The following is a 50669-nucleotide window of genomic DNA, read 5'->3' on the forward strand; positions in this document are numbered from 1 at the left end:
CGGTTTTTTTTAAAACCTCAATCTGAATAGCCTGCTTGCCTATTATCCTTTCGAGTTTCTCGATCTCAGCCCTGAGGTGTGCTTCTTTTTGAGAAGGAGCCCCATAAGCCAAGGCATTCTTACCACCTTCCAGGAACTTGTCTCGCCAGCGGTAAAACACCGACTGGGATATTTGATGTTCCCTGCAGATATCAGCTACGGACTTTTGGCCTTTTAGGCCTTCTAGAACTATGGCTAATTTTTCTTCTGGGGAAAACTGACGCTTTTTCATAGGACACCTCCCTTGGCAAACTATTTTAACTTAACTCTCCCTTTCTGAGGTGTCCGGATTTTTAAGGTAGCAGTATATAACCATACAGGACACCTTGTCGGCTAAAACATGCTCCCATTAATATAAATGGTTCTGATGGACTTTATTAGGCCGTTGATGCTCTAAAAAAGCGTAAAAAATTTGCCACAACATAACAAAGCAAGTTTTGATAAAATAGTCTCTAATTTCAGGCATGCGAGTTTTAATGAGACATAAGGAAAAGATGGCCATATTTTTTGTAAATGCTTAGGAAGCGCCTTTTTGGTCATGTTGAGGGAGCTCTTTTTTGTCTTCTGAGGGAGCGAAGCGACCGAAGGATCCACAGGTCGATCTGTGGCTCCATCGCTATACTACGTTTCACTCAGGATAACAGAGAAGGAAGGGCAGGATAGAGGTAAAAAAAGCGCAGGATGACGAAGGAGGGAACGGTTCAGGTGACAAGGAAGGAATGGTTCAGGCTGACAAATAGGAAAAGCTTGCAGCTGAGAGCTTCGACTCAGAATGACCAAAAAAGGAAAAAAGTTGTTGTTGCGAGCGAATGCGGTGAGCAAAGCAGCCTCAGGGAGCACAAGCAAACATTTCTATGGAAAATCAAATATCCCAAAGCTTTAAGGATTCGTTCCATTTTTTCGCTTCGAAAAATGGGAGCGGATCCCAGGTATTTTGCAAAGGTCTCAATAAGATCAAAATCGGGGAGAAAAAATGGCAGATTTAGTGATAAAGCGGAATCATAATATGGATCCTGAGGAACTCCGCCGTTTGCTAGAAGAAAAGTTTGGCCCAAAGGCAAAAGAATACGGCGTTGATGTCTCCTGGGAGGGGCTTTCGGCCCGACTCTCTGGCCCCCTTAAAGGTGAGCTTCGTATTGAACCAGAAGAAATCATACTTCAGGCAAAGCTTAGTTTTACCGCGCGTCTTTTTAAAGGAAAAATTGAAAGAGAAATAAACCAGGCTCTTGATGAAATTCTTGCCTAGTTTTTAGGTAACTCACGTAATAAAGGGTCTGGTTCGCCCCAGTATTTTCCCTGCCAGAGGTCTCGGTTAAGCAAGGTTTCTTCTATCAGGGCAAGGGTCTTTTGTTTTTCTCCAGCCCAGGCTGGTGCTACCAGTTCGTCAGGTCTGGGGTCTCCAGTAAGCCGCTGAATTACTACCCGCCAGGGAAGAAGTGCCAGGGCTTCACAAACAAGGTCAACATATTCACCCTGAGAAAGGGGCTTATAAGCCCCTGAAAGATAAAGTTTTTCCATTGGAGTGCCACGTACCACGTAAAGCTCGTGAAATTTGATGCCATCTAAAGGGAGGGCTGCGATTTTTTCAATAGTGGCAAGCATGTCTTCGGGGCTTTCGCCAGGAAGCCCAAAAATGACGTGGGTGCAAACTAACAGTTCGCGGTTTTTGGCAAGCTCAAGGGCAGCCAAAAAGTCTTGGTAAGTGTGCCCGCGATTTATTAAGGCTAAAGTTTTGTTATGTGCGCTTTGAAGCCCCATTTCCAGCCAGACCATAAGGCCTTTTTCCCGGTAGGTGGCAAGAAGTTCGACGACTTCTTTGGTTACACAGTCGGGCCTTGTGCCTATGGCAAGTCCTACAACGCGTTCGTCAACCAGGGCTTCATCGTAAAGGGTTTTAAGTTTTTCTGGCGGAGCGTAAGTATTGGAAAAGGCCTGAAAATAAGCGATGAACTTACGCACTTTGTACCGCTTGCTCAGGCGTTCCATGCCCTCTAACATTTGGTTGCGAATGCTTTTGCCTAAACGGAAAGCCCCGGTGCCTGAGCCCAAGGCGTTGCAATATATACAGCCACCGGTACCCTTTTCTCCAGTGCGGTTAGGGCAGGAGAAGCCAGCGTCTATGGTGACCTTGTGCACCCTTTCGCCAAAAGCCGCACGTAAAAAGGCATTAAGCGTATGATAGCGCTTAGTTTGGGCTAGTTTTTTGAAATTCATTTAACACTTTTTCGTAAACTTCGTAGGCGTCTTTGCCAAAAAGAACCATCCGCACCAGCTTGGGCCTTCCGTGTTCTTTGAGAAACGAGATAATCGTATTTAAAGCGATTTTTGCAGCCTCTTCCATGGGATAACCATAGGCTCCGGTGGAAAGCGAAGGAAACGCCACGGAGTCAATTCCCTTTTCCAGACAAATTTTAAGGGCCGAGCGGTAGGCACTGGCCAGGAGTTCAGGCTCGCCGTGGGTGCCACCGCGCCAGCGTGGGCCTACCGCGTGAATTACATAGCGGGCTTTGAGATTCCCTGCACCGGTGATGACCGCTTGGCCTGTGGGGCAGCGGCCATAACGCCTGGCTTCTTCGGCAATGCTTGGGCCGCCCGCGCGGTGAATGGCCCCATCAACGCCGCCTCCTGGGATCAAGGCCTCGTTGGCTGCGTTTACAATGGCTTCGGTGTCCTGCTTGGTTATGTCTCCCTCAACAAGCTCAAGGATGCAATCACCAATCTTTACCTGTATGGTCCCCCTCCCTTAAGAGGCCTCAGGAATTATTTTTTTTAATTCTTCAAATTTGCGCCTGGCCTCGGGAGATAAGTTTTTGGGCACGGTGATCATGGCTTCTACGTAAAGGTCTCCCCTGGTGCCATCTGGCTTGGGAATTCCCTTGCCGCGTAAGCGGAACTTCTGTCCGCATTGGGTGCCAGGGGGAACTTTCATGCGCACTTTACCGTTAAGGGTGGGGACTTCCACCTGCCCCCCTAACACCGCGGTAAAGAGCCCAATAGGTTGCTTGAGATAAAGGTCATAGCCCTTGCGTTCAAAGCGCGGATCGGGTTTTACCACTAGCTCAAGATAAAGGTCCCCTGCTGGGGCTCCCTTGCGCCCGGGCATACCTTTGCCAGGGATGCGCAGACGGGTGCCGGTTTCTGCTCCAGGTGGAATTTTTACCCTTAAGCGTTCGGTCTGGGTAACAGTGCCTGTCCCCCTACAGGTGGGGCAGGGCTTGGTAGTGGTTTTGCCTGTCCCCCTGCAATACGGGCAGATTTCTATCATGCGAACACTGCCGCGGCGGTGTTCTTTTTTGCCAAGACCTCCGCAATGGGGGCAGCTTGTGGCACTTGTTAAGTCAAAACCCTGGCCATGACAGGTTGGACATGGCTTTTCAAGGGGGACGTCTATTTCAACTTCGCCCCCAAGAGCTGCCTTTTCAAAGGGAATTTCTACCCGGTAAAGGACATCCGCCCCTGGTTCAGGTCGAGACTCCCAATCCCTTTCAAATCCAAAAAGATCTGCGAAAATATCTGCAAAGCCACCAAAAGGGCCGGTCTCATCCATGAAAATGCTAAAGTCATAAGCCCGCTCTCCACCAGGGGTGGTGAAGCTATAGGCGCTTGCGGCCTGGCGCAACTTGTCGTACTCAGCCCTTTTCTCTGGATTAGAAAGAATTTCGTAGGCTTCCTGAATCTCTTTAAATTTTTCTTCAGCTTCTTTGTCTCCAGGGTGTAAGTCTGGATGATATTTGCGGGCAAGCCTGCGGTAAGCCTTTTTTATCTCTTCCTGGCTGGCGTCAGGGCTTACACCTAATATTTCGTAAAGGTCCTTTTTGACCATTTCTTCCCTCCTCCTAAACTTGTGAGATGACCTAAGTCCAACTAAACTTGTTAGTCTCTATGGACGCTTTGGCAAGGGGTAACCTTAAAGAAACTAGAAGAGTTTTTTCGGTAAGTGAGCTCAACCAGGCCCTTAAAGAGCTTATCGAAAGCAAGTTTCCTTTTGTCTGGGTGGAAGGCGAAATTGCCAACGTAAAAACTTCCCAGGCCGGACATATTTACTTTTCCCTGCGCGATGACGGGGCAAGCTTGCGCGCGGTGCTCTTTCGCACGTATCGTTCCAACTTAAACTTCAAGCTTGAAGACGGGCTCCATGTGCTTTGCTTTGGAAGGTTAAGCCTTTATGAGGCGAGAGGCGAGTACCAACTCATAGTCCAGCAGGTTGAGCCCGTGGGCTACGGGGTCTTTCGACTTGCGCTTCAGCAACTTCAGGAAAAGCTTGCCAAAGAGGGCTTGCTTGACCCGGCCCGCAAAAGACCACTTCCCTTCTGGCCCAAGGTGATAGGCTTGATTACCTCCCTTCACGGCGCAGCTATCCATGATTTCTTAAGAGTAGGGCTTGGGCGCAATCCCTTGACCAGGGTCCTTGTTTATCCCGTCAAGGTTCAAGGAGAAGACGCCCCCCTTGAAATCATGGAAGGACTTCTCGCCCTTTCTTCTTTTAATGAAGTAGAAGTCATCGTGATAACAAGGGGTGGTGGTTCCATAGAAGACCTTATTCCCTTTAATCACGAGGGGCTGGCAAGGGCCATTGCTGCCTCTCCTGTGCCTGTTGTTTCAGCAGTAGGCCACGAAATCGACGTGACTATTTGTGATCTGGTGGCTGATGTGCGCGCACCTACCCCAACCGCTGCGGCTCAGCTTGTTTTTCCCAAGCTCGCCGATATTGAAAACACTTTATCCCTTTTAGCCCGTAGTCTTAAACGCGCTATGACAGGAAAGATTGAAAGAGAAAAAGAAAGGCTCATTCACCTTGCCAGACGCCTAAAAGACCCACAGAGAAAAATAGCAGAACAGCAAAAATTACTCGACTCCCTTAAAAGGCGTCTTGACCTTGGTATTTCAAAGCAGCTAACCCGTAAGCAGCAAAGTTTACAAAGTCTTGCCAGAGAACTCCACGTGCTATCTCCCCTGGCAGTGCTTGAAAGAGGCTACAGCATTGCGCGCAGAGTCCCGGATGGTAAAGTCCTGCGCAGCGCGGAAGAAGCATCCCGGGGAGATGAATTGGAAATAATCCTTTCTCAGGGAAGACTCAAGGCCACGGTCAAAGAGGTTATCGCTCGAGATGAAAACCTTTAGGCTTTTTTTATTACTGGGAGCATATTTTTTCCGACAAGGTATCATCGCGAGGCGATGTGGTCGCCCGCGCGATCCCAGCTACAGCGTCATCACGAGGCGTGCTATCGCACGTCGAAGTGATCCCTGTCCCGAACACAGTGAGGGATCTAGATTGCTTCGCTTCGCTCGCAATGATCATGTCTGTTTTGTGTTTCCGGTAATAACATTTGTGTTTTTCCTTTTCGTTTTTGCCAAGGAAGGGCTTTCGCTTTCTTTTTTGCCTGAAAAGCCCTTTCCCGGGACGCCGGTTCTGGTTTCCCTTCCCACTAAGGCAGAAAAGCTAATTTTCTTGGGAAAAGACTTTTATGCTTTTGCCTATCAAGGGAAATATTATGCCCTTGTCGCCGTGCCCCTTGGTGTAAAACCCGGCACTTACACCTTAAAAATTTACGGAGAAAAGATTACTTCAACAAAAATAAAGATTTATCCTAAAAAATACCCCACTGAGCATCTAAAAGTCCCGCCTAAGATGATTCATTACCCGCAAGAAGTCATTGATCGCATTAAACGGGAAGTAAAGGCCATAAAAACTACCCTTTCTGGCTTTACCCCAAAGCCCCTTTTTGACGGGCCTTTTGTATGGCCTGCGGCTGGGAGGCTTTCAAGCCCTTTTGGTTTTAGGCGCATTTATAACGACGTGCCCAAAAGCCCCCACTCGGGGATTGATATTGCAGTCCCTTCTGGCACGCCTGTTAAAGCGGCTAATAGCGGAAGAGTTGTTCTTTGCGGCAGTTTTTATCTTCCGGGAAAAATCTTAATTATTGACCACGGCCTTGGCATTTACACGGTTTATTGTCATCTCAGCAAGATTCTGGTGAAAGAGGGCGATTTTGTTGACAAAGGCCAAAAAATTGCCCTTTCAGGCAAAAGTGGCCGGGTAACAGGCCCTCACCTTCACTTTGGTGTTTACGTGAGAGGTGTTAAAGTTGATCCCAAAGTGCTCCTTGAGGTATTTTAAGACCATGCGTTTTGAAGAAGCCTTTAAGCTTTTAGAAAAAATCGTCCACGAACTCGAAGAAAACGACCTTCCCCTTGAAGAGGCCCTGGCCCGGTACGAAGAAGGTGTAAAACTTGTGCGGCATTTGCAAAATGTCCTTAAGGAAGCTGAGCAGAAAGTTGAAGTGCTCCTGAAAGACCACGAAGGCCGGCTTATTCGCAAACCTCTTTTAGAGGATGAGGTGTGAGCCTTTCGCCGGATTTTTTTGATTGGTTAAAAGCACGCCAAGAGCTCATTAACAGCGCTCTTTTGCGTTACGTGCCGCGCGAGGCGGGCTATGCTGCGCGCCTTTTTGACGCCATGCATTATAGCCTTATGGCAGGGGGCAAACGCCTGCGTCCTATCTTTGTGCTTGCTGCGGCAGAAATTTTTGGAAAACCCTATGAAGAATTTTTACCTGCGGCTTGTGCCCTTGAGTGTATTCATACCTATTCTCTGATCCACGACGACCTTCCCGCCATGGATGATGACGATCTTCGCCGGGGAAAGCCCACGTGTCATAAGGCCTTTGACGAAGCCACGGCTATTTTGGCAGGAGACGGCCTACTAACCCACGCCTTTTATCTCCTGGCTCATGAAGAATTAGTCAGGCATTTTCCCCCAGAAAATATCATAAAGGCCATAAGGCTTGTTGCCGAAGCCGCAGGCTTAAAAGGCATGGTCGCAGGGCAGATGGCTGACCTTTTGGCAGAAGGCCGCAAAGTTGATGCGGATGAACTTTTCTTTATCCATTCCCACAAAACAGCCGCATTGATCAGGGCTTCGGTGCTCCTTGCTCCCATCCTCATAGGCGCCACACAAGAAGAATTAAACGCCCTGGCAAAATACGGGCAAAACATAGGCCTTGCTTTTCAAATCATTGACGACATCCTTGATCTAGTTGCCGATGAGGAAGTCCTGGGAAAACCCGTTGGCTCAGATCTTGCCAAGGAAAAGGCCACCTATCCCGCTCTTTTTGGGCTTGAAGCTTCGCGTGAAAAAGCAAAGTCGCTGCTTGAGGATGCTCTTTCGGCACTTAGCCCCTTTGGTGTACGGGCCAAGGCCCTTTCAGACATTGCTTATTACGTGCTTGAGCGCAAACTTTAACCCTTCATCCTTTCTGCAATGGGCCTAAGGGTTAGCCCCTGAAAAATTACCGAAAACACCACGTTGAAATAAGTCAGCGTTAAAAAGAGGTCTTTTAAGGGGTTTTCAGGCAGAGAAAAAGCAAGGGCAATGGCAATACCGCCTTTTAAACCACACCAGGTGAAAAAGGCGGTCTTTTTAAGTGAAAGCCCCTTAAACCAGCTGGTTAAGGCCGTGCTTATAAGGACACTTAAAAACCGCCCAAATAGAACCAAGAAGATGACCACCAGGCCGAAAAGCAAATTTGTTTCGTTATATTTGATTAGAAGCACCTCAAGGCCAATGAGCATAAAAAGAACTGCGTTAAGAAGGCCGTCCACCAGGCGCCAGAAGGTATCAAGGTGTTCCACAGTCCTTTCACTCATGGCCAAACGTCTTCCGTGATTGCCAATCAGAAGCCCGGCAGCTACTACGGCAAGTGGCCCTGAGAAATGGAATTTTTCTGCTACGGAAAAACAAACCATTACCAGGGTAAGCGTCATCAGGACTTCTAATTCATAGTCATCAACACTTCTTAGCAATAAAAAGCATAAGTAGCCAAGCAATACTCCAAGCCCTAATCCGCCAAGGCACTCCTTGGCAAAAAAGGCCAAAAAGTGCCCTAAGCTAATTTCTTGGGTAGCTGTTGCTATTTCTAGCAGGGCCAGGAAAAGAACAACGGCAACTCCGTCGTTTAAAAGCGACTCGCCCACAATTACGATTTCGGTCCTTCTGGGGATTCCTGCTTTTTGTAAAACAGAAAGAACAGCTACCGGATCTGTGGGAGATATCAGGGCCCCAAAGACAAAGGCCCACATTAAGGGAATATCAAGGCCAAAGAGCTTGGCGGCATAGTGTAAAAAAATACCGGTAAAAAAGGTGGCCAGAAATACTCCCAGGGTGGCAAGGCTTAAGATGGTACGCAGGCGCTCAAGTAGATTTTCAAGATTCACGTGAAGGGCTCCGGCAAAGAGCAAAAAACCAAGCATCCAGTGAAGCACAGCTTCTTCAAAAGAAATACGAGAAATTATGGTGGTGAAGTGTTGCTTTACGTGAAAAGCCGGGAAAAATGCATCTAGCCCCAGGACAAAAAAAGCCAAAAAAGCAGCCACTATGGTTATGCCAATGCCGGTGGGAAGCCTCAAAAAGCGGTAATTTATGTAACCCGAAAGCACTGCCACGCACAAAAAGAAGGTCACCAGGGTATAAAGAGACATTGTTCTCGCTTTGGCTCTCCTTTTCCGTTAAAATTGTGTAAAATTTTTTAATAAATTGATTTTAAGGGTGATATTATGGCCAAGATTTTAGACCGCGTAAACTCACCGGCTGATTTAAAAAAACTAAAGCTAAGACACCTCAATAAATTGTCGGATGAATTACGCGAGTTGATCATTAATACTGTCTCACAGACAGGGGGGCATCTTGCCCCAAACTTAGGCGTAGTTGAGCTTACCATTGCCCTTCATTACGTGTTTGATTCCCCAAAGGATAAAATCGTGTGGGACGTAGGGCATCAGGCCTATGCCCATAAACTTCTTACCGGTCGCAAAGAGAGTTTTCATACGTTGCGCCAATATGGCGGGATCGCCGGGTTCCCAAAGCGTTCCGAAAGCCCACATGATATCGTAGATGTTGGCCACAGTAGTACGTCTATCTCCGCTGCTCTTGGGCTGGTTGTCGCGCAGGACATGCTTAAAAAAGAAGGCAAGGTCGTGGTTGTCATTGGGGATGGCTCAATGACCGCAGGGCTTGCCTTTGAAGGGCTTAACAACGCAGGTCATCTCAAAAAAGACCTCATTGTCATTTTGAATGACAACGAAATGTCCATCTCCCCCAATGTGGGGGCGCTTTCGTCTTTTCTTTCACGCAAATTAACAGGTCCTGTGGCAAGGCGCCTAAAAAGAGAGCTTGAGTCTTTTGTTAGCCACCTGCCTGGTGGGGAACATTTAGTCCAGGCCATCCGGAAGAGCGAAGACGCTATCAAGTGTCTCTTGACCCCAGGGATGTTGTTTGAAGCCTTTGGTTTTCGTTATGTTGGGCCAATTCCCGGGCATAATATCGAAATTTTGATAAATACCCTTAAAAACGTAAAAGACCTTGAAGGTCCCACACTGGTTCACGTGCTAACTCAAAAAGGCAAAGGCTACCCCCCTGCAGAAGAAGAGCCAGAAAGATTCCACGGCCTAGGGCCCTTTGACGTTAAGACCGGAAAGCCAACAGTCAGTAAACCGAGTCCGCCTTCCTATACAAGCGTTTTTTCAAAGACTATGGTTCGCCTTGGCAAAGAAGAGCCAAGGCTTGTGGCTATCACGGCGGCTATGCCTTCAGGCACAGGGCTTAAGGCCTTTTCAGAAAAATTTCCAGAGCGTTTTTTTGACGTAGGCATTGCTGAACAACATGCCGTTACTTTTGCGGCAGGCCTTGCCCTTGGTGGCCTCATTCCTGTCTGTGCCATCTATTCCACGTTTTTACAACGTGCTTTTGACCAGATCATCCACGACGTAGCCTTGACTGATCTTCACGTGGTTTTTGCCATTGATAGAGGTGGCATTGTGGGTGAAGACGGCCCCACCCACCAAGGCCAGTTTGACCTCTCCTATCTCCGTTTGATTCCCAACATGACTGTCATGGCCCCCAAGGACGAAAACGAACTCCAGCATATGCTTTATACGGCTATCAAATGTAAAGGGCCTGTGGCAGTGCGTTACCCCCGAGGGGCTGGAGTTGGCGTAAGCCTTGACTGGGAATTAAAAGAGCTTCCCATTGGCAAAGCCGAAATTATGCGTGAGGGTGCTGATGTTTTACTCCTTGCTATCGGAAACACCGTTTATCCTGCCCTTGAAGCTGCAAATATCCTGGCTGAAAAGGGCATTTCCGCTGCGGTAGTAAACGCCCGTTTTGTAAAGCCTCTTGACGAAGATTTGATTACGGAACTTTCTTTGCGTTGCGGCAAGGTGGTGACCATTGAAGAAAACACCCTTATTGGCGGGTTTGGGGCTGCAGTGCTTGAGCTTTTCTCAAAACGGGGCTTAAGGATTCCTGTAAAAATGATAGGCCTTCCTGACATTTTCGTTGAGCACGGAGCACCAGCAATTTTACGTGAAAAATACGGCTTAACCCCTGAAAAAATAGCGGAAAAGGTAAGCTTTTGGCTTGAACACGAAGTGAAAACTCCGGAGATTAAAGTCCTTAAAGCCTAAGATAGAAATTATGGGGTGACCGGTGGGACTTGAACCCACGATCTCCGGGGCCACAGCCCGGCGCTCTGACCACCTGAGCTACGGTCACCTCCGAAGCCTTTATAAATGTAACTGATTTTTCGGTAGATTCAAGATGACATAAAAAATGGCTGGGGGACTAGGATTCGAACCTAGACCGGCGGGTCCAGAGCCCGCTGTCCTGCCGATTAGACGATCCCCCAGCGCTAAGCAAAATGATAGCCAAGCTATCGCAGGTGTCAAGAGATAGTTAGCACTTCTATCTTCACTTCAAGGCGTGCCGGAAGCCCAAGCCCCTTGGACAACTGATAAGCAATATGGTCAAGGGCCTTTATAAGGACTTTGGCCGCCTCATGTTCTACATCCCCAATATGGGCGCAAAGTCTTAAGTTTTCGGCCTCCCTCAAGACTTGAGCTTTTGCTTCGTAGTCTTGAAAAGTGGCCAGAAACGCTATACGGGTATCCTGAGAAATAGCCTGCTGTGCTTTTTTAAGAAGTTCGTCTAAAGTAGTGGGTTTTTCGTTAAGGCTAAAAGAAAGTCCCTGTGGAAGTTCATCCACGCTTGGAGACTCAATGACAAAAGTCACTTCATGGAGTTCTTCTTTGGTCACGTAACGAAGCTTGTTAAAAAGGACCTCGCTGGTGGGAAGCCCATAGCGACTTCCATCTTCGAATTCTTCGATGAATTCCGTGGGGGCAAGGCGCCTTTTGGAAGTGGGGTAGGGGAGTATTTCCTGAAGCTGTTTCATTACCTCTTCTGAAACCACGACTTTTTCGAACTTTTCAAGACCTGCTTCCGCAATGGCATCCTGCCAGAATTTATCTCTTTCAAAGTCGCGGCTGCCGTAGTCGTGTTCGTAATAGACTTCTTTTATTCCTGCGGAAGCAATAAGTTTGAGGCATACGTAACACGGCGCAAGCGTGCAATAAAGCGAGGCGCCTTCCACAGAGATTCCGAAACGTGCTGCCTGGGCAATGGCATTTGCTTCGGCATGGGTGGCACGACAGTAGTTATACTTGTCAATGTCAGGGATGCCTTTTTCGCGGCGGAAACAATAACCAGGGCCCCGGTCCGTGCAGTGCCAGGCCCCTGGCATAGGGCCGTTATAGCCAGTGGCTAGGATGCGTTTGTCTTTAACAATGACTGCTCCTGATGGCCTGGAATTGCATCCTGAACGTAAGGCCACGATTTTGGCAAGGAGCATAAAATATTCATGCCAGGGAGCCCGCTTCATAAGGCAAAAATTTCGTTAAGTTCCTTATAAACCGGGAATTCGTCACATAGTTTTTGCACTTTGGCACGGATGTCTTGGATGAGGCTTTCGTTTTCATGGTCTTTAAGCACGGCCACCATCCACTCGCCAACCTGCTGGATTTCTTTTTCTTTAAGGCCACGGGTGGTAACTGCGGGAGTCCCTATGCGGATCCCACTGGTAATCCTTGGAGGCAGCGGATCAAAGGGTATCGCATTTTTGTTTACCGTGATTCCGGCCTTTTCAAGGGCCTTTTCTGCCTCTGCACCGGTTATTCCCTGGTTGGTAAGATCAACCAGAAGAAGGTGATTGTCTGTTCCCCCTGAGATGAGTCTAAAGCCTTCAGCTTTAAGAACTTCTGCAAGGGCCTTGGCATTTGCCACTACTTGCTGCTGGTAAGTTTTAAATTCCGGGGAAAGTGCTTCCTTGAAACAGACAGCCTTGGCCGCGATGATGTTCATGTGTGGCCCGCCCTGGATTCCAGGGAAAATTGTCTTGTCAATAGCTTTGGCAAAGCGTTCCTGGGTGAGGATAAAACCCCCCCTTGGCCCTCTCATGGTTTTATGGGTGGTTGAGGTAACGAATTCAGCATATGGAACCGGAGAGGGATGAATACCGGCAGCCACAAGCCCTGCAATGTGTGCCATATCCACCATGAGGTAAGCGCCAATTTCGTCGGCAATGTCTCGGAAGGCCTGAAAATCTATGGTCCGAGGATAAGCGCTTGCACCGGCCACAATCATCCGGGGCTTGTGCTCACGGGCCAGTTTGCGCACTTCATCGTAATCGATAGTTTCAGTTTCTTTGGAAACACCGTAGTGCACGACCTTGTAAAGCTGGCCAGAAAAACTTACCGGTGAGCCGTGGGTAAGATGGCCACCATGGGCAAGATTCATAGAAAGAATGGTGTCTCCTGGGGAAAGAACCGAAAAATAAACGGCCATATTGGCCTGAGAGCCAGAGTGAGGCTGTACGTTTGCGTGTTCCGCCCCAAAAAGAAGCTTAAGCCTTTCCCTAGCAAGGTCTTCTACCTGGTCAACAAACTCACAACCGCCGTAATATCTGCGTCCCGGATAACCTTCGGCGTATTTGTTCATAAGCACCGAGCCTTCTGCTTCCATTACAGCAAGAGAGGCCAGGTTTTCAGAAGCAATCATCTCAAGCTGGTTTTGAAGACGCGCAAGTTCTTTACCAATAAGACCGAAGATTTCCGGATCAGTTTGTTTGAGAAAATTCATTGCTACACCTCTTCCTTAAAGTTATCTATTTGGCGGATGCGACGTTCGTGGCGTCCACCTTCAAAAGGCGTTTCTAAAAAGACTTTAACCATCTCAAGGGCAAGGGCATCTCCGATAACCCTGCCCCCCATGACCAAAATATTGGCATCGTTATGAAGCCTTGCCATTTTAGTGGTGAAAAGCTCATGGCAAAGGGCGGCTCTTATGCCAGGGAATCTATTGGCCACCATGCTCATGCCAAGACCTGTGCCACATATCAATATGCCCCGGGTAGCCTCAGAAGAGGCTACTGCCTTGGCAACCTTGACCCCGTAAACCGGGTAATCAACAGACTCGGTGCTGTGACAGCCAAAGTCAAGCACCTCGTGCCCTAGTTCCTGTAAAAGGGCCTTTACTTTTTCTTTCAGGGCAAAACCTGCGTGGTCACTACCAACAGCGACTTTCATGGCAGCTATCCTTCGTATTTTTTAAAGACTAGGACCGCGTTTGTGCCACCAAATCCAAAAGAATTAGACATGGCCGTGCGTACGTCTTTTTCACGGGCAACATTTGGTACGTAATCAAGGTCGCACTCAGGGTCTGGTTCCTCGTAGTTTATTGTGGGTGGAATTATTCCGGTTTCAATGGTTTTCACGGTGAAAACCGCTTCAATGCCGCCAGCACCGCCAAGCAAATGCCCGGTCATGGATTTGGTAGAAGATACCGGGATTTCCTTGGCCTTTTCCTTAAAAACAGTCTTAATGGCCTTAGTTTCAGCCACGTCGTTTAAAGGCGTGCTGGTGCCGTGGGCGTTGATATAGTCGATTTCAGTGTGTGATAGACCTGCGTCTTCTAAGGCTTGGGCCATTGCGCGTGCTGCGCCTTCGCCATCTGGAGGAGGCGCGGTCATGTGATAGGCATCCGCGGTAAGACCATAGCCACAAAGCTCAGCATAAATCTTGGCTCCACGTTCAAGTGCGTGCTCAAGGCTTTCAAGAATGAGAATGCCACAGCCTTCACCGATAACAAAGCCATCGCGTTTGGCATCAAAGGGGCGGCTGGCTTTTTCTGGCTGGTCGTTGAATTTGGTGGATAAAGCCTTGATAACCGCAAAGCCCGCGATGGTAAGCGGTGTTATCAAGCCTTCGGTGCCGCCACAAACCGCGATATCACAGCGCCCCTCTCTTATGAACCGCATGGCCTCACCTATGGCGTGGGTGCCTGCGGCACAGGCCGTGCAAACCGCAAGGTTTGGCCCTTTGGCCCCGTGTAAGATGGCCACCTGGCCGGCAGCCATGTTGGGAATCATCATGGGCACGAAAAAGGGCGTAACCCTGCGCCAGCCTTTTTCAAAGAGCACCGGGGTGTATTCTTCGATGACATCAATACCCCCCATGCCCACGCCGATGATAACGCCGGCTTTCTCTCCGAGGGGTTTTTTCCCAAGGCCTGCGTCTTCAAGGGCCTCACGCGAGGCGGCAATAGCATAATGAATAAACGTATCAAGGCGTGAGACCAGCTTTTTGGGCATGAAGTCCTCAGGCTTAAATCCCTTTACCTCGCCAGCTACCCGGCTCGGGAAATCGCTCGCGTCGAACTTGGTGATAGGACCAATGCCTGAGCGCCCGGCAGTGAGATTTTCCCAAGTTTCTTTTATCCCTATGCCAACCGGGGTAATGGCCCCTATGCCCGTAACGACTACACGGCGTCGTGCGTCTTTCACTAGGCCTCTCCTGTTTTTGATTTTACGTAATCAATTACGTCTTTGACGGTGCGGAGTTTTTCAGCCTCTTCGTCAGAAATTTCCATGCCAAAGGCCTCTTCCATGGCCATGACGAGTTCTACCAGGTCAAGGGAATCAGCTCCCAGATCGTCGATAAAGGAAGCTTCAGGCTTTACCGCATCGCGAGAAACCCCGAGTTTATCAACGATAATTTCGATAATTTTTTCTTCAACAGACATAAGACCCTCCTCAGTTTCTTTTTTGATAAACTTAATTGGCGAGTTTTACCCGAAAGTTTGCGTTCTTCCAAGCCAAAAATTACATATAAAGCCCACCATTTACGTGAATAACTGCTCCTGTGATGTAAGAAGCCTCTTCTGAGGCAAGAAAGACCACCGCTGGGGCCACCTCTTCTGCCTTACCCACCCGGCCCATAGGGATCTGGGCCAAGATGGCCTGCTTGATTTTCTCAGGTATTTTAGCGGTCATGTCAGTTTCTATATAACCAGGGGCCACGGCGTTTACCGTGATCCCGCGGGTGGCTACTTCCCGTGCCAAAGACTTGGTGAAACCAATTAACCCTGCCTTGGCTGCGGCATAGTTTGTTTGCCCGGGGTTCCCACTGAAGGCAATAACCGACGAGATATTGATAATCCGACCAAAGCGCCGCTTCATCATGCCCTGAATCACTGCTTTAGAACAATTGAAGGCCCCTTTTAAATTCACCCCAAGCACCTTGTCCCAGTCTTCTTCTTTCATGCGCATAAGAAGGGTGTCCCGGGTGATTCCGGCGTTGTTTACCAGAATGTCGATAGGGCCAAAGTTTTCTTCGGCTTCTTTTACGGCGTTTTGGACCTCATCAAAGCTCGCAACGTCAAATTTAAGGGCAATTGCCTTGCGTCCCAGGGCTTTAATCTCAGAAACCACCTCCTTGGCAGCCTCAGCTGAAGAGGCATAGTTAACAATTACATCGGCACCTTCTTTGGCAAGGGCCAAGGCAATGGCGCGGCCTATACCCCTTGAGGCTCCTGTTACCAAAGCTATGCGGTTTTCCAGTTTCATTTTTGTTCCCCTTTTTCTTCGCGTTTGGCCTGGCAATATTCTTCGATAAGTTCGTCGATTAATTCCTGCACCGAGACGATTTTATCTACCCGGTAAGCATTGCTTCCTGCAAACACAAAGCCGGCATCAAGGCGCCCGCGCTGAGCGTTAATCAGGGCAGCGGCAATGCAATAAGGGCTTTTACGGTAATCGCAGGTCTTAAGGCAATGATACATGCATTTGTAGGGAGATTTTTTCCCCTGTTCTACGGCTTCGATAAATTTGCCCTTAATCACACGCCCAGGGAGCCCCACCGGACTTTTGATAATGGTTAGGTCTTGCTGGGTGGCCTTAAGATAGGCCTCTTTAAAGGCAGGGGCTGCATCGCATTCATAAGTAGCTACGAATCTGGTGGCCATCTGGACCCCTGCACAGCCAAGCTTGTCAATGTAAAAGTAAATGTCGCGCCCTGTGTAAATGCCACCTGCGGGAATGACGGGTATTTCCCGACCTACCTTGTCTTCAAAGGGCTTCATGGCCTCGATCACCTGAGGGACTATAACCTCAAGGCGAGATTCTTCCGCGTCGATTTTATCCGGTGCGAAACCTAAATGCCCGCCAGCCTTGGGCCCCTCCACCACGATGGCGTCTGGCATGTAGCCGTACTTCGTCCACCATCTTTTGGCGATAAGGGTGGCAGCTCTTGCTGAGGATACGATAGGCACCAGGCGGCTGTGGTCTTTACCCTCAGGTCTTAGCCCTGGCAGATTAAGGGGGAGCCCTGCGCCACAAAACAGTATGTCAGCCTCAGCCTCAAAGGCTGCCACACAAAGAGGCTCAAAATCCGTAAGCGCTACCATGATGTTTACACCGATTATGCCGCCAGGGGCTTTTTTCTTGGCAAGGGCAATTTGTTTTTTAAGGCCACGGATATTAGCCTCTTGTGGGTTTTTGAAAAAAACGGCCTCGCCTTCAAAAATGCCTACCAGGGCAGCGGAAATAACACCGATACCTCCTGCTCTTGCCACTGCCGAGGCCAGCCCGGCAAGGGAGACCCCAACCCCCATACCGCCCTGGATAATGGGAACAGGGGCCACAAACTGGCCAATCTTAAGAGGGGGTGGTTCACAGGACCATCTTGTTTTTGGTTTTTCTTGTTCTTCAGTCATCTTCCTTCTGGCTTTTTAATTTTTTTAACTTTTTGATGAAAAGAGGCAAGACTTCTTTTACATCAGCCTGTACTGCAATGTCAGCCCGTTTCATAAGCGGGGCCTCTTTGTCAATATTTACTGCTACTAGCGTATCCACGCCTTGCAACCCTACCATATGATGAAGTGCGCCTGAGATACCAAAACCAATGTAAAGCTTAGGGCTTACGTTTACGCCACTTACTCCGATCATGTGGTCTTCTGAGGCCCAGCCAAGATGGCACACAGGCCTTGTGGCGCCCACGGCTCCGTCAAGGAGTTCAGCAAGCTCAAAGAGCTTTCCAAAAAGCTCTTTTGAACCAAGCCCGCGGCCTCCAGCCACAATTACCTGGGCCCTGGTAATATCAACTTCGGGTTTATCGCTCGGCCTTTTCTCAACGATTTCTATGGCACTCTGTCGTAACTTTTCAGGAACTTCATATTTTATGAATTCGCCTGTTCGGGTTTCGTCTTTTTTAGCGGCGGGAAAAACCCCAGGCCTTACCGTGGCCATCTGGGGCTTGGTGCGTGAGGTTATGCGGGCCATTATCTCTTCACCAAAAGAGGGCCTTATCTGGATCAAAGCGCGGTCTTCCTGGCGAATCTCAAAGGCAATACAATGGGCGGTAAGCCCAAGTTTTAAAAGACCTGCTACCCTGGGGGCAACTGCCTGGCCCATTGAGGTTGCGGGAAATAGCATGACCTCGGGTTTCTTCTCCTGGATGATATGGGCAACAATTTGCGCGTAAAGGTCGTCTTTAAAAGAGGAAAGTTCAGGGTAAAGGGCCGCCAAAACGATATCGGCACCGTAAAAAATAAGCTCTTTTGCCTGGGAAAGCGCTTCTTCTGGCCCGAGAAATATGACGCCAAGGGGGACATTTAGCTCGTCAGCAAGCCTTCGCCCTTCGTTTAAAAGCTCATAGGTTACCTCATGGATCTCGCTTCCTGTCCACTCTCCAAAGATAAAAACACCCTGGTAGTTTTCCATTAAATGAGCCCCCTTTCTTTCAGGATGCTGATCATTTTATCGACTACTTCTTCTGCTGGCCCGGAAATAAGTTCTCGTTTTCCTTTGTATTCTGGAGCAAAGACATCCACCACCTGGGTTGGGGAGCCTGAAAGGCCCAGGTACGCTGGCTCAGCGCCTATGTCCTCCGCAGAAAGGACTTTTATTTCAACCTCGTCCCGTTTAAGAAGGCGCCTGATGGAAGGCGGGCGCGGGATATTGGCTTCGTTTTCAATGGTGACCAGAAGAGGCATCTTGGCGCGTATTACCTCTTCGCCAAACTCTCGCACCCTTACCAATTCAAGAGAGCCATTTTGGGGTTTTAGGGATTTGACCCAGGTCACCGAGGGGATTCCAAGCCAGGCGGCAAGCTCTGGGCCAACCTGGGCGGTTTCACCGTCAACGGAAACCTTCCCGCAGACGATGAGGTCAAAGGGACCGAGTTTTCGGGCAGCGCAGGCCAGGGTATAGCTTGTGGCTAGCGTGTCTGCCCCGGCAAAGGCCCTGTCAGAAAGCAACACAAGTTCGTCAGCCCCAAAAGCGTATGCGTCAAGCAAGATGTTTTTGGCATTTGGCGGGGCCATGGAAACCGCTACCACTTTGCCGTCTGTTTCTTCTGCAAGACTTACCGCAGCTTCAAGGGCATAGCGATCATATGGATTTAGCGCAAGCTCTGTTTCTTCTCTTTTGAGGGTATGGGTCTTGGGGTCTATCTTCACTGAACCCGGCTTGGGCACAGGCTTTAAGCAACACATGATGCGCATTATCTTGTTTCCTCCTCGTTCTGATAGATCTTTGCTAGTTCGCGGGCCAGGATATTTTTCTGGATTTCGTTGGTTCCTTCGTAAATCTGAAGACATTTGGCATCGCGCATGTATTTTTGTGCAAGGGAATCGCGACTATACCCAAGGCCTCCCATCATCTGGACGGCCCTTTCAGAGACCCACATGGCCATTTCCGTGGCGAAGTATTTCACCATGGCAGAAGGCCCGGATATGTTTTTCGCCCCCGCGTCAATCATGCGGCAAACATCATAAAGAAGGCTTCTTGCCGCTTCAATGCGGGAGGCCATTTCTGCAAAGGTGTGACTCACAGCCTGGAAGTTATAAACTGGCTGGCCAAATTGGATACGTCTTTTGGTGTGAAGCAAAGAAACTTCCATGGCTCCCTGGGCAAGCCCAATGGCCTGGGCGGCGACTCCAGGGCGTGCGATATCAAGAGATTTTACCGCAAGGATAAAACCCATGCCCTCGCGGCCAATCAAGCGCTCTTTCGGTATACGGCAATCCATGAGTAAAATTTCTGTGGTGGCTGAGGCGCGAAGCCCCATCTTTTTTTCTTTTTTTCCCGGCACAAGCCCCGGGTCGTTTTTGTGCACGATAAAAGCGCTTGCGCCACGCGGGCCTTTTTTAGGGTCCGTCAAAGCAATGATTACGTAAATGTCAGCAATGCCGCCGTTTGTTATCCAGGCCTTAACCCCGTTAAGCACGTAATAATCACCGTCTTTGCGCGCAGTGGTCTTGATAGCGGCAGCGTCTGAGCCAGCCTGAGGCTCGGTAAGGGCAAAGGCGCAAAGGGCTTCCCCTTTAGCGATGAGCGGTAAGTATTTTTCTTTTTGGGCTTTGGTGCCTCCCACAAGTAGCGGAAGCGCCCCCAAGCATCCTGCCGCAAAAGTAGTGGCTACTCCCGGGCAGTATTTGGAAATTGTTTCCATGGCAAGGCAGGTTTCTGTGGAGCCAAAACCAAGGCCACCGTATTCCTTTGGGATAAGCAAGCCAAAAAGATCTGCCTTGGCCATGGCGCGAATAGGCATGGGGTCAAAGCGTTCTTCTTCATCCCACTCAATTGCATGGGGAGCAATGTAGTTGCGACCGATATACTCTGCAACTTCAACGATAACTTCCTGTTCTTTGGTGAGTTTTCTTGTAATCATCCACTTCCTCCGGTCTTGCTACGCGATCAATACATGCGCGCCCAGGATGGAAAAAGCATTTTCCCCGGGCGATAAAGGCGTTTGGTAGCTCCATTTGCCAGCAAAAGATAAAGGCCTTCTTTGCCCTGGGCCATAATCAGCCTTCCATTCGGCGAAAAATAAGGGGCCTCAAAACTATTAGTCCCATCGGTTATTTGTATCGGTTCTCCACCTTCTGGATCAATAGTAAAAATAGAAAAAATGCCGCCTTTCATGCTGGCATAGACAATGCGGTCCCCAGTAGGAGACCAGCAAGGTGAGGTGTTATACTTACCCTGAAAAGTGAGTCTTCGCACCCCTTTGGTAGCAAGGTTTAAGATATAAATTTGAGGCGAGCCGGTTCTGTCAGAGACAAAAGCAATTTCCCTGCCATCAGGGGAAAAGCTTGCTCCGGTGTTTACCCCTTCGCCGTGGGTTAGTCTTTTTAAGATTTTTCCGTTGAGATTGATAAGATAGAGGTCAACCGAGCCGTCTTTGCTAAGGGTTACCACGAGTTTGTCTCCGGAGGGAGCCCAAGCAGGCGAAGCGTTGAGCCCGGGAAAGCGGCAGATAATCCGCCGCTTTCCAGTGGTAAGGTCAATCATTTGGATGCTTGGACGGTGGTTTTCATAATACACAAAGGCTACTTTACGCCCATCCGGGGAAAGCCTGGGGTGTAAGATCAGTTCGCCTTTTAGAAGCGCAATGCGCTGGTAGCCGTCAAAATCCTGGACATAAAGGGTATCTTGCCAGCCATGGCGGGCCACGTAAACCACCCTGCTCATGGCCACCCCAGGCACTCCCAGCATCTCGTTAATGGCAAGGTCTGCAAAACGATGAACCATATAACGGGCTGAGGAACTGGGTCCTCGATATCCCCTTGCCAGAACGGTTTTCCCTTCTACCATATCAACAAGGCGAAAGGCTGCCTGAAGGTGGCGTGCCCCAAGGCTTATCTCACCGCTTATAAGCCAGTCTACCCCAAGGGAGGCAAAAAGCTCGGTTTCATTTAGTTTTAGGCCCTCTCCCAGCACGTTGAAAACAAGGTGAAGTTCAAGGTCCTGCCGCATTACATCGGCCATTTCACGCGCAAGGGGCAAAGGGCCCTCAAATTCAGGCACTGCCACCGGGATTTTAATAAGCTCTGCCCCGGTGATCTCAAGCTTGGCCTCCTGGGCAAGTGCCCTTGAGCCACAGAGAAGCCAGAGCAAGACAATAAGAACCGTTAATTTGTAAAAGAGTCTCATAGCGTTTTTTTCACTTCATTTTGAATATTGCAGGTAGCTTAAGATATTTTCCCGGTGCTGGCAAAGGGTTAGCGCGTTTTAAAGTGGCTGCGACAGCTTCGTCAAAAAGGGGTTCTCCTGAACGCCTTAGAAAACGCCAGGAAATAATCCTGCCACTTGGGGCAATTTCTATTTCTACCTCAGCGCTGAGATCAGGCTTATCACGCAGGATCTCAGGAACAGCCCAAAAGTTCATAATGTGTGCGGCAAGGCGTCTGGTGAGCTCTGCGGAAATACCATCGCCAAGGGATAGGCCGCCAGGGCTTGTTTCCTCGGCCTTTTTAAGGGCGGAAATCTTTTCGGCAAGCCTTTTTTCTTCTGCTTTGGCCTTAAGAGCAGCAAGCCTTTGAGCAAGCAATTTTTCTTCGTTAAGTTCTCTCTTTGGTGGCGAAGAGGCCTTTTTCACAGGGGCTTTTTTGGGTGCCTTTCGGGCTTTTAGGGTTTTCTGTTTTTTTGCGGGAGTTTTCGAAGTGAGGTGCTTTTTTACGGTTTTTTGAGCTACGATTTTTTTCTTTTGAGGTTTGGGCTGTATTTTTTGGGAGACTTCTTTGGTCTGGGGGGTAAGTTTTTTCTTAATTTGTGCGGCTTTGGTTTTTGTCTCCGAGGGGGAGGGCAGGGCGATACTTTTTAAATTCAGGCGGATAATGTTTTCTTTGGGGGTGTAAGGCCTGTTGGCAAGCATAAGGCCTGTAAAGAATGCCAAGTGTATGAAAAGGGAAAAGAAAAGGGCCGTGGTCCAGTTAGTAGTTTTCATGTCCTTTCAGGCTTTGTCACCAAGCCTACACTTTCAAAACCTGCTTTTTTAACTTCAGCAAGCACCTTGGCCACCACTCCATAAGGGCAGCGCTTGTCTGCTTTGATATTTATGTCTTTTTTTAAGCCAGCCTTTTTTGTTTGCGCAAGGAACTTACCAAGGGCACTTAAAGCGATTTTTTTATTTCCCACAAAGACCTCGCCTTTGGCGTTAATCACAATAAGAAGGGGCTCTTTTTGTTTTAAGTCTCCTGCCTTGGTCTGGGGAAGGTCAACCTCAAGGCCGGTGGAAAGAAGAGGGGCTGTAATCATAAAAATAATTAGCAGCACCAACATCACATCCACCAGGGGGGTGACGTTTATGTCAGCCACAAGTCCTTTTTTATTCCCGGTCATTTTCATAAAAGGTGATAACTTTTAAGGCCAAAAGGTCTTCCACCACTTCTTTTAGCGGAAGTCCGATTACGTTTGTTACCGAGCCTGCTACCCTTTCAACCATATAAGAGGCCATGCCCTGGATGGCATAAGCCCCTGCCTTGTCCCACGGCTCTTGGGTATTAAGGTAAGCTAAAATTTCTTTTTCAGCTAGCTTTTTAAAATAAACTTCGGTTTTAACGATATTTTCGCGCTGCCCTTGAGGCCCGAAAAGGGCATAAGCCGTATAAACTTCGTGAGCTCTGCCAGAAAGGAGTTCAAGCATTTCCTTGGCATGAAGGTAATCTTTTGGTTTCCCGAGGATTTTCCCTTCACATACCACAATAGTATCAGCCGCAAGCACAAAACATTCTTCTTGAAGGCGACTCAGCACTTCTTTTGCCTTAAGATTTGCAAGTTTTAAGGCGTATCTTTCTGGGGAGACACCCTCAGGAGGGGGTTCTTTTAGCTTGGCAGGGTTTACAGAAAACGCTATGCCTAATTGCTCGAGAAGTTCTTTTCTACGAGGACTTTGCGAGGCAAGGATTAATTTTTTTAAATTCCGAAAAATTCTTCGGCGCATTTGGTAGTGGCCTCAGCGCACTTTTCAAAAGAGATGTTTTTTAGTTCTGCTATTTTTTCGACCACGTAGCGCACAAAAGCGGGTTCGTTTCTTTTGCCACGATGAGGCACCGGGGTAAGAAAAGGACAATCTGTCTCAGCCATGATGCGGTCAAGAGGAGCAAAACGCACTACCTCGCGGACATTTTCCCCCTTAGGAAAGGTGATGATCCCGGTAAAAGAAAGAAAACCTCCAAGGTCAAGGATTTTTCGGGCTTCACTTACCGTGCCTGCATAGCAATGAAAGACGAATTTTTCCGGTAGTTCTTCCTTTAAAACTTCAAGGATATCGGGATACGCCTCACGTGAGTGTATTACCACCGGAAGCTTGAATTCACGGGCAAGGGCAAGCTGGCGGGCAAAATGTTCTTTTTGAAGCTCACGAGGGCTATATTCTTTGGCATAATCAAGGCCGATTTCTCCCACCGCAACAATTTTTTCGTCGGCAAGCAGGGCCTTAAGGGTATCATAAGTGGCGCTGTTTACCTTTTTGACTTCATGGGGGTGAATGCCTGCGGTGGCAAAAAGGCCTTCGTATTCTCTGGCAAGCTCAAGGGCCCTGATAGAGGTTTTTATCTCAATTCCTACGTTTATGATTTTTTCCACGTGGCCTTCTTTGGCCCGAGCGATCACTTCTGGCAAGTCTTTTTTATAAGAACCCGGCAGATTTAAATGTGCGTGGGTGTCTATGAGTTTAGCCATGGCCTAAATGATAACGCGTCTAGCTTGCGCGTAAACGCCCTGAAATCAAAAAACAGCCTTTACCACGAGGCTCCCTTACAGCTGGGTTAGCTTGCGCGCAAATGCCTCCAAAGAAAACAAAAACTAAAAATAATTCCCGCGCAAAGGACAATGGCTCCTGAGGCTGGAAGATTAAAAATCCAGGCACTTATAATTCCGAAAAGGGTGCTTGCTATCCCAAATAAAGCCGCAAGAAAAACACAAACACGGAAACTCGGGCTTACTTGAAGGGCCGCTGCTGCAGGGATTACTAAAAGCGCTGAAACAAGCAAAAGACCTACGATTTTCATGCCGATCACTACCGTGATGGCGGTGAGCACTGCGAGCAAAGCATCGAAAAAACCTACGGGAAGCCCGCCAGCCCTTGCGCTTTCTTCGTCAAAAGTGGTGTAAAGAAGTTCATGGTAAAAAAGCACGATAGAAACAATCACGATGAGGGCAAGCGCTACTGAACTGTAAAGCTCAAAGTGGCTTACCGCCAGGATATTTCCGAACAAAAAGGAAAGAAGCGTCACGTTGAAATGATTGCTAAGGGAGGCCAGGATAATACCCAGGGCCATCCCAAGGCTTGAGAGAATAGCAATGGCTGTGTCTCCGTAAAGCCCAGCTCGTTCGCGAACTTTTAAAATCAAAAAGGCCGCCAACGCGGAGATTAAGAGGGCAACAGGAAAAGGAGCAAGGTTAAACAAAAGCGCCAGGGCCACGCCCGCAAAGGCAATATGAGTTAGCCCGTGGCCCATCATGGCGTCTTTTCTCAAGATGAGAAAGAGCCCCAAAAGGGCAGCGGCACACGAAAGAAACGTCCCTGCAACAAGGGCGCGTCTGAAAAAGTCGTATTGAAAAATTTCCCCTAACATTAGTGCCTGTGGATTACCAAATGATGGTCGCCAATTATTTGTAGAAGTCTTGGTGATGAACAAAATTCCTCATGGGTGCCATGATAAACCAGACGTCTGTTAAGGCAAGCTACCTGTTTGACATGTTTGTTCACGATGCCTATGTCATGGGTAACGATAACAATAGTAAGACCTTTTTGGTTTAACTCCCCAAGTAAGTCGTAAAATCGTTCCTGGGCAGCAGCGTCAATGCCCGTGGTGGGTTCATCAAGAATAAGAATGTCTGGTTCACTCACCAGGGCTCTGGCAATAAAAACTCGTTGCTGTTGGCCACCTGAAAGCTGGGACATGCGGCGTGAAAGAAAGCCCTCCATTTCCATTTTTCGTAAGGCGCTAACAATTTTTTCATGATCTTTTTTGGTTATAAAACGCGGAAATTTTTTCTTAGGAAGAAGGCCAAAGGCAACGACTTCTTCTACGGCAAGGGGAAATACCGGATCTACAAGTGCGGTGGCCCTTTGAGGCACATACCCAAGGCGCCATTTTTCCGTAAATTTTTCAATTGGTTGACCAAAAAGACGTATTTCTCCTTTTTGAGGTTTTAATAAGCCTAAAATGCATTTTAAAAGAGTGGATTTGCCCGAGCCGTTGGGGCCAAGGATAGCAAGGTAGTCTCCCTGGTTGACAGAAAACGTTATGTCTTCAAGGACCAGGCGGTTCCCATACCAGAAAAAGAGGTTTTTCACCTCAATAAGTGAACGCATCCCTCAACTTAAAACACGCAAACTGGTCTTTTTCAATTCTTTTGTGGCTATTAACCGTTATGAGCGATTACTACAACGAAAACAAGAAAAAAGTGTTGTGGGAAAAGGCCTACTGGCCTGTCCCTATTGCGGTTTTAAAAGTGGATAATAAGGGCGATAGGGCTGTGGGGCAGTCCATACGGCCTAACCTCTTGCTTGGTGCAACCAGTCTGGTTAACAAAAAAGATACGAAAGAAATTTGTAGATTAAGCGGGCGGCAAAATATGCTGAGCGGTCGTCTTTAGGAAGTAGCTCCACCACATCAAAGCCAACCACGTTCAAAGAAGAAACCGCTTGCAAAATGAAAAGCCCCTCGTACCACTTAAGGCCTCCTGGTTCAGGGGTTCCCACCCCAGGGACTTCTGCCGGGTCAAAGCCGTCCAGGTCAATGGTCACATATACGGGCCTTTTCCCAATTCTTGTGAGGATCTCATTAACGACTTCTGAAAGCTTACTTACCAATTCTCTTGCCCAGTGAATCTTTAAGCCTTTTTCCCTGGCGAAAACTATTTCTTCTCGTGAAATGGCCCTTATCCCTATGGGATAAAGCTCTATCCCTAATTCTAGGGCTCGTCTCATAGTACAGGCGTGGGAAAAGGGGGTCCCTTGATACTCATTTCGCAAGTCGGCATGGGCGTCTATTTGGATCACACACAACCTGCCATACTTTTCCTTGAGCAAGGCCATAGGGGCCAGGCTTACGGTATGTTCTCCCCCCAGGGTTACCGGAAAAAGCCCCGCGTTAACATAAGGATCAAGGCGACTTTTCAAGGTTTTGAGCATTTTTTCGGGATCAACAGGGAGTTCTTCTTCTGGAAGCGTTAAAAAAGGGGCTTTTTGGTATACCTCGCAATCTTTTTCTTCGTCGTAAAACTCAAGATATGGGCTTGCTTCTATGATACGTCTTGGCCCAAAACGAGTTCCAGGAAGATAGGAAGTGGTAGCATCATAAGGGGCAGGGCAAAAAACAACACGAGCTTTAGCCGGGTTTTCGGGCAATCCTAGAAAAGTCATAGGCATGGAAAAGCCGGGGCGTTAAGACCCCGGCTCTTTTTTCTTATACGGTTAGCTGACTACGTTCGGCACGGATAAAGCGTTCTACCGTGCGGATGGAGCGGGGAAACTCAAGGCCTCTGTCAAGGATCTTAATTTCGCTCTTTTTCACTTCAAAAAGCTTGGTGATATCGCGAATGGCCTTGTCCACGTCGAATTCCTTGCAGGAGAAGATATCAACGCTCATGTAGAGCTTTTCAGGAAAGGTGTGGATGCTTATATGGCTTTCTGCGATAATCACAAAGCCAGAAATGCCCCAATCTTCTGGCACAGGTGCGTGATACTTGAACACATAAGGGGGCATTATTTTGGTCATTTTGATTTCTTCGGGATAATTGCTCAAGAAATCATAGATAAAGTCGATGTCCATGAGCTTTTCCCGGTTGCAACCATACCCGTCAAGTACCAAGTGCTGTCCGAATCCATACTCCATCTTTTCCATGGCCGTCCCTCCTTAAAAAACTTAATTAAAAAGTGGGCGGAGATACCACCCACAGGATTTGGGCCATGGAGCGCCCCACGTTTTCCACGAAATGGCGCTGATCGGCCCGAAAGTAAAAACAATCACCCTTGCGGAGCTTTTCTGCCCGCGTGCCTAACCAGAGCTTGATAACCCCTTTAAGCACAAAGCCAAATTCTTCGCCCTCGTGGGGCGCATCTGGTGTGGTCTGCTCCCCGGGGTTAAGCGAAACCAGCACCGGTTCCATTATCCTTCTTCCTGATCCTGGAACCAAAAATTCAACACCTTGGCCTTCTATCTTTTGACGATCGTCTTTACGAAATACCACCCGCTCAGGGGGGTCTTCCTTAAAAAAACTTGCTAAGTCTGTTCCCAGCACGTCTAAAATGTCTTTAAGCGTAACTATCGAGGGATAGGTCAAATCCCTCTCAAGTTGCGAAATATAACCTTTGGTCAAGCCTGCACGACTTGCCAATTCTTCCTGAGTAAGATCATTTGCTACACGCAATTTTCTAATTTTTTCTCCTATGCGTAACATATATTGGCCTTTAAGGCGTCTCCATAAAAAGTAAACCTGAACCGACCTTAGCCAAGGCCAAGTCCAGGCTTGATTACAATCTTTAAACCAAAAGTTTAGTTATAGTGCGGCGGAACATATAAAAATTTTTTGGAAGGTTGTCAAGGTTTTTGCCCAAAAATTTTTCGGAAATTGTCAAAAGAGGGTTGAGTGAGAAAAATGGAACGGATCCCTTTCGACAAGTTTGTAATGGTTTCTAACAAGCTTGGTTAAAAGTAAGCCCCGTAAACTGGCTTAACAACTAATGAACGCCAAAGCGGGGGCCAATCTTTAAGTCTTTTTCGCTGAAAATCTCCGCTGTAAATAGGTAAATTTCGGTTTCGGGGTCTTGCCAGCAGCCTGGAGGAAGCCCTGCTTTCAAGCAGGTATGATCAAGAAAGGTTTTTCTGTCCCAGCCGTATTCTGTGGCTACCTGGGGTAACAAAACACCACGGTTTATACCACGGACAATATAGATGCCGTGTTTTCCAACTTCTATCTCGTTGATATCTTCTGCGCGCCACATGGGAGACAGCACAGAGATTTCAATTTCTACCTCAGGAAGTTCTTCAGGGGAAAGAGGGGGAAAACGCGGATCATTAAAGGCCGCTGAGCGAGCCATTTCAAATACTGTTTTGTAAAGCGGACCTTCTGGATGAAAGGTGCCGATACAGCCTCTTAACTGGCCGTTTTTATGAAGGGTTACGAATGCGCCATAAGGTTCAAGGAGCTTTGGGGGAAGCTCCTGAGGAAGCCTTGGCGGGCGCCCCTCAAGGGCGCTCGCAATGCTTTCCCTGGCAATATAAAGTAAAAGTGCTTTTTCCGTGTCGTTTAGGCCGATTACCTTGGTCATTTTACTTCACCAGTTTCAAAATTTGTTCTTCTTTTAAAACTCCAGAAATAACCTTTCCGTCAGGAAAAATATAAGTCGGTGTGGCCCTGATGCCCAGCCCCGGAAGTGTTTTTAAAGTTTTTTCTACCTTTTTCTTTCCTTCTTCGCATTGGGTGCCGGTATAACCTTCCCTTAATTCTTTTAGGCCTTTTTTATCACAGATGATAGCGACGGCCTTTTCTTTGGCCTTGGGGTGAAGCCTCTCAAGGGGCATAAAAATTACGTTTACTCTAATCTTCCCTTTTTTGATCATTTCGTGAAGAATCCCTTCTGCCCTTTTACAATGAGGGCAATCAGGGTCTGTGATGAAAAATATTTCAGGGCCCTTTCCCTCACTGAAAGCTACGAGTTTTTTAAGTTCTGCTAGTTTTTCCTTTGAGAGCCGGTTGAGGTCAGTGATGCGTTCCTGGGTAAGGTCCAAGCGTGCGGCAATGTCTATTATGCGACCAAGGACCAAATATTTCCCTTTTTCGTCGATATAAAGAGGTCTTTTGCCTCCTGCGGTTTTTATTACCACTTCGCAAAGCCCTTTGATGGGTGAGGGCTTAACGCTTAATACGTTTATTTTTTGGCCACCAAAAAGAGGAGAAAGGGTTTTTTCTGTTTCCTTGGCGGAAGGGCAGGTGGCAAAGCTAACTCCTGCAAACAACAAAAGAACCAAACAGCTCAAAACAATCGATCTTTTCATGAAAAACCTCCTCATTTTATTCTTAATTTTCGGTTAAGCTCCCTTGAAGATTTAACACTAATAGGGCAATATCTCACCAAACTTTTTGAATTTTTTAAAAAAATTTTAAGGAGGTTCTTTTAAAAATGAACCTTTTAGACAAGAAAACTCTTCTTGCTCCAGGCCCTGTTCCTGTTCCTCCAAAGGCCCTGCTGGCTATGGCAAAGCCCGTTATTCATCACAGGCTTCCGGAATTTTCTGCGATCCTTTCTAAGATTCGGGAAGACCTGAAATACCTTTTTCAAACCAAAGAAGACGTCTTATTTTTTGCGTCCTCTGGCACTGGTGCCATGGAATCCTGTGTGGCTAATCTTTTTTCCCCTGGAGAAAAGGTAATCGTTGTCCGAGGTGGTAAATTTGGTGAAAGATGGGGGAAGCTTGCCGAGACTTACCGTTTAGACCCTGTATATATCGATGTTGAATGGGGGGAAGCGGTTCCACTTGAGGCTGTAGAACGTGCCCTTAGTGAGAACCCTGACGCCAAGGGCCTCTTGATCCAGGCCCATGAGACTTCCACCGGGGTAAAACATCCTGTGGCAGAGATTGCCTCCCTTACAAGAGAAAAAGACATTTTATTGGTGGTGGATGCTATTTCAGCCCTGGGCGTATATCCTCTTCCTTTTGATGAGCTTGGGATCGATGCCATGGTGGCGGGTTCTCAAAAAAGCCTTGCCTTACCCCCTGGGCTTTCTTTTGTAGCCCTTTCCCAAAAGGCCTGGGACCGCGTAGAGAAAACAACTTCTCCTCGTTATTACTTTGACTTCCGCAAAGAAAAAAAGGCGCTTGCTAAAAAAACTACGGCCTTTACCCCTGCGGTTTCTTTGCTTTACGGCCTTTCAGAGATTCTTGCGCGGATAAAAGAAGTGGGGCTTGAGCGCCTTTTTGCCCATTACCAGCGCCTGGCCGGGGCCTGTCGTGCTGGTATAGCTGCCATGGGGCTTGATCTTTTTGCCAAAGCTCCCTGTGAGGCGCTCACCATTGTTAAAGTGCCTGAAGGCGTTGATGGGGCGAAACTAATGAAGCTTATGCGTGAGAAATATCAGGTCACCATGGCAGGTGGGCAGGCCAAACTGAAAGGCAAGGTGGTCCGCATTGCCCATCTTGGTTATCAGGGTCCCCTTGATGTTATCACAGCCCTTGCTACCCTTGAAATGGCCTTAACAGAGCTTGGCTATAAGGTACCGCTGGGTGCCGGTGTGGCCGCGGCTCAAAAATATTTTCTCGCAAACAAGGAGGTCTAAAAATGAAAGTCTTGGTTAGTGATCCCATAGCCGAAGACGGGATAAAAATTTTAAAAGAAGCGGGCCTTGAGGTAATAGTCAAAACAGGCCTTCCCAAAGAAGAGCTCATCGAAGAGTTAAAAAACGACATTGAAGCCATAATTATTCGTAGTGCCACCAAAATGACCGCAGACGTGATCGAAGCTGCCCCCAAACTTAAGCTTATTGCCCGGGCAGGGACAGGCCTTGATAACGTAGATATCGATGCGGCGAACCGCAAAGGCATTGTGGTGATGAACTGCCCCGGAGGAAATACCGTTTCTGCAGCAGAGCACACCATCGCCATGATGATGGCTCTTGCGCGAAATATTCCCCAGGCCACGGCCTCTATGAAGGCGGGCAAATGGGAGAAAAAGAAATTTCTTGGCCGCGAAGTAAACGGAAAGACCTTAGGAATTATTGGCCTGGGCCGCATTGGTTCCGTGGTAGCTGACCGCGCCAAGGGCCTTAAGATGCGCGTTATTGCCTATGATCCCTTTGTTAATCCCGATCAAGCTGCGAAGATGGGTATCGAGGTCATGAGCCTTGATGAACTTTTGCCTCAGGCGGATTTTATCACCATCCACGTGCCCCTTACCAAAGAAACCAAAGGCTTTATCAACAAAGAAAAATTCGACAAAATGAAAGACGGCGTGATGCTAATTCACTGCGCCCGTGGCGGTATTGTGAACGAAAAAGACCTTTACGAAGCCATGGTTTCAGGAAAAGTTGCCGGCGCAGCTTTAGATGTGTTTGAGCAGGAGCCGCCTCCAGAGGATTACCCACTCTTTAAATTAGAAAATTTTATCTGCACTCCCCATCTGGGAGCTTCTACGGTTGAAGCGCAGAAGAATGTGGCGCTTGCCGTTGCCTCTCAGGTGGTAGATTTCTTGGTCCATGGGGTGGTGCGCAACGCGGTGAACATGCCTTCTGTTTCAGCCGAACTTCTTCCTGTGCTTAAGCCTTATCTCAAGCTTGCTGAAAAACTTGGTGCCCTTCAGGCCCAGCTTGCCGAAGGCCCCATCCAGGAAGTAAACATCGAGTATCAGGGAGATGTTGCCAATCTTGATACAAGGCCCCTTACCGTTGCCTTGCTAAAAGGGCTTCTTACCCCTGCTTTGCGTGAAGATGTAAACTTTGTTAATGCACCCATCCGTGCCAAAGAGCGCGGCATAAAAGTAACTGAGAGCAAAGTAAATACCGCGGAAGATTTCCTTAATCTCATAAAGGTGCGCGTAAAATACCCCGGAGGGGAAAACGTAGTTGCAGGCACCATCTTCGGCAAAAAAGAGCCCCGGATTGTACAGATAAACGATTTTCGCCTTGATGCGGTGCCTCAAGGGCACATGCTTTACCTTATGAACGAAGACCGGCCCGGGGTAATTGGCCAGATTGGCATTACCATTGGCGAACACGGGGTGAATATTTCCAGGATGCACGTGGGCCAAGAACCTGAACAAAAAGTAAACATAATCTTGCTTAGCATTGACCAGCCGGTTCCTGAAGACTTGTTACAAAAACTTAAAAAACTACCTGTCATAAAGCTGGTAAAACCCCTTGAGCTTTAAAGCCCCCGTACGGGGGCTCCCCCCCCATTTAATCTTCCTTGGTTTTCTGCGATAAATTGGTTATAAAAGAAGAGACTTTTGCAAAGTTCTCAAGAAGCAATTCCTCTAAAAGGAGAAGCTTATGGGTAAGTGGCGTTATCTGGTCGTCTTTTTGTTGGTTCTTACTTTTTTGGGGTGTAGTTCACCGGAAGAAAAAGTCTCAAAACACCTACAAAAGGGAACCGCGCTTGCTAAGGAAGGCAAACTCCGTGAGGCTGCCATTGAGTTTCAAAATGTTATCCAGCTTGATCCCAAAAATCCGCGTGCTCATTATGAACTAGCTGAGATTTACATGAAAGTGGGAGATTTCAGACGGGCCCTTTCTCAATATCGGAAAGCGGTAGATGTTGACCCTGAAAATATCGACGCCCGGTTAAAGCTTGCTTCCTTGCTTATTGCGGCAGGAAAATTAGACGAAGCAGAAGATCACGTTCAATACGTACTAAAAAAAGAACCTGAAAACGAAAAAGCCCTTACCACGCTTGCTACTATTCGCCTGCGGCAAAAAAAGTTTGGCGAAGCGGAAAAGCTTGCTGATAAAGTCCTTACCAAAGACCCCGATAATATAGAAGCCCTTGTCATCCTTTCAGCAGTTTATCGCGAGCGTGGGGAACTTGACAAAGCCGAACAAAAGCTCAAACAGGCCCTGGCCAAAGCCCCTGAGAACATTTTTCTTTACGAGCTTTTGTTGCAACATTATCTCCGGGCCGGGAAAACTAACGAAGCAGAAGCCCTTTTAAAAGAGGCTGCCGCGAAGTTTCCCAAACAGTTTCGTTTTGTCCGCGAGCTTGTTGCTCTCTATCTTGCCCAGGGTAAGGTCAAAGAAGCGGAAGACTTTTTGGTTTCCTGGAACCAGAATCATCCCGATGATGTACGGGGAAAACTAGCCCTCATTGATGTTTACCGCCAGACTGGGCGGGCTGATGAGGCCCTTAAACTTGCCGAGGAAAGCCTTAAAAAATGGCCTAATTCGTTAGATTTAACGGCCTCTCTTGCTTATCTTTTAGTAAACAAAAGGGAGTTTGATAAAGCTAAGTCTTTGGTTGATGAAATCCTTGCCAAGGATCCCAACCATCCTATCGCCCATTTGGTAAGGGGGAAAATTCGCTTTGCCAAAGGTCTTTTGGCTGAGGCTCTAGATGATTTCCAAATCGCCCTTAAAAGCAGACCTCGCCTTGCAGAGGCCTATCACTACATTGGTGTTATCAAGCTTATGCAGGGCAAGGGCGAGGAGGCACGCACTGCCCTTGAGAAGGCCTTAGAGCTTAATCCTTTAGCCGTAAAGACGCGGCTGATTTATGCCCGTCTGCTCTTAGCCCAGGGAGAACCTGAAAAGGCAAGGCAAGAGGCTATAACCGTTCTTAAAATTGCCCCGAAAAATCTCGAAGCAGGGCTAATTATGGGCCTTTCTTATATGGCTGAGAAGAAATTCACCGAAGCAGAAAAGATCTATAAACGTCTGGTAGAGCTTTTCCCCAATAATCCTACGGTGCACTTTTCCTACGCAACCTGCCTTCACGCCCAGAAAAAACTAAAAGAAGCCCTTGCAGAGTATCAAAAGACCCTTGAGCTTGCGCCTAATCACCTTCTTGCCCTTACGCGTCTGGTGAAATACCATCTTGCGAAAAAAGAACCTGATAAGGCCCTTGCACTTATTGACAAACAGTTTCCTTATTTCAAAAACAGGGCTCCGCTTTATTACCTTAAGGCCCAGGTCTATCTCGCTAAAAAAGATATAGCTGCCGCAGAGAAGAACCTAAAGCTTGCCCTTCAAGAAAACGATAAGTTTCTCCCAGCCTACACCCTGCTTATTGCGATATACGGAAAAGAAGGAAAACTTGAAAACGCCCTTGCTGAGTGCGAAAAAGCACTTAAAAAACAGCCTCAAAACCTGGCCCTTTTGATGACCAAGGCTGCTATTCTTGAAAGACTTGGCAAAAAAGACGAAGCTGAAAAGGTCTATCGTGAGATTATCGCGATAAATCCTGATTTTTACCCCGCCCTTAATAACCTTGCCTGGATGCTTGCAGAAAAAGGCGACACTGACGAAGCCTTTATTTTTGCCCAGAAGGCCCGGGAAAAGGCCCCAGAAAACCCCTTTATACTTGATACCTTTGGTTGGGTGCTTTACAAAAAGGGCTCTTATGATTTGGCAATTTCAATTTTTAACGACGTGCTTCAGAAAAATCCCGATTTTGTCCCCACGCGCTTGCACTTAGCCAAGGCTTATCTTGCCGCTGGCAAAAAGGCCAAGGCTATCGAAGAACTCGAAAAGATAGTAAAATCTCCTCTCAACTTTCCAGAGAAAGAGGAGGCTAAAAAGCTTCTTGAAGAACTCAAAAAATCTTAGGGATTTTACTTGCGAAGAACTGGAAGCCCTCTTTTCTGAAAGGGGGCTTCCAGCCTATCGGGGACGACAAGTTTTTAAATGGCTGGCAAGTCCTTTTGTGGAATCTTTTTCCCAGATGACTGACTTGCCCAAAAGTTTGCGCGAGGACCTTGCCCAAGAATTTTCTATTTTTTTGCCTGTACTTGAAGAAGAGCAGGTGTCTGCTGACGGTACGCGCAAGCTGGCCTTGCGTTTGGAAGACGAAAACCTTATCGAGTGTGTAGTTATCCCCGAGGAGGACCACTTCACCCTTTGTGTTTCTTCTCAGGTGGGCTGCGCTATGGGGTGCGCCTTTTGCCTTACGGCCAAGATGGGGTTTAAGCGTAATCTTAAGCCTCATGAGATAATTGCCCAGGTAATTAGAGCAAAAGAAGTTCTGATCAGGAAAGATCTCCTTGCTGAAAAACCTTTGCGCAATATTGTTTTCATGGGCATGGGGGAGCCTCTTGCCAATTATGAAAATGTCCTTTGTGCTTTAAAAATCCTGTTTGATGAAAGGGGGCTTAATTTTTCGCGAAGAAGGGTCACTGTTTCAACCGTGGGCCTTGTCCCCCAGATAGAACGGCTTGGGCGCGATATTAAGGTCAAGCTTGCCATATCTCTTCACGCCCCAGATGATGAAACACGCACCAAGCTTATGCCGATAAATAGGCGTTATCCTTTAAACGCTCTGATGGATGCTTGTCACAAGTATCCTTTGCCAAGGGGCTGGCGCATAACCTTTGAATACCTGATGCTCCGTGGAATAAATGATTCTCCAGAACATGCCCAAAAGCTTGCCAGGCTTTTGCGCAAAGTTCCTGCCAAAATAAATTTGATTCCCTTTAACGAGCATCCTCTGCTTCCTTTTCGTTCTTCTGAGGAGAAGACCATCCTGCGTTTTCAGGAAATCCTGTTAGAGTATGGCTATGTGGCCACGATCCGCAAAAGCAAGGGCAGAGACATCTCGGCAGCCTGTGGCCAATTAGCCACCGAGCTTGCGGCATGAGAAAAGAACACGTTACGGTAATCGGCGGTGGTTTGGCAGGCTCTGAAGCCTCGTGGCATTTGGCGTGCCGCGGGGTGCCGGTGCGCCTTTTTGAAATGCGGCCAAAGAAACTCACCCCTGCCCACAAAACAGGGAAACTTGCAGAACTTGTCTGTTCAAACTCTTTGCGCTCCAAAGACCTTACGAGCGCGGTGGGGCTCCTTAAGGAAGAACTAAGAAGGCTTCGTTCACTGATCATGGCTGCGGCCCTTGTGAGTGAAGTCCCTGCAGGCAAGGCCCTTGCCGTTGATAGAGAGCTTTTTGCCGCATACGTTACTGAAAAAATTACCACCCATCCCTTAATTGAAGTTATCAATCAAGAAATAACAGCTATTCCGGAAGAGGGGATCGTTATCATTGCCACAGGTCCTCTTACTTCAGAGGCCCTGGCAGAGGACTTAAAGCGCTATACAGGTGAGGACTTTTTTCATTTTTACGATGCCATTGCCCCTATTGTTTATGCTGATTCTATCAATTGGGACAAGGTCTTTCGGGCAGATCGCTATTCTGACGAAGAAGGGGCGTATATCAATTGCCCGATGACTAAAGAAGAATACGAACGTTTTATTGACGCACTTCTTACTGCTGAAAAAGTTCCTTTTCACGACTTTGAAAAACCAAAATACTTCGAAGGATGTTTGCCCATAGAAGTAATGGCTGAGCGGGGGCGGGAGACCCTTCGTTTTGGCCCTATGAAACCAGTGGGATTAAAAGACCCACGTACCGGCAAAGAGCCCTACGCCGTGGTGCAGCTTCGGCCTGAAAACAAAGAAGGTACCCTTTATAACCTAGTGGGGTTTCAGACCAAGCTTAAATACAAAGAGCAGGAGCGTGTTTTCCGTATGATTCCAGGGCTTGAGCAGGCTGAGTTTGCCCGTTTTGGCTCGGTGCACCGCAACAGTTTCGTCTGTGCCCCCAGGGTCTTAACAAAGACCTTGCAACTCAAAAAAGAACCGCGCATTTTTCTTGCAGGGCAAATAAGCGGCGTGGAAGGTTATGTGGAATCAACGTCCATGGGCCTTTTGGCAGGGCTTAACGCTTCTCGCTTGTTCAGAGAAGCCAAAAGAGTTGTTCCCCCGCGCACCACCGCCCACGGGGCTTTAATTCACTATATAACCGAAGCTTCACCCAAACACTTCCAGCCTATGAATATCAACTGGGGACTTTTCCCACCTCTTGAGATGCCTGCAAGAGCGCGTAAAAAAATGCCCAAAAAGGAAAGATACCGACTTATGGCAGAGAGAGCCTTGAAAGACTTAGAGGCCTGGAAGGAAGAAGAGAAAATCTTGGCTGATTTTAATTGTTAAAGGAGAAATTCATGAACTGTCCAGCTTGCAACGGCAATATCCCAGAGGGAGCATTTTTTTGTCCCTATTGTGGTTACGATGTCAGGGGCAGTAAGCGCAAGTTCTGGTTCATGGCAGGGCTTGCAGGGGCCTTTGCAGGGGCCGCTTTGGTGCTGGTTTATCAACTGATTAAGGAAAGAGAGTTGTGGTTGAGCCACAAGGTAAATAACTCTTCTTCTTGTATTGGAGAAGACAGTGACGAAGATATTATGGACTTTTAAAGTTTTCTTTGACTTGCCGCCTTTAGCAAAACTTTGTAGCTTTAAAGAGAATTTTTTCTGAAAAAATATTGACACAGGGAGATTTGTATGAAGGTAAACGTGGAAGACATCACCTCAGTGCAGAAGAAACTTAAAGTAGAGTTGCCACCAGAAGTCGTTGCCAGGGAGATCGACAAGGCCTGTCAAAAGCTAAGCAAAGAGGTATCCGTAAAGGGTTTTCGCAAGGGGAAGGTTCCCAAAGCAGTAGTAAAGCGTTTATTCAGGGAACATATTGAAGAACGAGTTATCGAAAATCTTATTCAGGAAACCCTACCCAAGGCTATTGAAGAATCTAAGCTTGTTCCTATTGTAAGGCCTCTTATCGAATCTCACGACCAACTTCAGGAAAAGGAAGGTTTTTCCTATACCGCTGTGATTGACATAAGGCCTGAAATTGAAATTAAGCCTGAGGATTACAAAGGGCTTGAGATAGAAGCTTTGCCTACAGAAGTTACCGAAGAAGAGCTTGAAAACCACCTGCGTGCCATCCAGATGACTTTTGCAGACCTTAAACCTGCAGAGAAAGATCATGAAATCAGGGAAAATGATATCGCTATCCTCTCTTTCAAAGCCTATATAAACGGAGAGCCTGTGCCAGGGCATGAGGCCGAGGCCCTTTATGTAGATGTTGGAACGGGAGAATTTAACGAAACCATTGAAAAAGAACTTATTGGCAAAAAGGCAGGGGACAAAATAGAAGTCGACGTCACTTACCCTGAAGATGCTTTAAATGCCCAGCTTGCCGGGCAAACTGTTCACTACGAAGTTTTTATTCGCGAAGTTTATGTAAGGGATATTAAGCCTCTTGACGATGAGTTTATAAAGAAGATGAACCTTGGTTTTGAATCCGTAGAGCAGCTGCGTGAACGCATTAAAAACCGCTTAAAAGAAGAAAAAGAGAAAAAAGCCGAAGAGTTTTTGAAAGAGCAGGTGCTTGCAAAGCTTAGGGAAAAGATCCAGTTTGAAGTGCCTGAGCGTTACGTAGAATACAAATTGGCCCGTTTAATTGAGCAGATGCAGCAAAACCTTGAAGAAAAAGGCCATACTTTTGAATCAGCAGGCATTTCTGTACCTAAACTTAAAGAAAAACTGCGCCCTCTTGCTGAACAGCAGGCCAGGGAAGACCTTATCCTTGAAAAGATTGCCGAGCTTGAAAATATAAACGTTAGTGGAGAAGAACTTGAAGAAAAAGCCCAGATGCTTGCGCAAGCCACCAAGGCAAGCCTTGATGAAGCACGTGCAATCCTTGCCACTTCTATGGTGCCGCGCATCATAGCAGACAAGACTTTGCAATTCCTAGTATCTCAGGCTAAAATTAAAGAGATTCAAAAACAGGATGAAGTCCAAAGTGAGAGTGCTTCTGAGGGTGAATCTCAAGCTCAAGAAAAAGAAAGCGAGGGTTAGTTTATGTATGTGCCAATAGTTATTGAACAGACTTCGCGTGGGGAACGCGCTTATGATATTTACTCAAGGCTCTTAAAGGAACGCATCGTTTTTATCGGAGCCCCTATAGATGATCACCTGGCTAATCTGGTCATTGCTCAGCTTCTCTTCCTTGAGGCTGACGACCCTGATCGTGACATCACCCTTTACATCAACTCTCCTGGGGGCATTGTGACGGCTGGCTTAGCCATTTACGATACCATGCAATACATTAAGCCTGATGTCTGTACTCTTTGCCTTGGCCAGGCTGCTAGTATGGCAGCGGTGCTTTTAGCTGGCGGAGCCAAGGGCAAAAGATATGCCCTGCCGCACTCACGTATCATGCTCCACCAGCCTATTGGTAGTTTTCAGGGGCAGGCCACCGATGTTGATATCCAGGCCCGGGAGATTTTACGCCTTAGGGCTATGCTTAATGAGATCCTTGCCAAGCATACTGGTCAGCCTATTGATCAAATCCAAAAAGACACGGAACGCGATTTTTATATGTCCAGCGAAGAGGCGCAAAAATACGGAATTATTGATAAAATATTAACAAAGCGCCCTTCAAAGAAGGAGGATCAGAATAATGCCTAGGAAGAACAATAAAGGCTCAGATTTGCATTGTTCTTTTTGTGGGAAAAGCCAGCATGAAGTACGCAAGTTAATTGCTGGCCCCGCGGTTTATATTTGCGATGAATGTATCGAGCTTTGTAATGACATCATCGCTGAGGAATATGAACGCGAAGAGGGTGAAAAAACCAGGGAAGCAATCCCTAAGCCCTCAGAAATCAAGGCTTTCCTTGACCAATACGTAGTGGGCCAGGAAAAGGCCAAAAAGATTCTTTCAGTGGCTGTGCACAACCACTACAAACGTATTGAAAGCAAGGTGAACCTCGATGGTGTAGAGCTCCAGAAGAGCAACATCTTGTTGATCGGTCCCACTGGTTCCGGCAAGACCTTGCTTGCCCAGACACTTGCCAAGTTTTTGAACGTGCCTTTTACCATTGCTGATGCCACCACGCTTACCGAAGCGGGCTACGTGGGCGAAGATGTGGAAAACATTATCCTCAATCTTTTGCAGGCGGCTGATTATGACGTTGAGCTTGCCCAGCGCGGCATCGTCTATATCGACGAAATAGACAAAATTGCCAAAAAAAGCGACAGCCCCTCTATTACCAGAGATGTCTCTGGAGAGGGAGTGCAACAGGCCCTTCTTAAAATCCTTGAAGGCACAGTTGCCAACGTGCCACCCAAGGGAGGGCGCAAGCATCCACAACAGGAATTCATTAAGGTTGATACCACCAATATTCTCTTCATCTGTGGTGGAGCCTTTGTGGGGCTTGACCGCATTATCAAAGAGCGCCTTGGCCAGCGCTCCATAGGATTTGGGGCTGACATTAAAAGCGCCAAAGACATGTCCATTGGCGAAATTCTGGCACACGTTGAACCTGAAGATCTCATCAAATTTGGCATGATTCCAGAATTTGTTGGTCGTGTGCCTATCGTGGCCACCCTTGATGAACTCACTGAAAAAGAACTGGTAAGAATTCTCACTGAGCCTAAAAACGCCCTTGTCAAACAATATGAAAAACTATTTGAAATGGACGGTGTAAATCTTAGATTTACTGATGGAGCCCTTCACGCCATTGCGCGTGAGGCTATACGGCGCAAATGTGGCGCTCGTGGTTTGAGAGCCATCATGGAAGAGGCCATGTTTGAAATCATGTACGAGCTTCCCTCTATGGAGGGAGTCAAAGAAGTCGTGGTGACCGAAGAGGTCATCTTAAAACGCGAAAAACCAATAATAATTTATGAATCACAGGCCCAGCAGGCCTAAGAGGGATTATGGATACGAAAGAGATTAAAGAACAACTAACACTACCTTTACTTCCCTTGCGGGATATTGTCCTTTTTCCAGGACGTTTGGTGCCCCTTTTCATTGGGCGCGAAAAGAGCATCATGGCCATAGAACATGCTATGGCCGGGACTAAAGAAATCTTTCTTTCTGCCCAGAAAGACGCCCAGCTTGATGAGCCCGAAGAAAAAGACATCTACCGGGTGGGCACCATTGGAACCATTATTCAGATTTTGCGTTTGCCTGATGGGACGGTTAAGGCCCTTATTGAAGGGAAACAAAGGGCTAAGATAACCAAGTTTCTTCCAGGGCATCCCTTTTTCATGGTGGAGGTTGAGCCTAAGGCTGAAGTCATTGAGGCAGGCCCTGAGATCGAAGCTTTAGTGCGTCTTTGCCATCAGGCTTTTGAAGAATACACCAAAATCAACAAAAAGATTCCACCAGAGGTTGTCACTTCTATATTGAGCTTAAAAGACCCGTCTCGGCTTGCGGATCACATTGCCGCGGTACTTAACCTCAAGCTCTCCCAGAAGCAGCGGCTCCTTGAGATGGTAAATGTGAACAAGCGCCTGGAGATGGTCTTTGGTTATCTCCGCGGAGAGATGGAAGTCGTCAAGCTTGAACAGCGCATCAAAGAGCGGGTCAAGAAGCAGATGGAAAAGACCCAGCGAGACTACTATTTAAACGAACAGATGCGCGCTATCCAAAAAGAAATGGGAGAGCGTGAGGATGGCCGCGGAGATCTTGCTGATCTTGAAAAACGTATCAAACGCAAACGTTTGCCCAAACAGGTAGCCGCCAAGGTGCGACGGGAGTTTAAAAAACTCCAGATGATGTCGCCCATGTCAGCTGAGGCAACAGTGGTGCGCAATTATATCGATTGGCTGATTAGTATCCCCTGGTATGAGCGCACCAAGGACAAAATCGACATTGACGAAGCTGAAAAAATCCTTGACGCAGACCATTACGGTCTTGAAAAACCCAAGCAACGTATTCTGGAACACCTGGCCGTGCAAAAGCTGGTCAAAAAAATAAAAGGCCCCATCCTTTGTCTTGTCGGCCCTCCAGGTGTTGGTAAGACTTCACTTGCGAAATCGGTTGCCAGAGCCATGGGGCGTAATTTTGTGCGTATCTCCCTTGGTGGTGTGCGCGATGAGGCCGAGATCCGAGGCCATAGGCGTACTTATATCGGTGCCCTTCCTGGAAAGATTATCCAAGGCATGCGCAAGGCAGGAACCGTTAACCCGGTTTTTTGTCTTGACGAGATAGACAAAATAGGCACAGACTTTCGCGGTGATCCTGCGGCAGCGCTGCTAGAAGTCCTTGATCCAGAACAGAACTTTTCTTTTCAGGACCACTATCTTGAAGTTGATTATGATTTGTCAAACGTGCTTTTTATCACCACGGCCAATGCCTTGCATACGATTCCAGTACCTTTGCTTGACCGTATGGAAATTATTGAAATTCCGGGCTACACCGAAGAAGAGAAGCTAGAAATAGCCAAAGGCTATCTCATCCCGCGCCAGCTTGAGGCCCATGGTCTTTCTCCTGAGCTAGTTTCTTTTTCAGACAAAGCCATTTTAGAAATAATTAGACGCTATACCAAAGAAGCCGGCGTAAGGAACCTTGAGCGTGAAATAGCAGCCATTTGCCGTAAAATCGCCAAAGAAGTGGCTAAAGATCCTAAAGCCTTTAAGCCCACCAGAGTTTTGGTTAGCAAAGTCCACAAATATCTCGGGATTCCTCGCTACCGCTACGGCATGGCTGAAGAGAAAAACGAAGTGGGTATGGCTACTGGTTTAGCCTGGACAGAGACAGGCGGTGCTTTTCTTCAGATAGAAGCGGTGATAATGCCTGGTAAAGGTAAATTGCTGATCACCGGAAAGCTTGGTGATGTTATGCAGGAGTCTGTTCAGGCCGCCATGAGTTACGTGCGTTCCCGGGCGCACCAGCTGGGACTTCCTCCTGATTTTTACCAGCGGATAGACATCCACGTGCATGTTCCTGAGGGGGCTATTCCCAAAGATGGTCCAAGTGCGGGGATAACCATAGCCACGGCCATTGTTTCTGCTTTGCTTAAGATTCCCGTAAAAAGAACCGTGGCCATGACCGGAGAGATTACTTTGCGCGGAAGAGTGCTTCCTATCGGTGGCCTTAAAGAAAAGCTCCTTGCTGCGCGCAGAGGAAACATTGAAACCGTAATTATTCCCAAAGAAAACGAAAAGGATCTCAAAGAGATACCGCAGAAGGTCATAAAGGACCTTGACATTGTCCAGGTGGAACATATGGACGAAGTACTTAAACTTGCGCTTGACCTGAAAGATCCTGATAAGCTCTTTCGCGATGTGCCACCGTATGCGCTTTTTGGGGATACCCAGGAAGGGAGCGAGATTCGCACACATTGATCTTGACATTCCTAGGTGGGCTTGTTACTTTTTACCCCGGTCTGGGCGGATAGCTCAGCGGGAGAGCATCGGCCTTACAAGCCGGGGGTCACAGGTTCAAATCCTGTTCCGCCCACCAGACATAGCAGAGAGTGCGGGGCTGTAGTTCAGTACGGTTAGAACGCCGGCCTGTCACGCCGGAGGTCGCGGGTTCAAGTCCCGTCAGCCCCGCCATCTTATTTTCCTTATGGACCTACTGTTTACCCTCAAAAAAATAATCCAGGCCCTTGTTATGCCTTCGGGCTTGGTTTTTATTTTTCTTTTTTTAGCCTTTATTGCTAATTTCTCCCGCTACCGCAAAAGTCAGGTAAGAGTCTTTTTGGTCCTGGCTTTTCTTACGTTTTATTCTTGCGCTACTTTTTTGCCCCGCCTTCTTTTGCATCCCTTGGAGAACAAATATCAAATTCCAACCCACAAAGAGCTAGTAAAGGCCAAAGCTATCGTGCTTCTGCCGTGCTATATTTCAGATAAACCAGGTCAGGGTTTAGTTGATCGCCTTGGCGGAGAAACTGCCAAAAGATTTCTTTCAGCTTTACGTCTTGCCAAGGAATTTCCAGAAAAACCCCTTATTATTGTGGGCGCTGGGGCCAAAGGGCATGAAGGCGCAAGCTATCTTTTGCTTCTAGCTAAAGAACTTGGTGTAGAAAAAGTCGAAGCCTTTGATAAGGCGCGGGATACCATTTCCAGTGCCAAAATTTTGCGCGGCCGCTTAAAAGACAAACCCTTTCTTTTGGTAACAGCGGCTTATCACATGCCGCGCTCAGTTTATCTTTTCAAAAAAGAAGGGCTTACTCCCATTCCTTATCCCGCCTACCGGGTGTCTCAAGGTTTTGGGTTCCCGTCTTTTTCTGATTTTTGGCCAAGGCCTATCAATCTTTTTTATAGCGATATTGCGGCTCATGAGTATTTAGGTCTTGCTTTTTATTGGCTTCGTGATCATATACCACTTAACTTATAGCTCTAGGGCTTGACCATGGCGGAAAAAGACTTCTTAAAAGAATTTAAAAGTCGTGGTGATGAAATCCTTGAGGCCTCTTTAGCAGTTAAAAGAAATTTCTGGCAAAAAGAATCCTCTAAAATCCTTGAAGCCGCGGCAAAGATTTACCAGTCACTTAACTCGCGCGGAAAACTTCTTATTTTTGGCAATGGTGGAAGTGCGGCTGATGCCCAGCATATGGCGGCAGAGTTTGTGAATCGGTTTCGCCTTGAAAGAAATCCCCTGCCTGCTATTGCGCTTACCACTGATACTTCCATATTAACAGCCATAGCCAATGATTATGATTTTTCTGAAGTCTTTGCCAAACAGATAAAGGCCCTGGCACACTCCAACGACGTTGCCCTTGGTATTAGCACCAGTGGCAATTCTCCCAACGTGTTAAAGGGGCTTGCGGCCGCCAGGAAATTGGGGCTCTTTACCATTGGCCTCACAGGTGGCACCGGGGGCAAAATGCGAGAGGTTTCTGATCTGTTGATAATTGTTCCCTCAAGTGAGACTCCCAGGATTCAAGAGGCGCATATCTTTTTTATTCATCTTGTTTGCGAACTGGTAGAGGAGGCGGCCTTTGGGGCTTAAACCTCTTAGCTTTGATAAGCTCAAAACCTACAGCCTTTTCGAACGGCCAAGCAAGGTGTCCATCGAGGCCCTTGCCAAACCCCTAAAAGAAGGCCTGAGTTTCAGAGATTTTCTTGACTGTCTTCCAAAAGAGCTTGCCGCCAAAGACTTACTGGAAATAGCCAGCCACATGGCGCGAGCCCTTCGCAATAAAAGGCCGGTTATCTGGGGTTTTGGGGCGCATGTCATTAAAGTTGGGCTTTCTCCAATTATCATTGAGCTTATGAAGCGCGGGGCCATTTCTGCGCTTATGGTTAACGGGGCCTGTATGGTGCATGATGCCGAGCTTGCGATGGCAGGTACCACTTCAGAAGATGTTGCTGTGGCCCTTCGCGATGGAAGCTTTGGTGCGGCGCGAGAAACAGGGGAGTTGTTAAACCGCGCCGCAGAACTTGGGCAAAAATCAGGCCTCGGGTATGCTCTAGGGCGCCTTATTCACGAAGGAAACTACCCTTATAAAGAATACAGCATTTTTGCCAGGGCCTATGAACTAGGGGTGCCGGTAACAGTGCACGTGGCCATTGGCACGGACATTGTTCACATACATCCAACGGCAAATGGGGCTGCTATTGGTGAGGCGTCGTTTTATGATTTCAGGCTGTTTTGTCGTTTGGTAAGCGAGCTTGAAGGTGGGGTCTTTTTCCTTGCTGGTTCGGCAGTGCTTTTGCCTGAGGTCTTCCTTAAGGCCCTTACCGTGGTTCGCAATCTTGGCTACCAAGTAGAAAAATTCGTGACGGTTAATTTTGATTTTATTAGGCAATATCGCCCGTTGACTAATGTAGTCAACCGTCCTACCATGACGGGCGGAAAAGGTTATCATATTACCGGGCATCACGAGATACTTATTCCCTTGCTTGCAGGGGCGTTACTTGAGGAGTTGGCCCATGAAACTCAAACTTGATTTTGGAAACATAGTTGCAGAGATTGAATTAAACGGCACGGCCTGTGCCAGGGCTATCTGGGAGGCTGCGCCTTTTTCTTCCCTTGTTCATCTCTGGGGCGAAGAGATTTACTTTGAAACACCTGTGACGCATTCCTTAGACGAAACTGCGAAAGATTTGGTAGAAAAGGGAGATGTTGGCTACTGGCCTGATGGAAAGGCCCTTTGTCTTTTCTTTGGGCCTACCCCTATTAGCAGTCCCGGGGAGATAAGGCCTGCAAGTGCGGTAAACATTGTCGGAAGGGTAATTACTTCCCTTGAAGACTTATATCACGTGCCTGAGGGTGCCGAGGTAACTGTTGAAAAAGCTTAGGAGGTGAGAGCTATGCCTATTTATGAGTTCACCTGTGCTGATTGTGGCGAAACCTTTGAAGAGCTTGTTTTAGGCGGAAAGATAGAAGGCCTTAAGTGCCCGAAATGTGGCAGCGAAAGGGTTGAAAAAATCATGTCTGCCTGTGCTTTTAAAAGTGGTGCCAAGTTTGTAAGTGCTTCTGGTAGTAGTGCTTGTTCTGGCTGCACCGCCACAAGTTGCAGCAGTTGTGGGAAATAGGAGGTTTCTTTGCGTAAAATAATCCGAGTAGGCACAAGGGGTTCTAAGTTAGCACTTGCCCAGACCAATTGGGTTATCGCCAAAATAAAAGAAAAGTATCCAGAAATAACCATTGAGACCCAGATCATTAAGACCAAGGGGGACAAGATCCTAGACGTCCCCTTGGCCAAGGTAGGGGGCAAGGGGCTTTTTGTAAAAGAAATTGAAGAGGCCCTTTTGCGCGAAGAAATTGACCTGGCCGTGCATAGCATGAAAGACGTGCCCACAGAGCTTCCTCAGGGCTTAGAGATTGCTATCATCCCCAAAAGGGAAAGTCCCTTTGATGTTTTGATTGCGCAAAATGGCGATGATCTTTCTTCTTTGCCTAAGGGCGCTTGTGTTGGCACAAGCAGTCTTCGCCGAGGGGCTCAACTGAGGGCCTATCGCCCAGATCTTAAGATAGAAAACTTAAGAGGTAATTTGGATACCCGGCTTCGTAAATTAAACGAAGGGCTTTATGATGCCATTATCGTAGCAGAGGCAGGGCTCATTCGTTTAGGCATAAACGAACCGCGCGTAAGACGTATTTCTCCTGAAATAATGCTTCCAGCCATTGGCCAGGGGGCACTGGCTATTGAAGTAAGGGCTGCTGACGACGAATTAAAAGAAGGCCTATCTTTTTTACATGACGAAGAAACTGCTGTGTGTGTTGCGGCTGAGCGTGCCTTTCTTGCTACCTTGGAAGGAGGCTGTCAGGTGCCGCTAGCAGCTTTTGCCCGCATTGAAAATGCCGAGCTTTCATTTGAGGCGCTGATTGCTGATCCCTTGGGGGAAAGAATTCTTAAAGAAAAGACCAAAGGCCCTTTGAGCCAGGCCCCTGAAATTGGCAAAGAAATGGCTTTAGAGCTCCTTGGCCGCGGAGGCCGCGAGATCTTGGACGAAGTTTACGGGAGTGCACAAAATGGCAGGTAAGGTTTATCTCATTGGAGCAGGCCCTGGAGATCCTGGGCTTATCACTGAAAAGGCCAGGCGTTTGATAGCAAGAGCAGATGTCATCGTCTATGACTACTTGGCTAACCCACGTTTTTTGGCTCTGGCGCGCAATGATGCCGAAAAAATCTACGTTGGCAAAAAAGGTGGGGATCACACCCTTTCTCAAGAGGGGATTAACCGCCTTTTAGTTGAAAAAGCCAAGCAGGGCAAGGTAGTTGCCAGGCTTAAGGGTGGAGATCCCTTTTTATTTGGTCGTGGTGGTGAAGAAGCAGAAGTCCTGGTGGAAGAAGGCATACCTTTTGAGGTAGTTCCTGGAGTCACTTCAGCTATTGCCGCACCTGCCTATGCCGGAATTCCCGTTACCCACCGGGAGCACACCTCCACTTTTACCATGGTTACCGGGCATGAAGATCCCACCAAAGAGGGCTCAGCGATTGATTGGGAAGCACTTGCCCGCATTGGTACCATTGCGTTTTTAATGGGAATGAAAAATCTTCCCAAAATATGCGAGAACCTTCTCCGCTATGGAAAATCGGAAACCACCCCTGTAGCAGTAGTTAGATGGGGGACTACTCCTAAACAGCAGGTAGTAGTGGGGACTTTGGCTGATATCGTGCGCAAGGTGGAAGAAGCAAAGCTTGGCCCACCTTCGATTATCCTGGTTGGTGAAGTGGTCAAGCTTCGCGAAAAACTGAACTGGTTTGAGACCAAACCCCTTTTTGCCAAAAGGATCGTCGTTACCAGAACCCGCGAGCAGGCAAGCCAGCTCCTTGAGATGTTGGAAGAACTTGGGGCTGAATGTTTGGAAATTCCCACAATCAAAATTGTCCCGCCTCCAAGTTTTGGGCCCCTTGAAGAGGCTATTGCAGACATAGATAGCTATGATTGGCTTATTTTTACCTCGGTAAACGGAGTAAAGATATTTTTTGAAAGGCTTTTTAGTGCTGGGAAAGACGCCAGGACCCTTGCCAATTTAAAAGTTGCTGCCATCGGAGTGGCCACCGCGGAATTAATTAAAACCTACGGTGTTTTGGTTGATTTGCTCCCCAAAGAGTTTAGGGCAGAGGGCCTTTTGGAAGCCCTTCTTGAGGAAGATCTTGCTGGGAAAAAGATTTTAATTCCAAGGGCCCTTGAGGCGCGAGAGATTCTTCCTCAAAAATTAAAAGAAGCCGGGGCGCATGTTTCTGTTGTGCCGGCTTATCAAACTGTTCTTCCCGAAGAAGAGGCAAAACGCTTAAAAGAAGAACTCAAAAAGGGCGTTCACCTCATCACCTTTACCAGTTCATCTACCGCGAAAAATCTCCTAAAAATGCTGGGGGATGATGCGTCCGCGCTTCTTAAAGGCGTGGTTTTGGCCTCAATTGGGCCAATTACCAGTGAGACCTTAAAGAAAGCGGGTTTCCCTCCCCAGATAGAAGCAAAAGAATACACTATTCCCGGGCTGGTTAAGGCTATTGTGGAATATTTCGCTTAAAGGCGGCCATAAACGATAAAATGCCGGTCTGTGACGATTTCTATTGCAAAATGCGCAAGGCCGGCTTGTTCAAGTTGAATTTTTATTTCTTCAGGGCGAAACCCTGCTAAAAGAGAGTGGTAAAAATCTCTTTTAAGTACTTCAGGTTCGTCTGCGGCATATTTTTCGACTATTTCCTTAGCAGCTTCCTGGCTCTCGGGGCGCAAAAGATCCATCACAAACACGTAAGCTTTGGGTTTAGCTACTTTTTTGATGGTTTCCCACATTACCAGGGGCTCTGGCAAGTGGTGTAAAAGAGAATTTACGATAACGGCGTCAAATGATTTTTCAGGTAAATCAGCCTCTGGGATTTTTCCAAGGATTAGTTTGATGCGCTTAGTAAGGCCTTCTTTTTCAAGGCGCATTTGGCCATATTTGAGCATGGCAGGGGAGCCATCAAGACCAATGATGGTGCATTCTGGATAGGCTTTAGCAAAGCGCACACTTATATCTGCTGGGCCGCAACCAAGGTCTAAGACAGTACCGGCAAACTCGGGGCCAAACTTTTTCCTGAAAAGATCCACAAACATCTGGTGCGGTGCGGAAAAATCAGCCAGGGCATAGGCCTTGGCTTGTTCTTCATCAAGCATAAGCTCAGGCTCAAGAATCCGTTCCACATTTTCCTCCGTTTTTTGCAGGGTTTTATCCGGGAATAAAATCTTTGGCAAGTTTTAAGAAGACTGCAGCGAGTTGTGGAAAAATATTGTTTAAAGATTTTGCAAAACACCTGGGATCCGTTCCCATTTTTTTCGTTCCGAAAAATGGGAACGGATCCCCCTTAATAGGCAACAGGTGATAATTCACAAAAAAATTTATAAAAAACTTCTTCAGGAGGGGAGCCTGTTTTAAGGGCGCGATCAACCTGAGAAAGGGCCTTAAAAATAAGGGGGAAGTCTCCGGCATCAAACTTTTTCAGGATAGGGAGCATTTTAAAGGCGGCGTATGGATGAAGCTTTGCCAGAGGTTTAGGCGGGTTATCCGCAAATGTTCTTTTAATGGCTTGGCGATAATGTTCTTGAAACGAACGATAATCACGCGGAATTTTTTGGGCTTCAGGAAAAACTTCCTTTAGCAAGTAGATTCTTTTGAGGAAGGTAAGAATAGTGGCAAGCACCACCAAGGGATGGATATTTTGAGAAAGAAGATCCTTCAAAACCTTAAGCCCTGCTTCTGGGCCTTCGCGAAAAAGAATTTCCATAAGAAGATAGGGGGCTTCTTCAGGCCGTGGCGTAACCACTTCCCTTACATCTTCAACGGTGATCACAGGTCTCTTTCCAACATAAAGAGAAAGCTTTTCAAGCTCGAGAGTGATAAAATTAAGATCTTCTCCCACCAGAGTTAGCAAGAGTTCTGCTGCCTGGCGGTCCATTTTTTTGCCGAAGGAAGCCAGGATCTCTGGGATTTCATAATGCAAAAGATCGCGCTCACGTGTTTTGGGAAGGGGCATTAACACAGCAAGTTTTTCCGCATATTCGTAAAGGGGATGGCTTTCTTTTAAACTTTCCAGTACAAGGATCAGGGTTAGCCTTTGCTTGTTCTTTTCAAGCCTTGCTAAAAAAGACTTGTCACAGGCGTTTATTATCTCTGAGGCATCTTTCAGGTAAATAACTTTTCTTCCAAAAAGGGCAGGGCTCCCGAGTATTTTTTCCTGGAATTGATTTTTGATTTCTTTGCTAGAAAACTCCTCACCCAAATGGCCAAGAGCTTTTAAATGCTTAAATAGACGTGCAGAAAGAGCAGCCCCTAGTTCTAGGTCGCCTAAAAACAAATAAAGTGGGGCAATGCGGTCTTTTTCCGCAAGCTCTAAAAGTTTTTTAAAATGTGGTCGCTTAAAAATTGGCATAAAATTATGCTATTACAGGGAGCTTTTTTTGTCGACTTTCTCCTCCGAGATCCCATTTTAGCTCTGAAAAATAGGAACCGATCTCAAGGATTGTGCAAAGGTCTCAATTTTAAGATTCAACCAATAATTTCATTTCTGTTATAATGCCTCTATGAGCACGAAAAAGCTCCCTGTAGGCATCCAGAGTTTTGTGGAAATCCGCACTGAGGGCTATTACTACGTAGATAAAACTTTCTTTGTAAAAAAACTGGTTGACGAAGGAAAGTATTTTTTTCTTTCCCGCCCAAGGCGTTTTGGTAAAAGCCTCTTTCTCGATACCTTGCGTCAGGCCTTTCTGGGCAAACGCGAGCTCTTTAAGGGGCTTTTCCTCGAAAACAATTGGGATTGGTCTAAAAACTATCCCGTAATCTATGTTTCTTTTGGTGCGGGAGTTATCGAAGACGAAAATGACCTGGTAAGACAGATTCTTTTGATTCTTGAAGAAAACCAGGAAACCTTAGAAATTACCTGTAAACACGCCGAAGATTACCGGGCCTGTTTTTATGAGCTCATCAAAAAGGCTGCACAAAAATACGGCACCAAAACCGTGGTG

Annotated in this window: 53 protein-coding genes and 4 tRNA genes; 26 read left to right on the forward strand and 31 right to left on the reverse strand. The window is 47.5% G+C overall.

Annotation, left to right across the window (positions count from 1 at the left end; translation table 11 throughout):
• The coding region (locus H528_RS0107885) for an IS3 family transposase (protein WP_022853781.1) at positions 1 to 271 on the reverse strand (271 nt) is incomplete at its 3' end.
• Positions 272 to 1012: 741 nt separating this feature from the next.
• Between H528_RS0107885 and H528_RS0107895 the strand changes: the two genes are divergently transcribed.
• Positions 1013 to 1285, forward strand: coding sequence for a polyhydroxyalkanoic acid system family protein (locus H528_RS0107895; RefSeq protein ID WP_084677683.1), 273 nt, complete (start codon positions 1013 to 1015; stop codon positions 1283 to 1285).
• Here the strand turns inward: H528_RS0107895 and mnmL are convergent.
• Genes mnmL through dnaJ form a run of 3 tightly spaced genes read right to left on the reverse strand, consistent with a single transcriptional unit; the run spans position 1282 to position 3862 of the window.
• Positions 1282 to 2253: a tRNA modification radical SAM protein MnmL/YtqA gene (gene mnmL, locus H528_RS0107900; protein WP_022853784.1), complete on the reverse strand. Its 972-nt coding sequence runs from the start codon at positions 2251 to 2253 to the stop codon at positions 1282 to 1284. The genes H528_RS0107895 and mnmL overlap by 4 nt on opposite strands.
• The gene (locus tag H528_RS0107905) at positions 2225 to 2770 is read right to left on the reverse strand and encodes a macro domain-containing protein (RefSeq protein WP_028845859.1); all 546 of its coding nucleotides are present in this window, start codon (positions 2768 to 2770) and stop codon (positions 2225 to 2227) included. The genes mnmL and H528_RS0107905 overlap by 29 nt, the downstream gene beginning before the upstream one ends.
• Before the next feature lie 12 nt (positions 2771 to 2782).
• The gene (gene dnaJ / locus H528_RS13185) at positions 2783 to 3862 is read right to left on the reverse strand and encodes a molecular chaperone DnaJ (protein ID WP_022853786.1); all 1080 of its coding nucleotides are present in this window, start codon (positions 3860 to 3862) and stop codon (positions 2783 to 2785) included.
• Between the two features lie 59 nt (positions 3863 to 3921).
• Between dnaJ and xseA the strand changes: the two genes are divergently transcribed.
• The 4 genes from xseA to H528_RS0107930 all read left to right on the forward strand — a co-directional run bounded on the left by xseA (position 3922) and on the right by H528_RS0107930 (position 7282).
• On the forward strand, positions 3922 to 5160 hold the full coding sequence (gene xseA / locus H528_RS0107915; RefSeq protein ID WP_022853787.1) for an exodeoxyribonuclease VII large subunit: 1239 nt from the start codon (positions 3922 to 3924) through the stop codon (positions 5158 to 5160).
• A gap of 208 nt (positions 5161 to 5368) precedes the next feature.
• The gene (locus H528_RS14720) at positions 5369 to 6157 is read left to right on the forward strand and encodes a M23 family metallopeptidase (RefSeq protein WP_169352786.1); all 789 of its coding nucleotides are present in this window, start codon (positions 5369 to 5371) and stop codon (positions 6155 to 6157) included.
• 4 nt (positions 6158 to 6161) lie between these two features.
• On the forward strand, positions 6162 to 6383 hold the full coding sequence (gene xseB, locus H528_RS0107925; RefSeq protein WP_022853788.1) for an exodeoxyribonuclease VII small subunit: 222 nt from the start codon (positions 6162 to 6164) through the stop codon (positions 6381 to 6383).
• Positions 6380 to 7282: a polyprenyl synthetase family protein gene (locus H528_RS0107930; RefSeq protein WP_022853789.1), complete on the forward strand. Its 903-nt coding sequence runs from the start codon at positions 6380 to 6382 to the stop codon at positions 7280 to 7282. Before xseB ends, H528_RS0107930 begins: the two co-directional genes overlap by 4 nt.
• On the opposite strand, the gene H528_RS0107935 is transcribed toward H528_RS0107930, so the two are convergent.
• Positions 7279 to 8517, reverse strand: a complete 1239-nt coding sequence (locus tag H528_RS0107935; protein ID WP_022853790.1) for a cation:proton antiporter — start codon at positions 8515 to 8517, stop codon at positions 7279 to 7281. The genes H528_RS0107930 and H528_RS0107935 overlap by 4 nt on opposite strands.
• A gap of 75 nt (positions 8518 to 8592) precedes the next feature.
• On the opposite strand from H528_RS0107935, the gene dxs reads away from it, so the two are divergent.
• Positions 8593 to 10500: a 1-deoxy-D-xylulose-5-phosphate synthase gene (dxs, locus tag H528_RS0107940; RefSeq protein WP_022853791.1), complete on the forward strand. Its 1908-nt coding sequence runs from the start codon at positions 8593 to 8595 to the stop codon at positions 10498 to 10500.
• Positions 10501 to 10511: 11 nt separating this feature from the next.
• Here dxs and H528_RS0107945 read toward each other — a convergent pair.
• From H528_RS0107945 to H528_RS0108065, 24 genes are all read right to left on the reverse strand, one after another.
• Positions 10512 to 10588: transfer RNA gene (locus H528_RS0107945), tRNA-His, on the reverse strand.
• 58 nt (positions 10589 to 10646) lie between these two features.
• Positions 10647 to 10721: transfer RNA gene (locus tag H528_RS0107950), tRNA-Gln, on the reverse strand.
• 36 nt (positions 10722 to 10757) lie between these two features.
• Entirely contained in the window at positions 10758 to 11753 is a 996-nt protein-coding gene (locus tag H528_RS14725; RefSeq protein WP_022853792.1) for a deoxycytidylate deaminase, read from the reverse strand.
• Positions 11750 to 13009, reverse strand: a complete 1260-nt coding sequence (locus H528_RS0107960) for a serine hydroxymethyltransferase (protein ID WP_022853793.1) — start codon at positions 13007 to 13009, stop codon at positions 11750 to 11752. The genes H528_RS14725 and H528_RS0107960 overlap by 4 nt, the downstream gene beginning before the upstream one ends.
• 2 nt (positions 13010 to 13011) lie before the next feature.
• Entirely contained in the window at positions 13012 to 13455 is a 444-nt protein-coding gene (rpiB, locus tag H528_RS0107965) for a ribose 5-phosphate isomerase B (RefSeq protein WP_022853794.1), read from the reverse strand.
• A 5-nt stretch (positions 13456 to 13460) separates the two neighbouring features.
• Positions 13461 to 14711, reverse strand: a complete 1251-nt coding sequence (fabF, locus tag H528_RS0107970; RefSeq protein ID WP_022853795.1) for a beta-ketoacyl-ACP synthase II — start codon at positions 14709 to 14711, stop codon at positions 13461 to 13463.
• A complete protein-coding gene (gene acpP / locus H528_RS0107975; RefSeq protein WP_028845861.1) occupies positions 14711 to 14950 on the reverse strand; it encodes an acyl carrier protein in 240 nt (79 codons plus the stop codon). The genes fabF and acpP overlap by 1 nt, the downstream gene beginning before the upstream one ends.
• Before the next feature lie 79 nt (positions 14951 to 15029).
• A complete protein-coding gene (fabG, locus tag H528_RS0107980; RefSeq protein WP_022853796.1) occupies positions 15030 to 15773 on the reverse strand; it encodes a 3-oxoacyl-[acyl-carrier-protein] reductase in 744 nt (247 codons plus the stop codon).
• Positions 15770 to 16921, reverse strand: coding sequence for an NAD(P)H-dependent flavin oxidoreductase (locus H528_RS0107985; protein ID WP_022853797.1), 1152 nt, complete (start codon positions 16919 to 16921; stop codon positions 15770 to 15772). The genes fabG and H528_RS0107985 overlap by 4 nt, the downstream gene beginning before the upstream one ends.
• Positions 16914 to 17927: an electron transfer flavoprotein subunit alpha/FixB family protein gene (locus tag H528_RS0107990; protein WP_022853798.1), complete on the reverse strand. Its 1014-nt coding sequence runs from the start codon at positions 17925 to 17927 to the stop codon at positions 16914 to 16916. The genes H528_RS0107985 and H528_RS0107990 overlap by 8 nt, the downstream gene beginning before the upstream one ends.
• Entirely contained in the window at positions 17927 to 18709 is a 783-nt protein-coding gene (locus tag H528_RS0107995) for an electron transfer flavoprotein subunit beta/FixA family protein (protein ID WP_022853799.1), read from the reverse strand. The genes H528_RS0107990 and H528_RS0107995 overlap by 1 nt, the downstream gene beginning before the upstream one ends.
• On the reverse strand, positions 18709 to 19878 hold the full coding sequence (locus H528_RS0108000) for an acyl-CoA dehydrogenase family protein (protein ID WP_022853800.1): 1170 nt from the start codon (positions 19876 to 19878) through the stop codon (positions 18709 to 18711). The genes H528_RS0107995 and H528_RS0108000 overlap by 1 nt, the downstream gene beginning before the upstream one ends.
• Before the next feature lie 26 nt (positions 19879 to 19904).
• On the reverse strand, positions 19905 to 21143 hold the full coding sequence (locus H528_RS0108005) for a PD40 domain-containing protein (RefSeq protein WP_022853801.1): 1239 nt from the start codon (positions 21141 to 21143) through the stop codon (positions 19905 to 19907).
• 10 nt (positions 21144 to 21153) lie between these two features.
• Positions 21154 to 21936 (reverse strand): energy transducer TonB, encoded by a 783-nt coding sequence (locus H528_RS0108010; protein WP_022853802.1) that lies wholly within the window; start codon positions 21934 to 21936, stop codon positions 21154 to 21156.
• Positions 21933 to 22331: an ExbD/TolR family protein gene (locus H528_RS0108015; RefSeq protein WP_051132495.1), complete on the reverse strand. Its 399-nt coding sequence runs from the start codon at positions 22329 to 22331 to the stop codon at positions 21933 to 21935. Before H528_RS0108015 ends, H528_RS0108010 begins: the two co-directional genes overlap by 4 nt.
• Entirely contained in the window at positions 22318 to 22932 is a 615-nt protein-coding gene (locus H528_RS0108020) for a Maf family protein (RefSeq protein WP_022853804.1), read from the reverse strand. The genes H528_RS0108015 and H528_RS0108020 overlap by 14 nt, the downstream gene beginning before the upstream one ends.
• A complete protein-coding gene (locus H528_RS0108025; protein WP_022853805.1) occupies positions 22905 to 23672 on the reverse strand; it encodes a TatD family hydrolase in 768 nt (255 codons plus the stop codon). Before H528_RS0108025 ends, H528_RS0108020 begins: the two co-directional genes overlap by 28 nt.
• An 86-nt stretch (positions 23673 to 23758) precedes the next feature.
• Positions 23759 to 24568: a metal ABC transporter permease gene (locus tag H528_RS0108030; RefSeq protein WP_028845863.1), complete on the reverse strand. Its 810-nt coding sequence runs from the start codon at positions 24566 to 24568 to the stop codon at positions 23759 to 23761.
• Positions 24568 to 25311, reverse strand: a complete 744-nt coding sequence (locus H528_RS13200; RefSeq protein ID WP_022853807.1) for a metal ABC transporter ATP-binding protein — start codon at positions 25309 to 25311, stop codon at positions 24568 to 24570. Before H528_RS13200 ends, H528_RS0108030 begins: the two co-directional genes overlap by 1 nt.
• A 213-nt stretch (positions 25312 to 25524) precedes the next feature.
• Entirely contained in the window at positions 25525 to 26364 is an 840-nt protein-coding gene (gene speB, locus H528_RS0108040; protein ID WP_022853808.1) for an agmatinase, read from the reverse strand.
• 43 nt (positions 26365 to 26407) lie between these two features.
• On the reverse strand, positions 26408 to 26845 hold the full coding sequence (gene speD, locus H528_RS0108045; protein WP_022853809.1) for an adenosylmethionine decarboxylase: 438 nt from the start codon (positions 26843 to 26845) through the stop codon (positions 26408 to 26410).
• Between the two features lie 25 nt (positions 26846 to 26870).
• Entirely contained in the window at positions 26871 to 27401 is a 531-nt protein-coding gene (locus tag H528_RS0108050) for a cupin domain-containing protein (RefSeq protein ID WP_022853810.1), read from the reverse strand.
• A 280-nt stretch (positions 27402 to 27681) separates the two neighbouring features.
• On the reverse strand, positions 27682 to 28272 hold the full coding sequence (gene amrA / locus H528_RS0108060) for an AmmeMemoRadiSam system protein A (protein WP_022853811.1): 591 nt from the start codon (positions 28270 to 28272) through the stop codon (positions 27682 to 27684).
• A gap of 1 nt (position 28273) precedes the next feature.
• Positions 28274 to 28999, reverse strand: coding sequence for a DsbC family protein (locus tag H528_RS0108065; RefSeq protein WP_022853812.1), 726 nt, complete (start codon positions 28997 to 28999; stop codon positions 28274 to 28276).
• A 125-nt stretch (positions 29000 to 29124) separates the two neighbouring features.
• Here H528_RS0108065 and H528_RS0108070 point away from each other — a divergent pair, with 125 nt between their 5' ends.
• From H528_RS0108070 to cobA, 19 genes are all read left to right on the forward strand, one after another.
• A complete protein-coding gene (locus tag H528_RS0108070; protein ID WP_022853813.1) occupies positions 29125 to 30279 on the forward strand; it encodes a pyridoxal-phosphate-dependent aminotransferase family protein in 1155 nt (384 codons plus the stop codon).
• A gap of 2 nt (positions 30280 to 30281) precedes the next feature.
• Positions 30282 to 31865: a phosphoglycerate dehydrogenase gene (gene serA, locus H528_RS0108075; protein ID WP_022853814.1), complete on the forward strand. Its 1584-nt coding sequence runs from the start codon at positions 30282 to 30284 to the stop codon at positions 31863 to 31865.
• A 121-nt stretch (positions 31866 to 31986) separates the two neighbouring features.
• A complete protein-coding gene (locus tag H528_RS0108080) occupies positions 31987 to 34254 on the forward strand; it encodes a tetratricopeptide repeat protein (protein ID WP_022853815.1) in 2268 nt (755 codons plus the stop codon).
• Positions 34232 to 35281 (forward strand): dual-specificity RNA methyltransferase RlmN, encoded by a 1050-nt coding sequence (gene rlmN, locus H528_RS0108085; protein WP_022853816.1) that lies wholly within the window; start codon positions 34232 to 34234, stop codon positions 35279 to 35281. The genes H528_RS0108080 and rlmN overlap by 23 nt, the downstream gene beginning before the upstream one ends.
• A complete protein-coding gene (trmFO, locus tag H528_RS0108090) occupies positions 35278 to 36627 on the forward strand; it encodes a methylenetetrahydrofolate--tRNA-(uracil(54)-C(5))-methyltransferase (FADH(2)-oxidizing) TrmFO (protein ID WP_022853817.1) in 1350 nt (449 codons plus the stop codon). Before rlmN ends, trmFO begins: the two co-directional genes overlap by 4 nt.
• A gap of 11 nt (positions 36628 to 36638) precedes the next feature.
• Positions 36639 to 36887, forward strand: coding sequence for a zinc ribbon domain-containing protein (locus H528_RS0108095; RefSeq protein WP_022853818.1), 249 nt, complete (start codon positions 36639 to 36641; stop codon positions 36885 to 36887).
• A gap of 87 nt (positions 36888 to 36974) precedes the next feature.
• Positions 36975 to 38330, forward strand: a complete 1356-nt coding sequence (tig, locus tag H528_RS0108100) for a trigger factor (RefSeq protein ID WP_022853819.1) — start codon at positions 36975 to 36977, stop codon at positions 38328 to 38330.
• A gap of 3 nt (positions 38331 to 38333) precedes the next feature.
• Positions 38334 to 38942: an ATP-dependent Clp endopeptidase proteolytic subunit ClpP gene (gene clpP / locus H528_RS0108105; RefSeq protein ID WP_022853820.1), complete on the forward strand. Its 609-nt coding sequence runs from the start codon at positions 38334 to 38336 to the stop codon at positions 38940 to 38942.
• A complete protein-coding gene (clpX, locus tag H528_RS0108110; protein WP_022853821.1) occupies positions 38935 to 40185 on the forward strand; it encodes an ATP-dependent Clp protease ATP-binding subunit ClpX in 1251 nt (416 codons plus the stop codon). The genes clpP and clpX overlap by 8 nt, the downstream gene beginning before the upstream one ends.
• Positions 40186 to 40193: 8 nt before the next feature.
• Positions 40194 to 42608 carry an endopeptidase La gene (gene lon, locus H528_RS0108115; protein WP_022853822.1) on the forward strand — a complete coding sequence of 805 codons (2415 nt, stop codon included), beginning with the start codon at positions 40194 to 40196 and terminating at the stop codon, positions 42606 to 42608.
• Positions 42609 to 42651: 43 nt separating this feature from the next.
• Positions 42652 to 42726, forward strand: a tRNA-Val gene (locus H528_RS0108120).
• A 17-nt stretch (positions 42727 to 42743) separates the two neighbouring features.
• Positions 42744 to 42821 (forward strand) — tRNA-Asp (locus H528_RS0108125).
• A 13-nt stretch (positions 42822 to 42834) separates the two neighbouring features.
• The gene (locus H528_RS14320) at positions 42835 to 43605 is read left to right on the forward strand and encodes a YdcF family protein (protein WP_022853823.1); all 771 of its coding nucleotides are present in this window, start codon (positions 42835 to 42837) and stop codon (positions 43603 to 43605) included.
• A 15-nt stretch (positions 43606 to 43620) separates the two neighbouring features.
• Entirely contained in the window at positions 43621 to 44220 is a 600-nt protein-coding gene (locus tag H528_RS0108135; RefSeq protein ID WP_022853824.1) for a D-sedoheptulose 7-phosphate isomerase, read from the forward strand.
• Complete coding sequence (locus H528_RS0108140; protein WP_022853825.1) at positions 44210 to 45160, forward strand: GSU2086 family protein; 951 nt, start codon at positions 44210 to 44212, stop codon at positions 45158 to 45160. Before H528_RS0108135 ends, H528_RS0108140 begins: the two co-directional genes overlap by 11 nt.
• Positions 45144 to 45512 carry a cyclophilin-like fold protein gene (locus H528_RS0108145; protein WP_022853826.1) on the forward strand — a complete coding sequence of 123 codons (369 nt, stop codon included), beginning with the start codon at positions 45144 to 45146 and terminating at the stop codon, positions 45510 to 45512. Before H528_RS0108140 ends, H528_RS0108145 begins: the two co-directional genes overlap by 17 nt.
• 12 nt (positions 45513 to 45524) lie before the next feature.
• Positions 45525 to 45749, forward strand: a complete 225-nt coding sequence (locus H528_RS0108150; protein ID WP_022853827.1) for an FmdB family zinc ribbon protein — start codon at positions 45525 to 45527, stop codon at positions 45747 to 45749.
• 9 nt (positions 45750 to 45758) lie between these two features.
• Positions 45759 to 46700: a hydroxymethylbilane synthase gene (gene hemC, locus H528_RS0108155; RefSeq protein ID WP_022853828.1), complete on the forward strand. Its 942-nt coding sequence runs from the start codon at positions 45759 to 45761 to the stop codon at positions 46698 to 46700.
• Complete coding sequence (gene cobA, locus H528_RS0108160; protein ID WP_022853829.1) at positions 46690 to 48195, forward strand: uroporphyrinogen-III C-methyltransferase; 1506 nt, start codon at positions 46690 to 46692, stop codon at positions 48193 to 48195. Before hemC ends, cobA begins: the two co-directional genes overlap by 11 nt.
• On the opposite strand, the gene H528_RS0108165 is transcribed toward cobA, so the two are convergent.
• Together H528_RS0108165 and holA are read right to left on the reverse strand one after the other, a co-directional pair.
• Positions 48192 to 48851, reverse strand: a complete 660-nt coding sequence (locus H528_RS0108165) for a class I SAM-dependent methyltransferase (RefSeq protein ID WP_022853830.1) — start codon at positions 48849 to 48851, stop codon at positions 48192 to 48194. The two genes, cobA and H528_RS0108165, sit on opposite strands and share 4 nt — an antisense overlap.
• A gap of 161 nt (positions 48852 to 49012) precedes the next feature.
• Positions 49013 to 50077 carry a DNA polymerase III subunit delta gene (gene holA / locus H528_RS0108175; RefSeq protein WP_022853832.1) on the reverse strand — a complete coding sequence of 355 codons (1065 nt, stop codon included), beginning with the start codon at positions 50075 to 50077 and terminating at the stop codon, positions 49013 to 49015.
• A gap of 151 nt (positions 50078 to 50228) precedes the next feature.
• Here holA and H528_RS0108180 point away from each other — a divergent pair.
• Positions 50229 to 50669 (forward strand): AAA family ATPase (locus H528_RS0108180; RefSeq protein WP_028845866.1); only part of this gene is annotated, 441 nt, incomplete at its 3' end.

The sequence above is a fragment of the Thermodesulfatator atlanticus DSM 21156 genome, assembly GCF_000421585.1.
Lineage (GTDB): Bacteria > Desulfobacterota > Thermodesulfobacteria > Thermodesulfobacteriales > Thermodesulfatatoraceae > Thermodesulfatator > Thermodesulfatator atlanticus.

Excerpts from the sequence above, each read along its gene's own strand:
- H528_RS14320 (WP_022853823.1), top strand. The coding sequence starts at position 42,835 with ATGGACCTACTGTTTACCCTCAAAAAAATAATCCAGGCCCTTGTTATG.
- H528_RS0108095 (WP_022853818.1), top strand. The coding sequence starts at position 36,639 with ATGAACTGTCCAGCTTGCAACGGCAATATCCCAGAGGGAGCATTTTTT.
- H528_RS0108150 (WP_022853827.1), top strand. The coding sequence starts at position 45,525 with ATGCCTATTTATGAGTTCACCTGTGCTGATTGTGGCGAAACCTTTGAA.
- H528_RS0108030 (WP_028845863.1), bottom strand. The coding sequence starts at position 24,568 with ATGTTAGGGGAAATTTTTCAATACGACTTTTTCAGACGCGCCCTTGTT.
- H528_RS0108065 (WP_022853812.1), bottom strand. The coding sequence starts at position 28,999 with ATGAAAAGATCGATTGTTTTGAGCTGTTTGGTTCTTTTGTTGTTTGCA.
- H528_RS13200 (WP_022853807.1), bottom strand. The coding sequence starts at position 25,311 with ATGCGTTCACTTATTGAGGTGAAAAACCTCTTTTTCTGGTATGGGAAC.
- tig (WP_022853819.1), top strand. The coding sequence starts at position 36,975 with ATGAAGGTAAACGTGGAAGACATCACCTCAGTGCAGAAGAAACTTAAA.
- H528_RS0108145 (WP_022853826.1), top strand. The coding sequence starts at position 45,144 with ATGAAACTCAAACTTGATTTTGGAAACATAGTTGCAGAGATTGAATTA.
- H528_RS0107895 (WP_084677683.1), top strand. The coding sequence starts at position 1,013 with ATGGCAGATTTAGTGATAAAGCGGAATCATAATATGGATCCTGAGGAA.
- H528_RS0108010 (WP_022853802.1), bottom strand. The coding sequence starts at position 21,936 with ATGAAAACTACTAACTGGACCACGGCCCTTTTCTTTTCCCTTTTCATA.
- holA (WP_022853832.1), bottom strand. The coding sequence starts at position 50,077 with ATGCCAATTTTTAAGCGACCACATTTTAAAAAACTTTTAGAGCTTGCG.
- H528_RS0108005 (WP_022853801.1), bottom strand. The coding sequence starts at position 21,143 with ATGAGACTCTTTTACAAATTAACGGTTCTTATTGTCTTGCTCTGGCTT.
- clpX (WP_022853821.1), top strand. The coding sequence starts at position 38,935 with ATGCCTAGGAAGAACAATAAAGGCTCAGATTTGCATTGTTCTTTTTGT.
- lon (WP_022853822.1), top strand. The coding sequence starts at position 40,194 with ATGGATACGAAAGAGATTAAAGAACAACTAACACTACCTTTACTTCCC.
- dnaJ (WP_022853786.1), bottom strand. The coding sequence starts at position 3,862 with ATGGTCAAAAAGGACCTTTACGAAATATTAGGTGTAAGCCCTGACGCC.
- dxs (WP_022853791.1), top strand. The coding sequence starts at position 8,593 with ATGGCCAAGATTTTAGACCGCGTAAACTCACCGGCTGATTTAAAAAAA.
- speD (WP_022853809.1), bottom strand. The coding sequence starts at position 26,845 with ATGGAAAAGATGGAGTATGGATTCGGACAGCACTTGGTACTTGACGGG.
- xseA (WP_022853787.1), top strand. The coding sequence starts at position 3,922 with ATGGACGCTTTGGCAAGGGGTAACCTTAAAGAAACTAGAAGAGTTTTT.
- trmFO (WP_022853817.1), top strand. The coding sequence starts at position 35,278 with ATGAGAAAAGAACACGTTACGGTAATCGGCGGTGGTTTGGCAGGCTCT.
- H528_RS0108015 (WP_051132495.1), bottom strand. The coding sequence starts at position 22,331 with ATGACCGGGAATAAAAAAGGACTTGTGGCTGACATAAACGTCACCCCC.
- serA (WP_022853814.1), top strand. The coding sequence starts at position 30,282 with ATGAAAGTCTTGGTTAGTGATCCCATAGCCGAAGACGGGATAAAAATT.
- amrA (WP_022853811.1), bottom strand. The coding sequence starts at position 28,272 with ATGACCAAGGTAATCGGCCTAAACGACACGGAAAAAGCACTTTTACTT.
- H528_RS0107960 (WP_022853793.1), bottom strand. The coding sequence starts at position 13,009 with ATGAATTTTCTCAAACAAACTGATCCGGAAATCTTCGGTCTTATTGGT.
- H528_RS0108135 (WP_022853824.1), top strand. The coding sequence starts at position 43,621 with ATGGCGGAAAAAGACTTCTTAAAAGAATTTAAAAGTCGTGGTGATGAA.
- H528_RS0108070 (WP_022853813.1), top strand. The coding sequence starts at position 29,125 with ATGAACCTTTTAGACAAGAAAACTCTTCTTGCTCCAGGCCCTGTTCCT.
- H528_RS0108000 (WP_022853800.1), bottom strand. The coding sequence starts at position 19,878 with ATGATTACAAGAAAACTCACCAAAGAACAGGAAGTTATCGTTGAAGTT.
- H528_RS0108050 (WP_022853810.1), bottom strand. The coding sequence starts at position 27,401 with ATGTTACGCATAGGAGAAAAAATTAGAAAATTGCGTGTAGCAAATGAT.
- mnmL (WP_022853784.1), bottom strand. The coding sequence starts at position 2,253 with ATGAATTTCAAAAAACTAGCCCAAACTAAGCGCTATCATACGCTTAAT.
- H528_RS0107990 (WP_022853798.1), bottom strand. The coding sequence starts at position 17,927 with ATGGAAAACTACCAGGGTGTTTTTATCTTTGGAGAGTGGACAGGAAGC.
- H528_RS0107995 (WP_022853799.1), bottom strand. The coding sequence starts at position 18,709 with ATGCGCATCATGTGTTGCTTAAAGCCTGTGCCCAAGCCGGGTTCAGTG.
- acpP (WP_028845861.1), bottom strand. The coding sequence starts at position 14,950 with ATGTCTGTTGAAGAAAAAATTATCGAAATTATCGTTGATAAACTCGGG.
- rpiB (WP_022853794.1), bottom strand. The coding sequence starts at position 13,455 with ATGAAAGTCGCTGTTGGTAGTGACCACGCAGGTTTTGCCCTGAAAGAA.
- H528_RS0108025 (WP_022853805.1), bottom strand. The coding sequence starts at position 23,672 with ATGGCTAAACTCATAGACACCCACGCACATTTAAATCTGCCGGGTTCT.
- cobA (WP_022853829.1), top strand. The coding sequence starts at position 46,690 with ATGGCAGGTAAGGTTTATCTCATTGGAGCAGGCCCTGGAGATCCTGGG.
- speB (WP_022853808.1), bottom strand. The coding sequence starts at position 26,364 with ATGACTTTTCTAGGATTGCCCGAAAACCCGGCTAAAGCTCGTGTTGTT.
- H528_RS0108080 (WP_022853815.1), top strand. The coding sequence starts at position 31,987 with ATGGGTAAGTGGCGTTATCTGGTCGTCTTTTTGTTGGTTCTTACTTTT.
- H528_RS0107935 (WP_022853790.1), bottom strand. The coding sequence starts at position 8,517 with ATGTCTCTTTATACCCTGGTGACCTTCTTTTTGTGCGTGGCAGTGCTT.
- xseB (WP_022853788.1), top strand. The coding sequence starts at position 6,162 with ATGCGTTTTGAAGAAGCCTTTAAGCTTTTAGAAAAAATCGTCCACGAA.
- fabG (WP_022853796.1), bottom strand. The coding sequence starts at position 15,773 with ATGAAACTGGAAAACCGCATAGCTTTGGTAACAGGAGCCTCAAGGGGT.
- H528_RS0107985 (WP_022853797.1), bottom strand. The coding sequence starts at position 16,921 with ATGACTGAAGAACAAGAAAAACCAAAAACAAGATGGTCCTGTGAACCA.
- H528_RS0108020 (WP_022853804.1), bottom strand. The coding sequence starts at position 22,932 with ATGCGCCGAAGAATTTTTCGGAATTTAAAAAAATTAATCCTTGCCTCG.
- H528_RS14725 (WP_022853792.1), bottom strand. The coding sequence starts at position 11,753 with ATGAAGCGGGCTCCCTGGCATGAATATTTTATGCTCCTTGCCAAAATC.
- clpP (WP_022853820.1), top strand. The coding sequence starts at position 38,334 with ATGTATGTGCCAATAGTTATTGAACAGACTTCGCGTGGGGAACGCGCT.